This window comes from Microvirga yunnanensis (assembly GCF_025460875.1).
The window spans coordinates 56641-111541 of record NZ_JAMXFI010000006.1; the positions used below are offsets into that span (position 1 = coordinate 56641).

60 protein-coding genes and 2 pseudogenes (2 of these 62 running past the window's edge) are annotated in these 54901 nt (G+C 63.8%); 21 read left to right on the forward strand and 41 right to left on the reverse strand.

Annotation, left to right across the window (positions count from 1 at the left end; translation table 11 throughout):
- Window positions 1-312, forward strand: partial view of a hypothetical protein gene (locus tag NF876_RS04805; RefSeq protein WP_262267710.1) — the final stretch only. 438 nt of this gene lie to the left of the window's left edge; 312 of the gene's 750 nt are visible here — the last part of the coding sequence; its start codon lies beyond the left edge, outside the window; the stop codon is at window positions 310-312.
- Window positions 313-396: 84 nt separating this feature from the next.
- Here the strand turns inward: NF876_RS04805 and NF876_RS04810 are convergent, their stop codons facing one another.
- From NF876_RS04810 to NF876_RS04870, 13 genes are all read right to left on the reverse strand, one after another.
- Entirely contained in the window at window positions 397-1116 is a 720-nt protein-coding gene (locus NF876_RS04810; RefSeq protein WP_262267711.1) for a lysophospholipid acyltransferase family protein, read from the reverse strand.
- A gap of 11 nt (window positions 1117-1127) precedes the next feature.
- Entirely contained in the window at window positions 1128-1367 is a 240-nt protein-coding gene (locus NF876_RS04815) for a hypothetical protein (RefSeq protein ID WP_262267712.1), read from the reverse strand.
- A 16-nt stretch (window positions 1368-1383) separates the two neighbouring features.
- A complete protein-coding gene (locus NF876_RS04820; RefSeq protein ID WP_262267713.1) occupies window positions 1384-1647 on the reverse strand; it encodes a hypothetical protein in 264 nt (87 codons plus the stop codon).
- A gap of 32 nt (window positions 1648-1679) precedes the next feature.
- Entirely contained in the window at window positions 1680-1958 is a 279-nt protein-coding gene (infA, locus tag NF876_RS04825; protein WP_262267714.1) for a translation initiation factor IF-1, read from the reverse strand.
- Between the two features lie 340 nt (window positions 1959-2298).
- Window positions 2299-2481: a hypothetical protein gene (locus NF876_RS04830; protein ID WP_262267715.1), complete on the reverse strand. Its 183-nt coding sequence runs from the start codon at window positions 2479-2481 to the stop codon at window positions 2299-2301.
- 247 nt (window positions 2482-2728) lie between these two features.
- Window positions 2729-3031, reverse strand: coding sequence for a 30S ribosomal protein S21 (rpsU, locus tag NF876_RS04835; RefSeq protein WP_262267800.1), 303 nt, complete (start codon window positions 3029-3031; stop codon window positions 2729-2731).
- A gap of 79 nt (window positions 3032-3110) precedes the next feature.
- Window positions 3111-3305, reverse strand: coding sequence for a hypothetical protein (locus NF876_RS04840; protein ID WP_262267716.1), 195 nt, complete (start codon window positions 3303-3305; stop codon window positions 3111-3113).
- A 70-nt stretch (window positions 3306-3375) separates the two neighbouring features.
- Entirely contained in the window at window positions 3376-3744 is a 369-nt protein-coding gene (locus NF876_RS04845) for a DUF6481 family protein (protein ID WP_315974424.1), read from the reverse strand.
- A 45-nt stretch (window positions 3745-3789) separates the two neighbouring features.
- Entirely contained in the window at window positions 3790-3990 is a 201-nt protein-coding gene (locus NF876_RS04850) for a hypothetical protein (protein WP_262267718.1), read from the reverse strand.
- A gap of 107 nt (window positions 3991-4097) precedes the next feature.
- Entirely contained in the window at window positions 4098-4307 is a 210-nt protein-coding gene (locus NF876_RS04855; protein ID WP_210805829.1) for a cold-shock protein, read from the reverse strand.
- Window positions 4308-4651: 344 nt separating this feature from the next.
- Entirely contained in the window at window positions 4652-4879 is a 228-nt protein-coding gene (locus NF876_RS04860) for a hypothetical protein (RefSeq protein WP_247654193.1), read from the reverse strand.
- Window positions 4880-4991: 112 nt separating this feature from the next.
- On the reverse strand, window positions 4992-5201 hold the full coding sequence (locus tag NF876_RS04865) for a cold-shock protein (RefSeq protein ID WP_262267719.1): 210 nt from the start codon (window positions 5199-5201) through the stop codon (window positions 4992-4994).
- Between the two features lie 400 nt (window positions 5202-5601).
- Window positions 5602-5850: a ParB N-terminal domain-containing protein gene (locus NF876_RS04870; RefSeq protein WP_262267720.1), complete on the reverse strand. Its 249-nt coding sequence runs from the start codon at window positions 5848-5850 to the stop codon at window positions 5602-5604.
- 430 nt (window positions 5851-6280) lie between these two features.
- On the opposite strand from NF876_RS04870, the gene NF876_RS04875 reads away from it, so the two are divergent.
- On the forward strand, window positions 6281-6577 hold the full coding sequence (locus NF876_RS04875; protein ID WP_262267721.1) for a hypothetical protein: 297 nt from the start codon (window positions 6281-6283) through the stop codon (window positions 6575-6577).
- An 81-nt stretch (window positions 6578-6658) separates the two neighbouring features.
- On the opposite strand, the gene NF876_RS04880 is transcribed toward NF876_RS04875, so the two are convergent.
- Both NF876_RS04880 and otsA read right to left on the reverse strand, forming a co-directional pair.
- A complete protein-coding gene (locus NF876_RS04880; RefSeq protein WP_262267722.1) occupies window positions 6659-6931 on the reverse strand; it encodes an SWIB/MDM2 domain-containing protein in 273 nt (90 codons plus the stop codon).
- A 79-nt stretch (window positions 6932-7010) separates the two neighbouring features.
- A complete protein-coding gene (otsA, locus tag NF876_RS04885; RefSeq protein WP_262267723.1) occupies window positions 7011-8420 on the reverse strand; it encodes an alpha,alpha-trehalose-phosphate synthase (UDP-forming) in 1410 nt (469 codons plus the stop codon).
- Between the two features lie 1381 nt (window positions 8421-9801).
- Between otsA and NF876_RS04890 the strand changes: the two genes are divergently transcribed.
- The 7 genes from NF876_RS04890 (at window position 9802) to NF876_RS04920 (ending at window position 16015) form a co-directional block, all read left to right on the forward strand.
- Complete coding sequence (locus NF876_RS04890) at window positions 9802-10857, forward strand: HAD family hydrolase (protein WP_262267724.1); 1056 nt, start codon at window positions 9802-9804, stop codon at window positions 10855-10857.
- A 72-nt stretch (window positions 10858-10929) separates the two neighbouring features.
- On the forward strand, window positions 10930-12453 hold the full coding sequence (locus tag NF876_RS04895) for an arylsulfatase (protein WP_262267725.1): 1524 nt from the start codon (window positions 10930-10932) through the stop codon (window positions 12451-12453).
- A 10-nt stretch (window positions 12454-12463) separates the two neighbouring features.
- A complete protein-coding gene (locus tag NF876_RS04900) occupies window positions 12464-13495 on the forward strand; it encodes a SphA family protein (protein ID WP_262267726.1) in 1032 nt (343 codons plus the stop codon).
- Window positions 13496-13687: 192 nt separating this feature from the next.
- The gene (locus tag NF876_RS04905) at window positions 13688-13999 is read left to right on the forward strand and encodes a type 2 periplasmic-binding domain-containing protein (protein WP_262267727.1); all 312 of its coding nucleotides are present in this window, start codon (window positions 13688-13690) and stop codon (window positions 13997-13999) included.
- A 232-nt stretch (window positions 14000-14231) separates the two neighbouring features.
- Window positions 14232-15092: an NAD-dependent epimerase/dehydratase family protein gene (locus NF876_RS04910; protein WP_262267728.1), complete on the forward strand. Its 861-nt coding sequence runs from the start codon at window positions 14232-14234 to the stop codon at window positions 15090-15092.
- 259 nt (window positions 15093-15351) lie between these two features.
- On the forward strand, window positions 15352-15597 hold the full coding sequence (locus tag NF876_RS04915) for a helix-turn-helix domain-containing protein (protein ID WP_262267729.1): 246 nt from the start codon (window positions 15352-15354) through the stop codon (window positions 15595-15597).
- Between the two features lie 55 nt (window positions 15598-15652).
- Window positions 15653-16015 carry a hypothetical protein gene (locus tag NF876_RS04920; RefSeq protein WP_262267730.1) on the forward strand — a complete coding sequence of 121 codons (363 nt, stop codon included), beginning with the start codon at window positions 15653-15655 and terminating at the stop codon, window positions 16013-16015.
- A gap of 108 nt (window positions 16016-16123) precedes the next feature.
- Here NF876_RS04920 and NF876_RS04925 read toward each other — a convergent pair whose 3' ends face one another.
- A complete protein-coding gene (locus tag NF876_RS04925; RefSeq protein WP_262267731.1) occupies window positions 16124-17128 on the reverse strand; it encodes an AraC family transcriptional regulator in 1005 nt (334 codons plus the stop codon).
- A gap of 431 nt (window positions 17129-17559) precedes the next feature.
- Here NF876_RS04925 and NF876_RS04930 point away from each other — a divergent pair.
- Window positions 17560-17943 (forward strand): annotated as a pseudogene (locus tag NF876_RS04930) (response regulator); the annotation flags it as partial.
- Window positions 17944-18009: 66 nt separating this feature from the next.
- On the opposite strand, the gene NF876_RS04935 reads toward NF876_RS04930, so the two are convergent.
- From NF876_RS04935 to NF876_RS04945, 3 genes and pseudogenes are all read right to left on the reverse strand, one after another.
- Window positions 18010-18228 (reverse strand): hypothetical protein, encoded by a 219-nt coding sequence (locus tag NF876_RS04935; RefSeq protein ID WP_262267732.1) that lies wholly within the window; start codon window positions 18226-18228, stop codon window positions 18010-18012.
- A gap of 9 nt (window positions 18229-18237) precedes the next feature.
- On the reverse strand, window positions 18238-18444 hold the full coding sequence (locus NF876_RS04940) for a hypothetical protein (protein ID WP_262267733.1): 207 nt from the start codon (window positions 18442-18444) through the stop codon (window positions 18238-18240).
- 409 nt (window positions 18445-18853) lie between these two features.
- Window positions 18854-19195, reverse strand: a pseudogene (locus NF876_RS04945) (GNAT family N-acetyltransferase); the annotation flags it as partial.
- Window positions 19196-19438: 243 nt separating this feature from the next.
- Between NF876_RS04945 and NF876_RS04950 the strand changes: the two are divergent.
- On the forward strand, window positions 19439-19843 hold the full coding sequence (locus tag NF876_RS04950; protein ID WP_262267734.1) for a nuclear transport factor 2 family protein: 405 nt from the start codon (window positions 19439-19441) through the stop codon (window positions 19841-19843).
- 194 nt (window positions 19844-20037) lie between these two features.
- On the opposite strand, the gene NF876_RS04955 is transcribed toward NF876_RS04950, so the two are convergent.
- Window positions 20038-20700 carry a DUF4286 family protein gene (locus NF876_RS04955; RefSeq protein WP_262267735.1) on the reverse strand — a complete coding sequence of 221 codons (663 nt, stop codon included), beginning with the start codon at window positions 20698-20700 and terminating at the stop codon, window positions 20038-20040.
- An 85-nt stretch (window positions 20701-20785) separates the two neighbouring features.
- On the opposite strand from NF876_RS04955, the gene NF876_RS04960 reads away from it, so the two are divergent.
- Window positions 20786-22564, forward strand: a complete 1779-nt coding sequence (locus NF876_RS04960) for an adenylate/guanylate cyclase domain-containing protein (RefSeq protein ID WP_262267736.1) — start codon at window positions 20786-20788, stop codon at window positions 22562-22564.
- Window positions 22565-22846: 282 nt separating this feature from the next.
- Here NF876_RS04960 and NF876_RS04965 read toward each other — a convergent pair whose 3' ends face one another.
- The 6 genes from NF876_RS04965 to NF876_RS04990 all read right to left on the reverse strand — a co-directional run bounded on the left by NF876_RS04965 (window position 22847) and on the right by NF876_RS04990 (window position 29056).
- Window positions 22847-23608 (reverse strand): DeoR/GlpR family DNA-binding transcription regulator, encoded by a 762-nt coding sequence (locus NF876_RS04965; RefSeq protein ID WP_262267737.1) that lies wholly within the window; start codon window positions 23606-23608, stop codon window positions 22847-22849.
- A 119-nt stretch (window positions 23609-23727) separates the two neighbouring features.
- Window positions 23728-24732: a 4-hydroxythreonine-4-phosphate dehydrogenase PdxA gene (gene pdxA, locus NF876_RS04970; protein ID WP_262267738.1), complete on the reverse strand. Its 1005-nt coding sequence runs from the start codon at window positions 24730-24732 to the stop codon at window positions 23728-23730.
- Complete coding sequence (locus tag NF876_RS04975; protein ID WP_262267739.1) at window positions 24729-25991, reverse strand: four-carbon acid sugar kinase family protein; 1263 nt, start codon at window positions 25989-25991, stop codon at window positions 24729-24731. The genes pdxA and NF876_RS04975 overlap by 4 nt, the downstream gene beginning before the upstream one ends.
- A gap of 1 nt (window position 25992) precedes the next feature.
- On the reverse strand, window positions 25993-27021 hold the full coding sequence (locus NF876_RS04980) for a 2-keto-3-deoxygluconate permease (protein WP_315975000.1): 1029 nt from the start codon (window positions 27019-27021) through the stop codon (window positions 25993-25995).
- 436 nt (window positions 27022-27457) lie between these two features.
- Window positions 27458-27898 (reverse strand): SMU1112c/YaeR family gloxylase I-like metalloprotein, encoded by a 441-nt coding sequence (gene gloA2 / locus NF876_RS04985; protein ID WP_315975001.1) that lies wholly within the window; start codon window positions 27896-27898, stop codon window positions 27458-27460.
- Between the two features lie 30 nt (window positions 27899-27928).
- The gene (locus NF876_RS04990) at window positions 27929-29056 is read right to left on the reverse strand and encodes a LacI family DNA-binding transcriptional regulator (RefSeq protein ID WP_262267740.1); all 1128 of its coding nucleotides are present in this window, start codon (window positions 29054-29056) and stop codon (window positions 27929-27931) included.
- A 367-nt stretch (window positions 29057-29423) separates the two neighbouring features.
- Between NF876_RS04990 and NF876_RS04995 the strand changes: the two genes are divergently transcribed.
- From NF876_RS04995 to NF876_RS05020, 6 genes are all read left to right on the forward strand, one after another.
- Window positions 29424-30431 carry a Gfo/Idh/MocA family protein gene (locus NF876_RS04995; RefSeq protein WP_262267741.1) on the forward strand — a complete coding sequence of 336 codons (1008 nt, stop codon included), beginning with the start codon at window positions 29424-29426 and terminating at the stop codon, window positions 30429-30431.
- Between the two features lie 85 nt (window positions 30432-30516).
- Window positions 30517-31641 (forward strand): NAD(P)/FAD-dependent oxidoreductase, encoded by a 1125-nt coding sequence (locus NF876_RS05000; RefSeq protein ID WP_262267742.1) that lies wholly within the window; start codon window positions 30517-30519, stop codon window positions 31639-31641.
- A gap of 88 nt (window positions 31642-31729) precedes the next feature.
- Window positions 31730-32500, forward strand: coding sequence for an amino acid ABC transporter ATP-binding protein (locus tag NF876_RS05005; protein WP_262267743.1), 771 nt, complete (start codon window positions 31730-31732; stop codon window positions 32498-32500).
- 217 nt (window positions 32501-32717) lie between these two features.
- Entirely contained in the window at window positions 32718-33572 is an 855-nt protein-coding gene (locus NF876_RS05010; RefSeq protein WP_262267744.1) for a transporter substrate-binding domain-containing protein, read from the forward strand.
- A gap of 92 nt (window positions 33573-33664) precedes the next feature.
- Window positions 33665-34324 (forward strand): amino acid ABC transporter permease, encoded by a 660-nt coding sequence (locus NF876_RS05015; protein ID WP_262267745.1) that lies wholly within the window; start codon window positions 33665-33667, stop codon window positions 34322-34324.
- Window positions 34325-34327: 3 nt separating this feature from the next.
- Window positions 34328-35068 carry an amino acid ABC transporter permease gene (locus NF876_RS05020; RefSeq protein ID WP_262267746.1) on the forward strand — a complete coding sequence of 247 codons (741 nt, stop codon included), beginning with the start codon at window positions 34328-34330 and terminating at the stop codon, window positions 35066-35068.
- 505 nt (window positions 35069-35573) lie between these two features.
- On the opposite strand, the gene NF876_RS05025 is transcribed toward NF876_RS05020, so the two are convergent.
- From NF876_RS05025 to NF876_RS05060, 8 genes are read right to left on the reverse strand one after another with little or no spacing between them, the layout of a single operon-like run.
- A complete protein-coding gene (locus NF876_RS05025) occupies window positions 35574-36287 on the reverse strand; it encodes a bestrophin family protein (protein ID WP_315975004.1) in 714 nt (237 codons plus the stop codon).
- 30 nt (window positions 36288-36317) lie between these two features.
- Window positions 36318-37736 carry a M20 family metallopeptidase gene (locus tag NF876_RS05030; protein WP_262267747.1) on the reverse strand — a complete coding sequence of 473 codons (1419 nt, stop codon included), beginning with the start codon at window positions 37734-37736 and terminating at the stop codon, window positions 36318-36320.
- Between the two features lie 47 nt (window positions 37737-37783).
- On the reverse strand, window positions 37784-38656 hold the full coding sequence (locus tag NF876_RS05035) for an alpha/beta hydrolase family protein (protein ID WP_262267748.1): 873 nt from the start codon (window positions 38654-38656) through the stop codon (window positions 37784-37786).
- Window positions 38653-39657: an ABC transporter ATP-binding protein gene (locus tag NF876_RS05040; RefSeq protein ID WP_262267749.1), complete on the reverse strand. Its 1005-nt coding sequence runs from the start codon at window positions 39655-39657 to the stop codon at window positions 38653-38655. The genes NF876_RS05035 and NF876_RS05040 overlap by 4 nt, the downstream gene beginning before the upstream one ends.
- Window positions 39654-40637: an ABC transporter ATP-binding protein gene (locus NF876_RS05045; protein ID WP_262267750.1), complete on the reverse strand. Its 984-nt coding sequence runs from the start codon at window positions 40635-40637 to the stop codon at window positions 39654-39656. The genes NF876_RS05040 and NF876_RS05045 overlap by 4 nt, the downstream gene beginning before the upstream one ends.
- Window positions 40634-41542 (reverse strand): ABC transporter permease, encoded by a 909-nt coding sequence (locus NF876_RS05050; protein ID WP_262267751.1) that lies wholly within the window; start codon window positions 41540-41542, stop codon window positions 40634-40636. Before NF876_RS05050 ends, NF876_RS05045 begins: the two co-directional genes overlap by 4 nt.
- The gene (locus NF876_RS05055; protein WP_262267752.1) at window positions 41539-42516 is read right to left on the reverse strand and encodes an ABC transporter permease; all 978 of its coding nucleotides are present in this window, start codon (window positions 42514-42516) and stop codon (window positions 41539-41541) included. Before NF876_RS05055 ends, NF876_RS05050 begins: the two co-directional genes overlap by 4 nt.
- A gap of 42 nt (window positions 42517-42558) precedes the next feature.
- Entirely contained in the window at window positions 42559-44169 is a 1611-nt protein-coding gene (locus tag NF876_RS05060; RefSeq protein WP_262267753.1) for an ABC transporter substrate-binding protein, read from the reverse strand.
- 103 nt (window positions 44170-44272) lie between these two features.
- Here NF876_RS05060 and NF876_RS05065 point away from each other — a divergent pair, with 103 nt between their 5' ends.
- Window positions 44273-45145, forward strand: coding sequence for a MurR/RpiR family transcriptional regulator (locus NF876_RS05065; RefSeq protein WP_262267754.1), 873 nt, complete (start codon window positions 44273-44275; stop codon window positions 45143-45145).
- A gap of 109 nt (window positions 45146-45254) precedes the next feature.
- Here NF876_RS05065 and NF876_RS05070 read toward each other — a convergent pair whose 3' ends face one another.
- Window positions 45255-45791: a cupin domain-containing protein gene (locus tag NF876_RS05070; RefSeq protein WP_262267755.1), complete on the reverse strand. Its 537-nt coding sequence runs from the start codon at window positions 45789-45791 to the stop codon at window positions 45255-45257.
- Between the two features lie 75 nt (window positions 45792-45866).
- Window positions 45867-46211 carry a hypothetical protein gene (locus tag NF876_RS05075; protein WP_262267756.1) on the reverse strand — a complete coding sequence of 115 codons (345 nt, stop codon included), beginning with the start codon at window positions 46209-46211 and terminating at the stop codon, window positions 45867-45869.
- Between the two features lie 282 nt (window positions 46212-46493).
- On the opposite strand from NF876_RS05075, the gene NF876_RS05080 reads away from it, so the two are divergent.
- Window positions 46494-48914 carry a penicillin acylase family protein gene (locus tag NF876_RS05080; RefSeq protein WP_262267757.1) on the forward strand — a complete coding sequence of 807 codons (2421 nt, stop codon included), beginning with the start codon at window positions 46494-46496 and terminating at the stop codon, window positions 48912-48914.
- 167 nt (window positions 48915-49081) lie between these two features.
- On the opposite strand, the gene NF876_RS05085 is transcribed toward NF876_RS05080, so the two are convergent.
- The 5 genes from NF876_RS05085 to NF876_RS05105 form a co-directional block, all read right to left on the reverse strand.
- Window positions 49082-49660 (reverse strand): L,D-transpeptidase, encoded by a 579-nt coding sequence (locus tag NF876_RS05085; protein ID WP_262267758.1) that lies wholly within the window; start codon window positions 49658-49660, stop codon window positions 49082-49084.
- 255 nt (window positions 49661-49915) lie between these two features.
- A complete protein-coding gene (locus NF876_RS05090) occupies window positions 49916-51178 on the reverse strand; it encodes a patatin-like phospholipase family protein (protein ID WP_262267759.1) in 1263 nt (420 codons plus the stop codon).
- A 10-nt stretch (window positions 51179-51188) separates the two neighbouring features.
- Window positions 51189-52013: a 3-hydroxybutyrate dehydrogenase gene (locus tag NF876_RS05095; RefSeq protein WP_262267760.1), complete on the reverse strand. Its 825-nt coding sequence runs from the start codon at window positions 52011-52013 to the stop codon at window positions 51189-51191.
- A gap of 139 nt (window positions 52014-52152) precedes the next feature.
- Window positions 52153-53415, reverse strand: coding sequence for an MFS transporter (locus tag NF876_RS05100; protein ID WP_262267761.1), 1263 nt, complete (start codon window positions 53413-53415; stop codon window positions 52153-52155).
- Between the two features lie 76 nt (window positions 53416-53491).
- Entirely contained in the window at window positions 53492-53989 is a 498-nt protein-coding gene (locus NF876_RS05105; RefSeq protein WP_262267762.1) for a cupin domain-containing protein, read from the reverse strand.
- 228 nt (window positions 53990-54217) lie between these two features.
- Here NF876_RS05105 and NF876_RS05110 point away from each other — a divergent pair, with 228 nt between their 5' ends.
- Window positions 54218-54901, forward strand: partial view of a LysR family transcriptional regulator gene (locus NF876_RS05110; RefSeq protein WP_262267763.1) — the 5' portion only. It continues 273 nt past the right edge of the window; only the first 684 of its 957 coding nucleotides appear in the window; the start codon lies at window positions 54218-54220; its stop codon lies beyond the right edge, outside the window.

The window sequence follows — 54901 nt, forward strand, 5'->3', positions numbered from 1 at the left end:
GCAGAGCTTCGCTATATAGTTCGCAACCCTGCATACGCGGCCATGCGCTCTGACCTCGACAGAGGTCTCCACGAGTTGTCCCAACATGCTCGGAACCAGACCTTGGACGCGAAGCTGAACGAGCTTGGCATCATGGATCACATCGATGAGCCCTGGGGGCAGGTGACCGCCGGCGAGACCTTCACGGTTCGTGGCAAGCTGACCTCCAGCATTGGAGGCGGGGCCGACGTGCCGATGCTGTTCCGGGGCGAGAAGTTCACATTGCCCTATGCCAGCCTCGAGCCCGTCGTCGAGCTGGTGACTGAACGATAAGGCCAGCGCCAGCTCAGTCAGCCGGATTGTCCCGGCGGGTGACATCCTGAATCCGGCGAGACGGTGGATCGCCGGATTTCGGAATCAAGCTGCCTGGGGCCAGGAGGACCGTCTCTCGGCCTCAAGAACTTGCTCTGCCTGGCGCGTGAATTCGCGGGCGGCAAGACCAGGCGGAATCGGATCGAGATAAGTGACCGAGATTGTCCCCGCTCTTTTGTACGAGCGGCCGGGTCCCCAGAAATGGCCGGAGTTCAGTGCGACGGGAAGGACCGGTCGCCCAAGCTTTGCATAGAGGAACTCCACCCCACGCTTGAACGTGATGGGCTCGGAAGCTGGCCTTCGGGTCCCCTCCGGGAAGATCAGCACCGAACGGCCCTGGGCCAGCGCCTCCTGGCTTTCCTCCACCATCTTCCGGATTGCTTTCGAGCCGCTCTCCCGGTCAATCAGGATCATTGGTGATTTGCGCAGGAACCAGGAGAAGACAGGGATCGTCAGCAGTTCCTGCTTGGCGACAATGGCCACATCCGGGAACAGGACAAGGAACGCCAGCGTTTCCCACGTCGATTGGTGATTGGCGATGATCAGGCAGGGTTCGTCAGGGATGTTGTGTTGACCCCGCTCGGTATAGGTCAATCCAACGAGCCACCTCAAGTTGACGAGAATACCGCGGGCCCACAACCGCGACGCCAGCCGAACACCAAGCTCCGGGGAACCGCACAGCCAAAGGATCGCCAAGACGGGCACGAACAGCCCTGTCCAGACGACGAGCAGAAGATCGAACAGAGTTGAGCGGATACGCGGCACGGTCGGTGACCTTAGAATGAATCAGCGGTCCGCGGCTGCGGATGCCTGCGCGACAGATCCCCAGCAGCGGGGCGAATCTGGGACTCGCCTGCAGCGCGCTCGGTCCCACTCGCCATATTCTTGATTCTATAGCTGAATTCGCCATTGCTCTCGGGCATCAGACGAACGACTTCATAGATGCCGCTGGTGCGGTCGGCAAAGTGCGTCCCAGCAGCATGAACCAACTGGCCAACAGAATACTTGTGGCTCATGAAAGCCTCCTGCACATCAATTGAGAGACATCGACCGGGGAGCCGTATGGGTTCGGATCGGCAGAACATGCTCCACCTCGGCGTCGCACTGCTGATCGATGATTTCAGCCAGAACCATCGTGTCGTCATCACTCATAGAAGTGGCCGGGTAGATCAGGTACTCGCTGTTGCTCTCGACGACGACAGCGTCGCGGTCAAACCACAGCACGCAATTGATTTGACGCATGAGCCAGTCGGGTACGCGGTCGCCAGCCTCAAAAGTCCAAGTCTTTTCAAGCATCGTGATTGTTCCTCGGAGCTCCGTGGCACACCTTACCGGCGGCGGAACTGCGGACGGCGCGGAGCTCCCGGACGGGGAGCGCCAGCTCCAGCATCCTTGTGGCGAAAGATCAGCCGGCCCTTGTCGAGATCGTAAGGCGACATCTCGACAGTCACACGGTCGCCGGCGAGCGTCTTGATACGGTTCTTCTTCATCTTGCCGGCTGTATAGGCGACGATCTCGTGTCCGCTCTCAAGCTTCACCCGAAAGCGGGCATCCGGCAAAATCTCCACGACTTCACCCTCGAAGGTGATCAGTTCCTCTTTTGCCATTCGATAATCCTTTTCTGTAAACCAAAGGCCGTCCCCGAAGGTCGGCGTTACGAGGCGGCTGACAGGAATGTCATGCCGCCGTTCGCTGGCGCAAGCACACGTGACCGGAGGGTGCGAGAGCGCGAACTCACATTCGGTTGGTTGATGTTTGGGAAGAGTGCCTGAACGTGCGCCCGGCGGGGTACCAGGGCAGAACGGACTGTATGTCCGGCCAAAATCGATAGGGTCTATCTAGTGCCGACTTACGGCGAATACAAGGCACACCGCCGTAAAGGAGCTTGTCGCCCTCGCGATGGTTTCGATCTTGCCAAAGACCAAGTTGTTGTCCATCTTGAGCCAATCAACCGACATGTTCGGCCTGCTCTCCCTTGCTTGTGATCGAGCGCCGAGCCTGCTTTCCGTTCCAATCGATTGCTACACTCAAGTCTGCCCAAGCGGACTGACAGGTCGGTTCTTCGCATTCGACAATCTCAAACACGAAAGGCTGCTCGGAACATGATCCGATCAGCGACAGGAATTCCATGTTGACTTCAACACGACCCCAGCTTCCCAAGCACAAGCCGCAACCATCGAAAGACACCCTGCGGATCAAGGAAGCCGCCAAACCACAACCGTCTGCCCTCTCACGCGAGGAGATCCGCCACATCATCGAGATGATCGGCTGACTTCTCCAGGTTCGTCTCTGATGAATGGGATCCCAAGTGGCACAGGAGACTCCGTGCGCCACTTGCAGAGCCTGAGCTCGAGACGAGCCTCTACCTCAAAACAGGCTAAACCTTCGACTCTGCCGTCGGAGGAGGGGATCCGGCGCCGGGAGCAGTCATAGGTCGACGCGGTCCAGAAAAACGGGGTTTGGGTTTGGGAGCAGCGATCAGCCCCTCCCGGATCGCCTGCTTGCGCGCCAGTTTGCGACTCCGCCGCACAGCTTCCGCCTTCTCGCGCGTTTTGCGCTCAGAGGGCTTCTCGTAAGATTTCCGCGCTTTCATTTCGCGGAATATTCCTTCGCGCTGCATCTTCTTCTTGAGCACCCTGAGTGCCTGATCGACATTGTTGTCGCGTACCAAGACCTGCAATGGATATCCTTTCTGCTCGTTGCGTTCGAGCCGTCCCAGCATGTGGCTGCTCGACGATAGGCGATAAGTTCAGGAGACACTACGTGCTGCGAATTTCGCTCTCGCGAACGGCTCTTTCGATCGAACCTGCTTTGATCCGGTACGAAACCTCGCCCGTCTGATCGGCCGGCATCAGCCGCACGACTTCGTAAACAGCCGCGGAGGTCGTCTGGGCGTCAGAAGACCCGGGCTGATTCAGCCGGGCCAGTGGCCGGACTTTGAACTTGTGTGACATCGGTCAATCTCCTCATTCCTGAGCGAACTGGATCGGACGCAACCATCAGGATGTGACTTGAAAGGGGTCGCTACTTCCGAGCTTTGCGGGCCGCGTAGCGGGCATCGCGGGCGGCCTTGCGCTCGGCCTCCAACATGACCTCGTTCGCGGCCTTCTCGGCGGCTGCGCGTTTCTCCTGCTCGGCTTGCTCGGCAGCAAGCGCCTCCCGCTCCGCGGCAAGGCGGGCCTCGTCGGCCGCGCGCCGAGCGTTCTCGGCGTGGCGCTGGGCTTCCCGCTCGGCGAGACGAACATCCCGCGCGGCACTCACGGCGGCACGGGCGGCACGGCGTTCTGCAACCGCTGGGTCATCAGAGCCGGGCCGCTGACGAAACTTGGCGGCCATGGCCTGCTTTGCGTCTCTGGCGGTGCTCAGCCGTTCGCTAAAATCTTTCTGCTTCATTCCACTCATCGATCTCAATTCGTCCCGTCAGCTAACCGGCGCCACCTATCGGACACGTCTGATGCTGGTGATGGTGCCTTCCGGCAGGGAGCCTTGCTCCTGCTGGGCTTGGGCAATCACGCCGATAGCCCAGGTATCGTTCGCCTTGGCTGGATCATCGATCCACAGATAGGCCGTGCGACCATCGTCATAGTTCACCATGAACATGACCGACTTGGCAGGAGGGGGTCTTCGAAACGTGTACATCGTTTCCTCACGCGTTGGACCATCGAATGATGGAGGGCTGCAAAGAAAAAGCCGCCCCACCCGGGAGCGGCTTCGGAGAGGCGCTTATGATGTGCGCCCGATCATCCTCAGGCGTTCTGGATGTTGTTGACGGCGATCTTGCCGCTGCGGCGATCCTCGGCGGTGTCGAAGAAGACCTTCTGGCCCTCGACGAGGTTGCGCATGCCGGCACGCTCGAGCGCGGTGGCGTGGACGAACACGTCCTTGCTGCCGTCGTCGGGCTGGATGAAGCCGAAGCCCTTCATGTCGTTGTAGAATTTCACAGTGCCCATGATCATGGGGATAACCTTTCGCGGTTGATGCAGATGCACGTGAGCGAAGGCACACGGAAGTGCGGCCTCAGCTCGGTTCGTCGATGGTTTGGAGAGAGTCTGAACGTGCGCCTGGCAGGGCCAACAGCGAAACGGCCCGATTGTCCGGCCAAAGTCGATAATAGAGATATAGGGGCTAATCAGATTTTGACAAGAGGCCGCTTGGAAACTGTGACAGAATGGGAAGCCTGGCAAGATTTGCTTCCACAACTCACTAAAGAACAATCCTGATGGGAGTTCGAAATATGACGACCTCACCAGAAACGACTATGATCACGGCTATAAAGTTCTATGCGGGAGCTAGGTTCACGCTAGGTGGGTGAACGCGTCATCTTCTTAATCGGGACACGGGGCCGGCCGGCCTTCTCGGCAATGGCGTTGTCCTGCTCCTCGATAGCCCTACGGGCGGGCTCGTCGCCGTCGAGCCCACCCAGAAGAGAGCGCGGAACACGGCGGTTCGAGCTTCGGGAGCCGTCCTCATACAGAACGTCGAAGAGGGCATAACCGCTCTCAACGGGCTTTGACTTCTTGCGTGACAATGTTCGTGTTCCTTTCCTTGGCTCGGCGCACCAGGCGATGTTGCGTGCAAAAAGCAGAGGCCGCCTCATTTGAGGCGGCCTCTGTTCCAAAATCTGGGACCAGAGAGCTTGATCAGGCCGTCTTCAGGTTTGAGGCTGACTCCTTGCCGGTGCGGCGATCCGACTCGACCTCATAGGAGACCTTCTGACCTTCAGCTAAGCCACGCAGGCCAGCACGCTCCAAGGCCGATGCATGAACGAAGACGTCCTTGCCACCCGCATCAGGCTGGATGAAGCCATAGCCCTTTGTTTCATTGTACCATTTCACGGTGCCGGTTGCCATGACGAGTTCCTTTCCCTGTTCATGATCAGGTGAGGCCAAGATGCATCAGCGCCTTGGCTTGATGAGTATCGATGCTTGGGGAGGTCGTCCGTGCAGGTGCACGGTCAAGCGCAGCAGCTCCGTCGTCGGCCAATCTCGATGCCGGAAACGATAGGCCGGCATGACACCCGTTACAAGGCTCTACTTCAAGGGATGAGAGGCGGGAGGATAGGATCAGATGAGCATGCAGCCCATTGCCTGTGAGCGACCCCTCCGCTCCTGTCGCCCCCCAAGCTCTTCAGGGCCGAGCGCCGGGCCAGTCGCAAAGGGCCGCGGCTTCGGTTCGAGCGTTCCGCCCCGACCTTGTCGGCTCCGTCCAGAGCCCCGTGACAGAGCTTTTCCGATCCCGCTCCAGCGCCGATCAATGCTTCCGCGCCTGCACCAAGTAAGCCGGAATGGTGGTCTCTCCGAGAGCCTTGCAGGCTTCCAGTCGATGCAGGCCCTCGACCAGAACAAACCGTTGGCCGTCTGGCCGCACGAGAATTGGCACTTCCTGCCCTTTTTCCATCATGCTCTCTGCCAGGGCTAGAACCTTCTGCGGATCCAGGGTTTGCCGCCGCTGTACCGGCACATAGATGTCGTCGATTGCCAAGGTCTGTCTCTTCATCATCGCGGTCGCTCCAGCCCCTGTCATGGTCTCTCGAAGCTTATCCGCACAGGGGGAGCTTGCCTAGGAACACGCCCGATCACGATGCATTCGCTGTAGCAGACAGCTTGGCAAGCGGCCTCTCGGGACGATCACCGAAGCCTCTCCGTCGCTGTTCGTCGTTAATGCTACCCGCGCCTCCAGGCTGTCTGGAATGGGAGCTGCCAACTCCCCCTCTCCCGATGACGCAATGACAGCGATCGCGCCGCATGAAGGGTGAGTGTCAGCCGTACAGCGGTGATGCATAGTGCGATACAACGGCTTGGGCCGGGAGGAAGTGCTACCGTGCTGGCAGCGCTTCAGAGGCGTTTTTTGAGGAGCCGAGGGGATGGCGCATCGTTGTCTAGCAAGCGCTCCTGCTGTCGGGCTCAGTGCTGGGTTGTCTGTGTCGCCCATGGTCGCGGCCGAGATGATCGGGGCCAACGGCGCTGAGAGATGCGGAGGGCTGCGGAAGCTCTATGCCATTGAGTTCTTGGACCCGGAAGATGCCGACGTCCAGGCCAATACGAAGAGGATGGTCGACGGGCGCGACGGCATTGACAGCACTCCGCCCGCGTTCTTGCTCGATGGCAAGCTGTGCTCGGACGGGCGCTGTGCGTTTCGAGCCGCCAAGGAGCAACTCTACAAGCTTGCCAGCAAGAACTCGGGCCCGCAGCTGGGCCGGCTTTGCATCTTTGTCACCCAACCATGAGGTGATCATAAGGTGCTTGGGTGAGAATCACAGTGCGATCTCAATCACCGCATCTTTCCACGCCTCCTACGACCATGAGTATTACTTCAGGTGCTGGGCCAGGTGCTTGTTCATCTCGAACATGCTCACCTTGTTCTTGCCCCCGAACACTGCCTGAAGCTTCTCGTCGGCCATAATCTCCCGCTTGTTCTGCGGGTTCTGAAGCTTGTGCTTCTTGATGTACTCCCAGACCTTGCTCACCACCTCCGGACGTGGCAGGGGGGCTGCGCCCACGATGGCAGCCAGCTCCTGCGAGGGCTGGAGCGGCTTCATCAGAGTTGCATTCGGCTTCCGAGTGTCTTTGGGCTCCGACATCGTGGAACTCCTTTGTTACGCCCGCTTGGCACCGACAAGGGCGATATGGGCCTGCACGTCGATCTCTTCGGCCTTTGTCCTAGACCGGCGCCGGGCTCCGCGCCTTTCCGCTTCTCCTCTGGCCCGCGAGCTCCTTCAGGAAGGCATCGGTCCACCAGGAGATGTCATAGCGCCGGAGCACATCCATCATCCGCCGCCAGCGGGCGATCCGCTCCACCCGGTCCATGTGAAGGGCCTGGCTCATGGCCTCGGCCACCTCGACCTTGTCGTTGGGGTTGACGATGAGTGCGCCGCCAAGCTGCTCGGCCGCGCCGGCGAACTTGGACAGCACCAGCACGCCGGGATCCTCCGGATCCTGCGCGGCCACGTACTCCTTGGCCACCAGATTCATGCCGTCGCGCATCGGCGTGACGAGGCCCACCCGTGCGATCCGGTAGAGCCCTGCCAATACATTGCGTGGGTATGCGCTCGTCACGTAGTGGATCGGCACCCAGCCGGGTTCGCCATGCGCCCCGTTGATCCGGCCGAGCGTCTCGCTCACGGTCCGGCTGAGCGAGGCATATTCGGGAACCTCGCTGCGGCTCGTGGGAGCGATCTGGAGATAAGTCACGCGGCCACGCTGACCGGGGTTGCTGATGAGAAAACGCTCGAAGGCCTCCATTCGCTCTGGGATGCCCTTGGAGTAGTCCAGGCGATCAACTCCGATGATGAGGCTGCGTGAGCCGAGGCTGGCAACGGTCTGCTGGAGCAGGCGATGGGTGGCGGGGCGGCGGGCTGCCTGCTCGAAGCCGCTCACGTCAATGGCAATGGGAAACCCCTTCACGCGTGTCTGGCGACCATCGAGGACGATCACGTCAGCTGTGCGTTGGGTGGCTTCGAACTCCTGGAGGATGCCACGCCGGAGGTTGTCCGCATCCCGCTCGGTCTGCACGCCGACGAGATCGTAGTCCGTGATCGCACGTAGCAAGTCCTGGCTTCCGGGCAACGTTCCGATCACCTCCGGAGCCGGCCAAGGGATATGGTGGAAATAGCCGATCCGGTTGGCCACGCCCAGCGCCCGCAGCTCAGAGGCCAGCGGGATCAGGTGGTAGTCGTGCACCCAGACGAGATCGTCGGGCCGGATCAGCCGCGCCAAAGCTCCCGCGAAAGTTCGATTGACCCGCAGATACCCGGCGTAGTCTGCCCGGGAGAACTCCGACAAGCCAATGCGGTAATGCATCACGGGCCAGAGCGCCCGATTGGCAAACCCACTGTAATATTCCTGGCGGTCGGTGGCGGTCAGGTCCATCAGGGCATAACGTACATTGCCCTTGTCGGTCATCTTGGGCTCGGCGGAGGGATTGGCCGCAACTTTACCGCTCCAGCCGAACCATAAACCGTCCCGGGCCTGAAAGGCCTCGCGCAGGGCAACCGCCAAACCGCCGGCGGACCCCTTGCCAGTGGGATCGGGGATTGCGACCCGATTGGACACGACGACGAGGCGAGGCACAAAGCTCTCCTGATTGTTCCGCGACAGGCACCGGGAAGGTGCTCGATCCCAAATAGGGCAATCCTGCGTGATGACAGTCTCGGCAGCCAGATCGTCTTCCGCAGCGCCGGAGCAGCCGGGCCTGTCGGGGCAAGCAGAGGCCCGTCGCCGCGCCGGTTCGTGCCACAGCGTTCGCACACCGCCGGTTCGAGATCGGAGACCATGAGGAATCGTGGGGCAGCGGTGTCTCACGGCTTACTGAACGGCCTCTGACCGGGCGTACCCACCATTCTGAAGGGCCCTTCCCACTCGCCGCCCCACAGAACCTCATGCTCTCCAGCAGGAGGGGGAGAGCAGGTCAGGAACGGAAAGCGGAGCTTCATACAGCCGCGCTGAAGGGCAGTCCGTGACCCGCAACGGACCTTCCTGCGGCCCAGTTGCGCGGCTCCCAATAGCGGACCTCCCAGGGACCATTGTTTGGCCGGATGTCATAGCGCTGGAGCGGCATGATATCGGGCCCAGCGTTCCCCAGAATGCGCTGGAGGGACACCGCAAGGTTCTGCACGCCCTTGCGGCCGGATTGTGCGGTCTGTCGGGAAAGGCGTCGAACAGGTCCAAACCAACAAGATCGTCCAAGTTCCTCCCGACCGCAGCAAGGTGCGCCGCATTGGCGCCGACGATGTGGAGGTCTGGCGTCGGGACCAGCATGTTCAAGGGTGAACGCTCGAAGAGCAGCCGAGCGGCATCCTGGGCCTGTTGCACCAGTGCCGGGACCGAGCGGAAGTCGGGTTGGTCGATGGCCCTGGTCATCGCCCGCGGTCGTCGATCCGATTGCCTGACCTTTCCTCACGGCTAGCGCATCGTGCGGACCTAGAGGGTCACGTCCGATGCTCTAACGGCGGAACCTGACCGGAGTTGCGGGTGGCACGTCATCTTTCGCGTGCGCACGAAAGTGGCTTGGCCGTATGATTATTCCTGAACATCGCCACAGAGCCGCTCCTCCGCAGGAGGCCGTGTGTGGTCCAAAACGTCTCAAATCGCCACATCCCGGAAGTCCATTGAACTTCGGTACTCACAAGACAGGCCGATGTTCAAAAGGCTATGCTCAACAGTTCAGTTTGACCCGGAGCCGACCATCGGGGCGCCGCGCCTCTTTTCCGGTAATCCTGAGGCGCTTTATGGGAAACCCTATGGCAACTCGCGGGAAACACCTGATGGTCCGTGGACCAGCAAGGTGAGAAAGTAGCCCCGATCTGCCGAGCTGGGACCGTTGGCGGGTCCGCCGGGGCGCCCGCCCATGTGGCGCCTTCGATGAGGCGAATGGTGTCCCGACCGTGGCTTCCATGAGGGGTAAGTTGCGCATGCTCGCCTTGGCGCCTAGGGCCCTGCTGAGGAGCTGAAGATGCATCCGAACACGCCTTCCGGCATCACCCGTCGCGTCATGCTCTCGTCGCTGGCGCTGGTTCCGGCCCTGTCGGGGCTCTCCCGCCCGATCCCGGCGGCCGCGCAGGCGACCGGGGGCGACCCGCTGCCGTCGTGGAACGACGGCACGGCCAAGCAGGCGATCCTCGACTTTGTGCGCGCCACCACCGATCCATCGAGCCCAAGCCATGTCACTCCCGAGGATCGCATCGCCGCCTTCGACCAGGACGGCACGCTGTGGGTGGAGCATCCGGTGTACACCCAGGTGGTCTACTGCCTGGACCGTGTTCCGGCGGTCGTGGCGAAGAGGCCCGAACTCCGGACGGTCGAGCCGTTCAAGACCGTGCTCTCGGGCAATCGCGAGGCCATGGCGAAGCTCCCGATGAAGGACCTCGAGAAGATCCTCGCCGCGACCCTGACCGGCATGTCGGTCGACGACTTCCAGGCCGAGGCAAGCAAATGGCTCGCAACGGCCCGGGACCCGCGCTGGAAACGCCCCTATACCGAGCTCGTCTACCAGCCCATGCTCGAAGTGCTGCGCTACCTGCGCGACAGCGGCTACCGGACCTACATCGTCACCGGCGGCGGCCAGGATTTCGTGCGCGTCTATGCGCAACAGGTCTATGGCATCCCGCCCGAGCAGGTGGTCGGCACCGCGGGCGGAACGAAGTTCGGCTACGCCAAGGATGGCAAGCCGTTCCTGACCAAGGAGCCGAAGCTGCTCCTGAACAACAACGACGCCGGCAAGCCGGAAGGGATTCACCTGATGATCGGCCGGAGGCCCAAAGCCGCCTTCGGCAACTCGGTCGGCGACCGGGAGATGCTGGAATGGGTCGGCGCCGGAGATGGGCCAGGGCTGAAGATGCTGGTGCTGCACGACGACGCCACGCGGGAATACGCCTACGGGCCGGCCCAGGGCCTGCCCGACAGCAGGGTCGGTACCTTCACCGCCGCACTCCAAGAGGAGGCGAAGAAAAATGGTTGGCCGGTGATCAGCATGAAGAACGACTGGAAGCGCATCTTCCCGTTCGAGTAGCCGCGACTGGATCGCGGCATCGGGCTGCGGTCAGGCGGGAGGGGATACCTGATCGTCTCAAGGGAGGATACCATGTCCCGATCCATACGCCATGCGCTGGCCGCACTGGCATTCAGCTCCTGCCTGGCGGGCCTGACCGTGTCAGGCACCTCAGTCCTGGCCCAGCCCGCGAAGCCGAATGTCGTGTTCATCCTCGCCGACAACGTCGGCTACGGCGATCTCGGCTGCTATGGCGGCGGCGAGCTGCGCGGAGCACCGACGCCGCGTCTTGACCAGATGGCCCGCGAGGGCCTGCGCCTCACCCAGTTCCTGGTCGAGCCGGCCTGCACCCCATCGCGGGCGGCGCTGATGACGGGCCAGTACTCGATCCGCAACGGCCTGTCGCTCATCGCCATCCCGGGCTCCCCCTACACCCTGTCCGCGCGCGCCTTCACCATGGGCGAGCTGTTCAAGGACGCGGGCTACGCCACGGCGATCTACGGCAAGTGGCATCTCGGCAGCGAACCGCAGAGCCTGCCGACCGCGCACGGCTTCGACGAGTTCTACGGCATCCCGCCGGACATCTCCTGGGATGCGGCCACCTATGTCGACACCATCGAACTGACCCACTCCATGGCGGCGCCGCACGCCGCGCTCCTGGCCGGCGGGCCGCAAGTCGTCGAGGCGACAGCCGGCGGGCCGTTGCGGAATGTCAAGCCATTCACCCAGGAGATGCGCGCCAGCATCGACAACGAGCTAGTGGACAAGTCGATTGCGTTCATGCGGCAGCAGAAGGCGGCCGGCAAGCCGTTCTTCCTCTACCTGCCGTTCTCGATGGGGCATGCGCCGAACCTGCCCTCAGTGCAATTCAAGGGCCGGTCGCGGATCGGCAACTACGGCGACAAGGTCATGGAAGGCGATTACCACGTCGGCCAGATCCTCGACACGCTCAAAGAGCTCGGCGTCGACGACAGCACCCTCGTGGTGTTCGCCTCCGACAACGGGCCCTACGGCGAGGCCGCGCGGGAATTCGGCAACCAGGGCACGCCGGACATGGGCAGCTCCGGCCCGTTCCGCGGCGAGCTCGGCGAAGCGACCGAGGGAGCGATCCGCACCGCCGCCATCATCCGCTGGCCCGGCCAGGTCAAGGCCGACACCACGTCCTACGCGATGTTCTCGATCATGGACTTCCTGCCGACCTTCGCGCACATTGTCGGCGGCAAGCTGCCGGAGGACCGGGCGATCGACGGCGTGAACCAGACCGACGTCCTGCTCGGCACCAGCGCGACGGGGCACCGCGAGAGCCTGCTGAGCTTCATCGGCGGCGATCTCGTCGCCGCGCGCTGGAAGCAGTGGCGCATGTACTTCACCGACATCCATCCGACCGGCACGGGGCCGCAGCGGCAGCCCGGGATCTTCTCGGCCAGCGCGCCGATGGCCGGCTATCCCAAGGCGTACAACATCGAGATGGATCCGCACGAGGACCTGGTGGTCGCGGGCCTGTTCGGCTGGGTCAGCGAACCCGCGCTCAAGGTGGTCGAGGAGTACCTGGCGTCGGTCAGGAAGTACCCGAACCCGCCTGCGCCGGACATCACGCGCTTCGGGCGCGGCGGCTGAGAGGGCTTGCATGCACGAGCCTTCCGACGGAAACATTCATGCTTCCAATGCCCGGAGGGGCGACGTCGTGACGAGATGGTACGGCAGGATCCTTGGCGCGGGGCTTGCGCTCGCCGCCTCTCAGGCTGGCTCCGCGTTCGCGGACGAAGGAGGCAAGAGTTTCTGGTTGCCGGGCCAGTACGGCAGCTTCGCGGCGGTCGCGCCCACGCCCGGCTGGTCGCTGCCGCTGGTGTTCTACGGCTACCAGGGCTCGGTCGGGGCCGGGCGCGTGCTGCCGCGCGGACGATTGCTATCGTCGGGGCTGGATTCGTCGTTCGACGCGCTCTTCGTCACGCCGACCTATACCCCGGACACCATGATCCTCGGCGCGCGCCCCAGCGTCTCGCTGTCCTTCGCGCCAGGCTACGACGCGACGTCGGGAACGGTCGCGGTCGGGCCTCGGTCCGTCTCGCGCTCAGACTCGGTGTTCGGCGGCAGCGATCTCATCCCCACGGCGCAACTGTTCTGGAATGCGGGCCACCACAATGTCATGGCCTATGTCACGGGCAACATCCCGGTCGGCACCTACAGCCCGAACTCGCTTGCCAGCATCGGCATCGGCCACGCGGCGATCGACGTCGGTGGGGCCTACACCTACCTCAACACGAAGACCGGCACGGAGTTCTCGGCGACCCTCGGGCTCACCCGGAACTTCGAGAACCCGTCGACCGACTACACGAACGGGCTCGACCTGCACCTCGACCTGGCCGCGAGCCAGTTCCTCAACCAGCAATTGTTCGTCGGCGTCGTCGGCTATTACTACCAGCAGCTGACGGCCGACCAGGGGCAGCCCGCTTTCCTCGGCCCCAACAAGTCGCGCACGCGCGGGATCGGGCCGCAGATCGGTTACAACTTCAAGGTCGGCGACCAGCAGATCTACACCAACCTGCGGGCCTATTTCGAATTCGATTCCTACCGCCGCCTCCAGGGCACAGCCGTCTACGCAACGATTAACATCCCGCTGTCGGGGCTGCTTCAAGGACATCCGCGGCGGCCGCAATGAAGGCCGGCCCGCGCCCTTCTCAGGGTTTCCCCCAAGTGCCGCGGCCGACCTTGCGCGCTATGGAGGCATGCCGGGAGGAAAGCGGTGTCATGGTGCGCATCCTGGTCGCGGACGACCATGACGTGGTCCGCTCAGGCGTCCGTACCATCCTGTAGAAGCATGAGGGCTGGGAAGGCGTCGGCGAGGCCCGGGATGGCAAGGAATCCATCGACCGGGTGCTTGTCGCCCCTCAATCTAAATCCAAAGAAGGACGAGGCCGTTTCGCCCGACGTTCCCGGAAGCCTCAAGCTTGATGACACGGAGTTTTCCATCCGCATGGCCGGGGCGGGTTTAGGCCTCTTCTGTTGCCTGCGCGACCGGGTGGGGCGGGAACTGAGCGCGGGAGAGCTCGAGACCGTCCTCGACCGGTGGATTATGCCCAACCCCGGCTTCCACGCGTATGATGCGTCTCACCGTCAGGTCCATTCGACCCTGCGTGCCGTTCTCGATCACCTCGAGTCGTGACGGCCACACTGATATCGATGAGGGCTGTTCATCAATGCGGTGAGCGAATCTGATACCGAAATGTCAGCAGGGTCGACTAGGATCGAACGTGATCAGCCAACGGATGGAGACGGAAGCCGCTTCTGCGGGCCAATCCAAACAGCGACGCTGAGGCTGTCAGCATGGATGGGCACAGCCGTTGAGCTGACCGTCGGCCGATCATGTGGTGTCCAGCGGATGAGGAGAATGAGGGATGAAGCGGGTTCTTGTGACAGGAGGGAGCGGGAAGGCGGGCCGGGCTTGCGTCCGTGATCTTCTTGAGCATGGCTATGAGGTCATCAACGTGGATGCGATGGGTCCGAGTGAGGCGCTCTGCCCCTTCGTGCAGGCCGACTTGACCGACTTCGGCCAAGCCCTGGAGGCTCTATCGGAAGTCGACTCACGACATAAGGGTGTGGATGCTGTTGTGCATCTGGCGGCCATTCCGGCACCGGGACGACATACAAACGCCGTCACCTTCAGGAACAACATTCTCAGCACGTACAATGTCTTCGAAGCGGCGCGGAAGCTTGTCATCCGCAACCTTGTCTGGGCCTCAAGCGAAACGGTCCTCGGCCTACCGTTCGATGAACCTCCTCCGTACGCCCCTCTCGATGAGGAATATTCTGCGCGCCCGGAGACAGCCTACTCGCTATCGAAGTTCCTCGGCGAGGAAATGGCGCAGCAATTCTGCCGCTGGGATCCCGAGATGAAGATCATCGGCCTGCGCTTGTCCAACGTGATGGAGCCGGCCGATTACGCGCGCTTTGCCTCGTTTGAAGCCGACCCGCAATCGCGGAGGTGGAACTTGTGGGGCTACATCGACGCGCGGGATGCGGCACAGGCGGTCCGGAAGGCTCTTGAGGCATCGCTCAAAGGCGCCGAGGTGTTCATCATTGCCAATGCTGACACCGTGATGTCGCGACCGAACGCGGAACTGATGGCGGAGTTCTATCCGGATGTTGCTTTGACGAGGGAGGTCGAGCCGAACGAAACGCTCCTCTCGATTGGAAAGGCGCAACGGCTTCTGGGATACAAGCCGCGTTACGGCTGGCGCACGGCCCCGTCAAGCTAGGACCTAGAGCCTCGGACGTGAAAAGTGGACACCACTTTTGGGATCCATCCGAGGCTCCTTCTCTTGACCGGCGCATCGGATGAGGCGGACCCAGCGGGCCGCGCCAGCGACCCGAAGGGCCACGCTAGTGACCCGAAGGGCCGCGTCAGCGAATACCGGATCCACTTTTCACTGGCGTGGCCCTCTGGGTCCGTCCGATGCGCTAGCCTCAGGGCGGGACCTTGCTGCCTGACAGGCAGGAGGTTTTGAGGCGAATGCGATGAGCAACCTCAAGCCTGACCCGGATGGACCAGACAAGCTGAAGATCCGCGGGATGGGCTGCCGGGCCGTCGCGAACCAGACGCGCTTCGAGATCGCCCGGCAACGGCTGGAGGATACCGAGGGCCCGCTCGGCGGGACTGCTGCGGCGCTCAGCTCCTCGGAGGCGAGCGCCTTCACCCGGGCCTTCCGGCGCGGGTCGGGCCGGACGCCAACCGCGTGGCGCACGGAGAGCCGCCACGGGTGACGCGGGATCGTTCCGACCGACTGGGCGTTGGACTGCCAGGGAGCGGGAGATCTCCATGCATCGACTTTCAGCGGCCATCGGATTGATGGTCATCCTCGCATCGGGTGGGAGCGCTGCCTGGGCGCAGCAGCAGTTCGACGGGCGGTGGAACATCGAGGCGGTCCCCAGCAAGGGGGGATGCGCGCGGGTCTACCGCTATACCGCCGTCATCGAGAATGGCGCCGTTCGCAGCGGCGCCCCAAGGCGAGCCACCATCAGGGGGCGATTGGATCCGAGCGGACGCATCCAGGGGACCGCTGAAAGCAACAGGGCCAAGATCGAGGTGACCGGCAGCTTGTCCGGGCGCTCCGGTTCAGGCCATTGGAGCCTACAGGGACGACGGGAATGCTCCGGGCACTGGCGGGCCGAGAAGCAGTGAGCAGGTTGGGGTGATCGGCGGGACAGCCCCTGTGGTCGGGTGGCGGACCAGGAGCGCCTCGGAAGTCGCGCTGGACGGGGATGCAGGGCGCCTGCTGTCTCCGGTTGGTCAATTTGGCCCTGACGCCGAGTCGCGGTAATGGCCCGTGCGCATCTCCATCGGGGTGACGCCGGTCCACCGCCTGAAGGAGTTCGTGAAGGCGCCGGCTTCCTGATAGCCGAGCAGCCAGGCAATGCGCGAGATCGGCAGGCTTGGATCCCTGAGATACTGCTGTGCCATCTGCCGACGCACCCTTTCAAGAATGTCGGTGAAGGTCAGGCTCTCTCCCGCCAAATGCCGTGCCAGCGTCCGCCGGCTCATGCCCAAGCTCCGCGCAACCACGTCGACCCGTGCCCGGCCATGCGGCAGCAGCGGCGCAATGGCGTTCTCGACGCGGGCCTGGAGTCGTCCAACAGGATGCACCCGCCGGGCCAGGGCCTCCTCGCAGTGGCGGGCCAGGATCCTGTTCAGATAGGGATCCGCATGCCCCAGCCGCAACCGGAGCGCGTCGGGTGCGAACACGATCTCGTCCGTCCCGTCCTTGAACGCAATCGGGCACCGGAGATAGTCTTCGATGGCTCTCGAGGCAGCGCAACGGGGATGGATCACGGCAATTCGAGACAGTCTGGGATCAGAGCCGGTCAGATGCCGGCAGATCCGCGCGAGCGCCGTGATCCAGAACTCCATCTGGTGACGGTCCGCATGCCGCGGAACGCCAGCATACTGGAAGCGGATCGCGGCCTCGTTTCCCGGCACGCGGCTCAGCGCAATGCTTTCGTTGGCGATCGTGCTGTAGCGCTCGACCCGGGCCAGAGCGTCGCCAAGCAGGTCGGACGAGGCGAGCACGTAGTAGAGCAGCCCGACCTGCCGGAGGTCGAATTCTCGGGCGAGGTGGAATCCGAGCAGGTCATCCCGGAGCGCATCTGCGGCCAGATTGAGCAGCGTGACCTGCGCGTCGGCCGCTACCTCGGCCTCGACATCGTCGACCTGCGCGGACGCGATCCCCGCCTGCCTGAGAAGGAGAGCCGGATCGATGCCGGCCACGGTCAGGCGGGCCACCGCAAGCCGGGCCATGACCCCACCTGCGCTGGGTGGCATCTCCCCCTGGGTTCTCATGGATGATGGCATGGTCCCCCCATGGAATCCGGTGTCCTGATCGTACACCGACGGCCCGATCCAACAAGCCTTTGTCCCACGGGAGCAATCCATGCGGTCGAGAGCGAGGTCGGGCGGGGTACCACCTTCACCCTCTACCTGCCGCGCATCGATGAGGCGATGACGCTTAGAGCATCGGACGGACCCAGAGGGCCGCGTCAGCGACCCGAAGGGCCACGCCAGTGAAAAGTGGATCCGGTTTTCGCTGGCGCGGCCCGCTGGGTCCGTTCTGACCGATGCTCTCATTCAAGAAGAATGCATCGGATGGATCCCAAAAGGGCAAGTCCACTTTTCACGTCCGATGCTTTAGCGCCGCGCCGGACATGAAAGGCGGCTTGGACGTCGCGGACGGCCTAGGTCGGCGCGTGCTTGTTGTCGAGGACTACATGGAGGTGGGCGCGTTCTCGACCCAGCTTCTCCAGGATCTCGGATACGAGACCACCTGGGCGACCAACGCCGCCGAGGCCCTCAGGCTCCTCTCCGGGGTGACCGGCTTCGACGTGGTGTTCTCCGACGTTGTGATGCCCGGCATGAGCGGAAGCGAACTTGGGCAGGAGATCCGACGCCTCCACCCGAACCTGCCGGTCGTTCTCACCTCCGGCTACAGCCACGTGCTGGCCGAGGAGGGCCGCCACGGCTTCGAGCTCCTGCACAAGCCTTATGCGGCCGAGTACCTGTCGCGCGTGCTGCACCGCGTGACCCGGCAGCACGACCGGAACCGGATGCCCAATTGAGCGAGAGCCATCGCCCAAGGTCGTCATGCGCCTCATGCGAATAGACCTTCGGACGTTCACGGACTCTCAGTCATTGTGCCGGGTGAACAGGAACTGGCTCTCACCCGGCCCACAGATCGTGAGACGACATCGATACCATGCGGCCAATTGGGCGATTGCGGCGCGTCTCTGCTCAAGGGTGGAGGAATGGCAGGTGAAAGCCTGCTCCACCTCGGCTGCCGGAAGCAGCAGCGTGTCGCCGGGGACCAGCCGCGCCAGCCTGTCTTGCAGGTCCGTTGCTTTCATGTGCGCCCGCTATTCCGAAAGTGACTGCACCTTGCTCGAGGCCTTGTCCGTATCGAGTTCGGGATGATGGCGGATCAACGCCTCGCGGGTCTCCGCGAGACTGTCCCAGGTTCTCGCCGTCTCCAGAAGCCGATGACGCTGCTCCCCTTCGGGCAACTGCCGGGCCAGCAGCCGGCATTCCTCCGCGTGTTGGTGATACTCTGCTGCTGCCTTCATAGGCCTCCGGAGCGCCTTATGGTACTGGGCCAGGTCGAGAGCATGTCGATGGTGGAAGCAGCCCGCTGTCTTCCTATCGGCAGTGTAGAACGGTCAGGGAAACGGCATCCCGCCCACTCGCTGGCGCTCTTGGTGGGCAGCCTTGCAAGCGGGCGGGTTCGGCATCGGGATTGCCCCCACGGGCCGACGGGACCCGGTTTAGCGGAATTCGCCTTCGTCCGCCTTGTTCGCACGGGCCAATGGCTTCTTGGATTGGGCCAAACTTACTTTGCCGGCGCTACGCTTCGCAAATCGCCTCGTCGAGGTGTGTGGGCCCATCGAGATGTTCAGGACGGCCGCACGGCTTTCGGGGCATTCGGATCGAGTTCGAGACGCCCCAGGCATAAGGGCCTCCCACATTGTGCCCTCATCAGACGGGGGAGGCTCCGCCGGGTTGCCGCTGCATGATGAAGTGGATTTCCGTCTCGTCGATGGCGGCGAACCCATGGCGGCGGTAGAGCGACCCTACCGGGTTCCACTTCAGATATCGAAGCCGGAGCGGCAACCCACGAGCGTCCGCGACGGCAGCACAGTGGGTCAGGATCCTGGTTCCCAAACCCTGCCTCCGATGGGTGAGGAGCAGGTAGAACTCATCGAGGCGCACATAATCAGCAAGAGCTGTGAGGGCGATGGTCCCGGCGGCCTGCCCTTTGTGCACAATCCGGGAGAGTGGCGTGTCCCTGAACCGCTGCTCATGGAAGTCTCGTTGGAATTCCTCATCCCATCCCTATCGCACCACGATGTGTGGGCCTAGGGCCGCCCGTTTGACCTCGAAAGCGAAGTCCCTTGCCTCGGCGGTCTGAGGCAGGAGGTCAAATCTGACGTCGGGCGGCATGTCAGGGATATCCATCGTCAATCTTCCCAATAGCCTGGATGTGGCGCGCCTTCATGAACGTGCCTTCAGCCATTATACTCGCCGCTTCTTCACGCAGGAATGCCATGGCAGGAGAGTCCGATGAGCAACCCCGCCGAGATGCGAGACCATGTGCTCCAGGCCTTGGAGCGGTTTGAGCGCCTGGTGGCCGAACGGGATCCGGCGCTTCTCGCCGAGTTCGCCGAGGAGGCGGACGTCCGTCTGGTCGGCTCCGAAGTCGGCGAGGTGGCAACCGGACCGGCTGAGGTTGAAGCGCTGGTTCGCAGGTTCTTTGGTCTGCCGGTTCAGATCAGGTGGGAGTGGCGGAGCCGCGACGTATCCTCCGCTGGGGATGTCGCGTGGCTCTTCGCTCAAGGCGAAGCGGTCCTGAGCGGCGAAGGGACCGAACAGCGCGTGCCCTACCGAATGACAGGTGTGCTGGAACGTCGAGGAGATACGTGGCGCTGGCGCCACTTTCACGGATCAGAGCCTTTGCCGGATCGATAACGGAAAGCCCTGTGTGTGACCTTGGTCGGCTACTGCGCCCAGACGATAGCGATTGCTGGCTCGCCGAAACGCCCGCTGTCGGCACGTCTGAGACGTAAGCTCGAAGGCAACAATCCTCATCGAAGCGGACAGTCCCATATTGCGGGGATCTCGGTTCCTGATCCGGAAGAGATCTTCGACTGTCCCCCATGCGTCTATGGAGCCAACCTGACGTAGTCGATGGTGTAGAGATTGGCAGCGAGGTCCGGACCAGCTCCGTTCTGCCGCAGAAGAGCCGTTTGGTCCTGGGCCACCGCCGCTCGGTTATAACCTTCGATCAAGAGCACCCAATCAGCGACCGAGTCATGCCCCCCACGCAGGGCCGCCTCTCGGGTTGGCGTGCTGGCCTTGTCTCTGTCCGAGATCAGGAGATGAGCAGCACACAGACCCGGTTGCATCGCAAGCAAGCGCACCTCACCTGTTAGGGCGTCCCGCAGGCTCGCTTCGCGTCCGGCGTCCGGGGAGAACCGAAGGGTTTGGAGCCAGCATCCAGCACCGAAGCCACTCGATGCCTCGACCCGACACAGGCTCCGGTTCATGTTCCGCAGAGCGGGCATGATCCGCTGGGTCCACTCCGAAGGATGATCCAAGCGCTCCAGGTACGCCTTCGATTCGAAAACCTCAGGGTCCACAACCGCGTACAGGATCAGGAATGCCGGCCCGGGCCCCGCGGCGGAGTATCGACGGGCTTCCACGAAGCCGGGGATCGCAAGCCGCTCCGGCATGTGCTCATGGGAGTGCCAGTCGAGGTACTCGGCTTGGCGGCTCTCATCGATATCATGCCAGGCGACCAGAGCCCCTGATCCAGCCAAGCCCATCGGAACCTCCCTGAATGCTGAGACGCTCGACGCGCCTGCTCGGCGCGGGTACCATCCTACGCGCGATGACAGCTTGGAGGAACACATGCCTCCGCAGGAGCCACGCCTCGCACGGCGGTTGGCCGCGATCCTCGCGGCGGACGTGGCAGGTTATGCCCGCCTGACGGGTGCCGACGAGAGCGGCACGCTCCGGAGGCTCGCCGCGCATCGCGGGACGATGGATCGGATGATCGGCGAGCATGGTGGCCGCATCGCCAACACCGCAGGAGACAGCGTCCTGGCCGAGTTCCCCAGCGTAGTCGATGCGGTGCAATGCGCCGTGGCCGTTCAGGACCGGTTGACCGCGGCAGACGGCGACACGCCCGAGCATCGTCGCCTGCGCTTCCGCATCGGCGTGCATCTCGGTGACGTTGTCGTCAGCAACGGTGACCTCCTCGGCGACGCGGTGAACGTCAGCGCCCGGCTCCAGGCGCTGGCCGAACCGGGCGGGGTTTGCATCTCGGGCACGGCGTACGACTATGTGCGCAAGGCGCTGGCGCTGACCTATGCTGATCTCGGGCCGCAGGCGGTCAAGAACATCGACGAGCCAATTCGGGCCTATCTCGTCGGGCCCGCACCCTCAGAGGCGGCACACCCGCTTCCATCGTCGCAGTCGTTCCGGCTCCTGCCGCTGCCGGACAAGCCTTCCGTGGCGGTGCTGCCATTCGCGAACCTCGGCGGCGATCCCGAGCAGGAGTACCTGGCGGACGGCATCACCGACGAGATCATCACGGCGTTGGCCAAGGTGCGCTGGTTCTTCGTCATCGCCGGAAGCTCCAGCTTCACCTTCAAGAGCCGTGCCATCGACGTGAAGCAGTTCGGGCGCGAACTTGGGGTGCGCTATGTTCTGGAGGGCAGCGTGCGGAGAGCGGGTCAACGCTTGCGGATCACCGGTCAGCTTCTCGAAGCCGAGACCGGCAGCCACCTCTGGGCCGATCGCTACGAGGGCTCCATGGAAGATGTGTTCGAGTTCCAGGACCGGATCACCGAGAGCGTGGTCGGGGCCATCGAGCCGCGTCTGCGGGTCGCCGAAATGGAACGGGCCCGGAGAAAGCGCCCCGATAGCCTCACCGCCTACGACCGCTTCCTCCGAGCCCTGTCGCAGTTCTACCTTGCCAGCCGCGACGGCACGGCGGCGACGCTGCGCCTGATCGAGGAGACGATCAGGCTCGATCCCGACTACGGGCCACCCTACGCCCTCGGTGCCCAGTGCCACGTCTACTACATCACGCAGGGCTGGACGGATGACCGGGAGCGGGATCGGGACGAAGGCGAGCGCTTGGCCCACGCGGCTCTTGAGCGCGATCGCGACGATCCCACGGTGCTCTGGATGGCGGGCCACGCGCTCGGGTTCCTGACCCATGATTACGAAACGGCCCTGGCGCTGCTCGACCGGTCGCTGACCCTCAATCCGAACTCGGCCTCAGCCTACTGCTTCAGTGCCTGGAGCCGCTGCTGCGCGGGCTTTCCGGAAATCGCGGTCCCGCAGGTCCAGGCGGCTCTGCGGCTCAGTCCCGTCGACCGCAACATCTTCATGTTCCAATCGGCCCTGGCGGTCGCCTATTGCATGAGTGGCCAGCATGAGAAAGCCGTGGGGTGGGGACAGCGAGCCATCCAGGAGCAGCCGCGCTGGACCGGCAGCTATCGTCCACTCGCATCAAGTCTTGCCCACCTGGGCCGGATCGAGGAGGCAACCGCTGCGATGAAGCGACTCCTTGAGATCGATCCGGCATTCAGTCTCGACTTTATCCGACGAGTTTACATGCCCTCGACCGGACGGGACATCTTCATGGCAGGGCTGAAGCTCGCTGGCTCTCCCGGATAGTGTACTGTCGACCTCGTGTGCAGCTTGCCGGGAATGGTTGAAGCCGTTCCAATGCCCCGCTGGGTCCGCCTCATCCGATGCGCCAATCAAGAGAGGGAGACTCGGATGAGCCCGGGCCCTGGCGTCTGTTTTGCTCGCCTGAGGATCGCTGCCGAGATGCCCTTGAGCCAGAATGCACTGTGCTGCCTTACGGTTGTTGCAGGGTTCGAGGTGCCGGGGCGATGGGACCTGAGCTGGGCGGGAAGGGGCAAACACTCCCTCATATGAGCAGGTCAACGTCAGTTATTGGGAGGCCTTGATGACGCGAGCCCCGGCGGCGGCAAACAGGTCGCATTGCTCGAGGCTTGCGCTCCAATCGGTAATCAGCGTCCAGCGTGCGGGCAGGGGAGCCCACATCGCTTGGTTCGTGCGGGACAGCTTCGTCGCGTCTGCGAGTACGAAGACCTCTCGTGCCTGATCCATCATGAGTGTTTTCAGGGCGATCTGATCGAGGCTCGCCTCGCACAGGCCGCGTCCTGCCACGACGCCATCTGCCCCCAGGAAGACCTTGTCGGCCGTCATTCTCCGCATGGCCTCCATGGCAAGCGGGCCCACCGTGCTCATGCTGGTTGGGCGAACCGCGCCACCGAGAACCGTCAGTTCGATTTCGGCAGCTTCGGCCAGCGGCGAGACAAGCGCCAGATTGTTGGTGATGACGCGATGGCGCCGGTTCCGCAGGAGGTGCCCAAAGGCTGCGACCGTTGAGCCCCCGTCCAGGATCAGGATGTCATCTTGCGCAAGAAGGCTGCATGCCGCCCGCGCGATGGCCGCCTTCTGGGTCCTGTTGGACGCCTGCCGCTGGCTCAGGCTCGTCTCGCCTGCCGGGTGCACCAGAATGGCGCCTCCATACGTGCGCTTGATCCCCTCAGAGGACGAGAGCTGCTGGAGGTCGCGGCGGATGGTCGAGGCGGAGACTTCGAAACGGGTGGCCAGGTCCTCGACGTCGATCTCCTCCCCGGCGGTCAACGCTTCGAGCAGAAGTGCCCGGCGGTCCTTGCTTCGCATCGTGAGGGTGTCCTCTCCGTCATGTCCTGTCGGCGTCCGAGACGGCACGCTCCCATGGTGAGAGCACGCCGTCCTGCACGAGGGTGGTCTCTACATCATCCGGACAGCGGACAGAAGTCTCAGGCCGCCGCCGTGCGCTGGGGCGCGAGGTCGGCCGCCTGCCGCAGGGCCTCCACGAGGCTGCCCTCGTCGGCGATCCCCTTGCCGGCGATGTCGAACGCGGTGCCGTGATCCACCGAGGTCCGGATCACGGGCAGGCCGACGGTGATGTTCACGCCGGATTCGAGGCCCAGGACCTTGATGGGGCCGTGGCCTTGGTCGTGGTACATCGCGACCACCATGTCATAGTCGCCCCGGGCCGCCAGGAAGAACAGGGTATCGGCCGGGAGCGGCCCCTCCACGCGCCATCCCCTGGCACGGCAGGCGGCCACCGCGGGCGCGATCTTCTGCTCCTCTTCACCATAGCCGAACAGCCCATTCTCACCCGCATGGGGATTGATGCCGCAGACGCCGATCCGCGGCGAGGGAATGCCGGCCTTGACCAGGGTGGTCTGCGCGCGCTCGATGACACGTTCGACCAGCCCGGGCTCGATGCGGGCAATGGCGTCGATCAGACCGATATGCGTCGTCACGTGGATGACGCGCAGCTTCGGTGACACCAGCATCATCGAGACTTCCGGCGTTCCGGTGAGCTCCGCCAGCAGTTCCGTGTGGCCGGGATACTTATGCCCGGCGGCGTGCAGCGCCTCCTTGCTGAGCGGTGCCGTGCAGATCGCGTCGGCCTGTCCGGCTTCGACCAGCCTGACCGCGCGCTCGATGAAGCGGAACGCACCTTCGCCCGAGACGGGAGAGACGCGACCGAAGGGGTGATTCCGAGGGATCAGCTTGAGGTCGATGCACTCGACCTCGTCCGGAGCATAGCGTGCGTGCTCAGGCTGCTCGAGGCTGTTGACCGTGAGCGAGGAGCCGACGATCGAGCCGGCAACCCGAAGCCGTTCGGCATCTCCCACCACCAGCGGACGGCACATTTCCCGCACGTCGTGTCGCGCGAGTGCCTTCATGATGATTTCCGGGCCGATCCCTGAGGCATCGCCCATGGTGATTGCGATCGTCGGAAGGCTCATGCCAGTTTTCCTTCTTGCCTGATCGTGCGCAGGCGCTGCACGACGTGCTTGAGTGTGTTGTCGCTCCCGAACGCACCTGCCTTGGTGACGATGGGAATGGAAAGATCTCCCAGCGTCAGGCCGAGAGACACGCCCGGCTCGACCTCATCCACCAGACGGATTCCGTTCACGCCGAAGCGGGCCAGGAGCGCCGCAGCCGTCTCCCCGCCGGTGGCGGCCAGACCGCTCGCGTACGCGGCGGCAGGCTTCAGCAGATCCGCCAGCCGTTCGGCAAGGCATGGTCCCAGCGCCAGGTCGGGAGTGCCGCCGACGATGATCTCGACAAGGACGTCCTCGCCGGCCTGGAGGGCCGTGATGACCTGTCCGGCGAGGGCCGCGCGGTCGGCGCCGGCCGTCTCCGAGAGCAGGAGTTCCGGCTCGATGGGAACGGACCGCAGGCCAGGCAACGCCGAGAGGACTCTCGCGGCCGAGCGGGACGCCCGCGCGAGGGATCCAACGACCACCAGGGCGCCCCTGCCGGTCACCGGAGCCGGTATGGGGCCCACGGCTTCGCCTTTCGTCGCCTTCGCCAGCGCATGGGCGAGGCCGGCGCTGCCGATCCAGAACACGTTGCTCCGGACAGGCAGGCCCGCCGCGGCGATACAGGCGAGATCGTCCTCGGTCTCCGCGTCGCAGACCGCGACCCGGTCGCCCTTCGAGGCGATCCCGTCCAAGGCGGCCCTGAGGGCCTCCACGCCCGCGCGGATCGTGGCGAGCTGCACCTTCTCGGCCACGACGCCGGCCGTTGCCAGAACCTCGACGAGATCGGCGTTGGGATAGCTGTGCTCACGCTGCCAGACCTCGGTCTGCTCCAGAGGCTCACCGCTCACGTGAACCCTGCCATCCCGCGTCGTGCGGCCGGTCGCCGGGAAGGCAGGAGACATGACGCCGAGCACGGATCCGTGTCGAGGCCGCAGGGCCTCGAAGATCGCGACGGTCTCTGCGGCAGGCTGCCCACGAAGGGTGGAGTCGATCTTCTTGAAGAGGGCCGTGCCCTCCACGTGCAGCTTTCCGAGCACGGCGCGGTGCTTTGTCAGGGCATCCCGTCCCGAGAGGCCCCGGCTGCCGGCGTCATAGGAGAACACGGGAGGGAGCCCTCCCGTGTCCTCGGCGCAGTCTCCCCAGCCGACGGCCGCGGCAACCCCCTCCTTGGCGAAGGCGATGGCGCAATCGGCCGCGCCCGTGAGGTCATCGGCGACGATCAGCCATTTCGTCCCCATGTCAGTGACCTCCAGATGTCCCGGCAGGCACGGCGCCGACCTCGACAGCGGCGGCGTCTTCCGCAGTGTCCTCCTCGGGACGTCCGAAGGTGCGAGCCGTCCAGGCGGTCGCCAGGGGGACGAGGATCGCGGTCACGACCACCGTAGCGGCGACTAGGACGGTCGCCGGGCCGGCTGCGTCGGCATAGGCCGGGTTGGCGGCGGCGACGATAGCCGGAACGGCTGCCGCATTGCCGGCCGTCGATGCCGCGGCAACGCCCGCGACGCCGGTGCCGCCGGTGAGGCGATCCGCGAAGAAGAGCGGGATGCCCGTGACGACGACAACAGCCACGCCGAGCGCGAGACCAAGGAGACCCGCCTGCCAGATCTTGGTCAGGTCGAGGCCCGCGCCGAGGGCGAAGGCGAAGAACGGGATCATGACCGGGATGGCGCGGCTCAGGAAGGCGCGCATCTCACGGTCGAGGTTGCCCAGGAGCATGCCCACGGCGAGAGGCAGGATGCTGCCGACCATCGTCTGCCAGGGGAAGGCCGAGAGGCCGGCGACGCCGAGCGTGACCATGGTCAGGAACGGTCCGGATTCCAAGGTCATGATGGTGTAGGCGCCAACGTCGCGCGGGCGTCCGTACTGCCCCATCAGGGCCATGTAGAGGCCCCCGTTCGTGTCGTTCATCGCGGCAACGATGGCCAGGGTGGAAAGTCCGGCGAAGACGCCGGAGGTGACCGGAGCCTCACCGAGAATGCGGCCGAAGACGATGCCGAGCACCATCGCCATGCCGACCTTGACCATGAACAATGTGCCGCCCTTCTTCACGATGTAGGGGGTTGCCTTGAAGTCGATGCTGGCCCCCATGCAGACGTAGAAGACGGCCAGGATGGTCAAAGCGCCCGTGAACAGGGCGCCCGTGAAGGAGCCGAAGAGCTTCGGGGTTCCAGGAAAGAACGTCGTGATCAGCGCACCGAGCAGGAGCGGCACGACCATCATGCCTCCCGGGACCTTCTCGATGGCTCTCTTGATCGGAATCTGGGGCATATTCCCACCCTATATTGCGCGAAATTCGCATTGTTGGCTATGGCGAGCCGTCGTAGTCGCGCGTTTTGTGCAATTTTCCTCGATAAAGTCAACCTATGCGCATTTCGCGCAAGCTGGGTAGGATTGCCGCATCGGCCCTCCGGGTCACCGGCGCGGCCCTCTGGGTCACGTCCGAGGCTCTAAGGGGCAGCTGAAGAGACGAACACCGGACATTCTCGAAGGGCAGATGATCGGCAGAGAATGACCCGATCCAGAAGTTGGGGCCGTCACGTATTTCCGCCGACACGGCGGTGACGATGTCCGATCCCGACCTTAAGCGGCCGGGATGCTGCTGAACCGGGAGCATCGAACCGGGAAGCGGGCCCATTTTTGGGAGTGATGCTCCCGCAGGTGACGCCGTGCAGCCGAGTCTGGCTGTCTTGTCCAGGGTACGGCGTCAGGATGTTCTTGAACCCTCGGCGCTATCTTCATAAAGTTCCAGGGGCGTTCCGTCAGGGTCGGCGAAGAAGGTGAAACGCTGCCGCGTGTGCTCGTCGATGCGGATCGGCTCGACGATGATCCCAAATTCTTCCAGACGAGCAATGATCGGCTCCAGGGATTGCACACGGAAGGCGAGGTGCCGCAGGCCGCGAGCCTCCGGTCGGGACGGGCGGGGCGGCGGGTCTGGAAACGAGAAAAGCTCGATCTGGGCCGAGCCGATCTGAAGATCGCACTTCCAGGATTGCCGCTCTGCGCGCCAGATCTCGCGAATGACCGGGAGTCTCAGGATCTGGGCATAGAAGTGCTTCGAGCGCTCGTAATCCGAGCAGATGATCGCGACATGGTGTATGGCGTTCAGCATGAATACCTCGGGTGCGTGGCTGTCGATCAGCGACATGGATCACGGTCTCGTGCTTGTCGCACGAGCCTATCCCACGACAGCTTTCGCGGCCGGCCGGGACTTTACCTTCTTCTCGTCACCCTGAGGAGCGGGTGGTGCGCCGACCGACTGCCGCTCGATCAGCTCCGTGGCAAGCACCAGTCGCTTCGGCGTCCCGACGGCTCCGGTGATGCGCTCGATCAGGATCTGCGCGCTCTCGACGCCAAGATTGTAGACCGGCTGTGAGATGACTGTGATCGGCGGACTCGTGACGCTGGTCCAGTCCGCATCGTGGAAGGCGATGAGAGAAAGATCGGCGGGGATTGACATGCCCAGGTTGCGGATGACCTTGAACACCTCGAGCCCGACCACGTTGTCCGATGCCAGGATGGCAGTCGGACGATGTGGCATCGAGAGAAGATCGGCGATGATTCGCCCCGAAGCGCCCTGGCGCGATGCTCCCAGGCGGATATACTGCTCGGGATGTTTGATCCCCGCCGCGGCGGACGCTGCTAGAAAACCGTTGATGCGATCCATCACGGTTGTCAGGCTGATCTGCTGAGGTCCCCTGTAGATCGGATCATCGGAAGCCGTCGCCGTGATGTAGGCGATCCGCCTGTGTCCGGCCTCGATCAGCATGCGCGTGGCCACTGCGGCTGCGGCCTGGTCGTCCGTGATGACGCTGTCGACCTTCAGCTTGGGAATGGCGCGGTCCAGCAGAACCAGCGGCCTGCCAGATCTCTGCACAGCTTCCAGATGCTGGATATCGAACATGGATGCAGGAGTGATGATCAGGCCGTCAACCCGCTTGCCGAGAAGCACCTGGACGGCGGCCTGCTCCCTGCCGACCACTTCCCCGGAATTGGCCAGGATGACGTCGAACCCTGCGGCGCTCGCCACTTCGCTGATGCCACGGACGGCCTGCCCGAAATAGGGGTTCTCGATGTCGCCGACGACAACACCGATTGTTCGCGAGCGGCCCGTCGTCATGCTGCGGGCGAGTTCATTCGGCCGATAGCCCAGAATACGCGCCGCATGAAGAACTTTTTCCTTCACCTCCGGGCTAGCCGTTCCATAGCTGCCCAGCACCCTGGCGGCCGTAGCCTTGGAGACGCCCGCCTCACGGGCGACGTCCTGGAGAGTGACCAACCGCTTCTGGACCGTTCTGTTGTTCATGGCCGACGACCTAAGAGGCAATCTGTTGAATCGTCAAGCAGAGCGCCTGTTGACAAATGAGACCGGTCTCAAATAGCATTGAAACCGGTCTCATACTATCAGTTTGTCTCGTTCATCGGAAATGGAAACCAAGATGAGTGTGGATCGAGGTCGCAGCGTGAGGACAGGACAGAGCGGCCGTGACGCTGGTGCCGGAGCCGGAGCCGGAGCGGCATGGCGGCTTCAGCATGGCCGTGCGTTGTCCCCTCGCACCGGCGTGGCTTGCCGCGCCAATGGGGCTTCCGACCCTCTCCAAACGCCCATTCGCTCAGCGCGACGCAGCAGCCGTGCTGTTTGGCTCGTTCTCCTCTGCAAAGGTGTATGACCCGTGTCGAAAAAAGTCAGGTGGGGTGTGCTGAGCACCGCCCAAATCGCCAGGAAACACGTCATTCCGGCCATGAAGGCAGGAGCCTTCACGGAGGTTGTGGCGATTGCGTCCCGAGATGAAGACCGGGCCCGCGAAGCCGCCGTGGATCTCGGAATTCCAAAGGCCTATGGGTCGTATGAGGCGCTGCTCGCCGATCCGGACATCGACGCGATCTACAATCCGCTTCCGAACCATCTGCATGCGCCTCTGACCATCAAGGCGCTCGAGGCCGGCAAGCATGTCCTGTGCGAAAAACCGATTGCTCTCAATGCCGAGGAGGCGCGGCAGATCGAGGCTGCTCAGAAGAAGAGCGGCTTGCTCGTGGGCGAAGCCTTCATGGTGCGCTTCCATCCGCAATGGCAGCGTGTGCGCGAGATCGTTCGCAGCGGACGCCTGGGAGAGGTGCGTGCCATCCAGACAATCTTCTCCTATTTCCTGACGGATCCCAGCAACATCCGCAATCAGGCCGATATCGGCGGCGGAGGGCTCTACGATATCGGCTGCTATGCCATCAACACGGCCCGTTTCGTGTTTGACGCCGAGCCGGAGCGCGTGATCGGCCTGTTCGACAGGGATCCCCAGATGGGAACGGACCGCTTGAGCAGCGGCTTGGCGGAATTCCCCGGCGGCCGGCAGATGACCTTCACCTCCGCGACCCAGCTCGTGCCATGCCAGCGTGTGCAGATCCTCGGTACCCAAGGGCGTATCGAAATCCAGATTCCGTTCAATGCGCCTGCCGGCATGGAAGCCGTTATCGTGGCCGACGACGGGCGGGATCTCTCCGGCGGCGGCAGGGACGTCATCACGATACCCGCCAGTGATCAGTACACTTTGCAGGGCGATGCCTTCTCACAGGCGGTGCTCGGCGAGAAGCCCCTCGAATGGGGAACCGCCGACGCCGTGTCGAACATGCGTGTGATCGACGCTCTCTTCCGCTCGGCGCAGACCGGGAAATGGGAGCGCCCCTGATTGCCTTCCAACAGATCGGCCTGCCGGTCTCCCGGGCTGACAGATTGAACCAGTCAACGAGCACAACCACAGAAGGAACTATCTGGTGAATTCTCCATCCTCATCTTTGCGGGTTGCTGTCATCGGCGGCGGGATTCTCGGGGCGTCCTCAGCTGTACAGCTTGCGCGCTTGGGCGCTCGCGTGACGTTGGTAACCGAAGGTGGATTGTCGAGCGAAGCCTCGGGCCGCTCGCTCGCCTGGCTGAACTCGGCTCGTTTCCGCTCTGCCGAATATCATAAGCTGCGCATGATCGGCATCGATCGCTACCGCACCCTGGCGGCCCGGTACCCCGCCGCGCCCTGGCTGCGCTTCGACGGAGGTCTGACGTGGGATGCCGATGACAGCTCGAACAGGATCGCCGAGGCGTTCGCGCACGAACAGAGCATCGGCTACGACGCGCGGCTTCTTGCTCCTGAACAGGTCGCCGCCATGACGCCGGGCGTCGATGCGCGTGCGATCACGCGTCAGGGCGCGATCTTCAATCCCGGAGAGGGCTGGGTGGACCTGCCGTCCCTGATCCGTGTGCTGCTCGACGAGTTTGCCACGCTGGGCGGCGAGATCCTCACGCATGCGGGTCGGGCCAGCGTCGATGTCAAGGGCGGGCGAGCAACAGGAGTATCGACGTCGAGCGGCAGACAGATTGTGGCCGATGCCGTCCTGGTGGCTGCCGGCGCTGCCGTCCCCAAGATGGTTGCAGATGTCGGCGTTGCCATTCCGGACGCAACCCCGATCTCGCTTCTGGTCCGCTCGAAGCCGCTCAAAACTGGTCTGCGGGCTGTTCTCAACACGCCGCGCGTGGCTGTGCGCCCCACGCCGGACGGCGCCATCGTGTTCGACTCTGCCTGGTCGGAGGATGAGGTCGTCCGCCATGCGGATGGGACCTACGAGGTGCGGGAGTCGACGGTCCAGAAGCTCGCGGAGGAGGCCTCTGCGGTGCTCGCCGACAATCCGAAGATCGAAATCGACTCTTATGCCGCCGGGCCGAAGCCTGTGCCGAAGGATGGCGAACCGGTTCTCGGCGCCCTCGAGGCGGTTCCGGGTTATTACGTAGCCTTTACTCACAGCGGTGCCACGATGGGTTTGATCACGGGTGAATTGCTGGCCCGGGAAATCGTCACGGGGGAGGCGAGCCCTCTGCTCGCCACGTTCCGGCCCGACCGGTTCGCGTAGCGGCCAGCACCTGGCGGTTCTCCGCGCGAGGCGGAGAGCCAACCTTTGAACAAAGCTGAACCTAGGACAGCAGTCTCGGGAGACGGACATGGGACAGACCAGCAATCATGCGACCGGCGGCAGCCAAGATGTATGCGTCGAGTTCAGCAACGTCGACAAATGGTTCGGCACAGTGCAGGTGCTGCATGACATCAATCTGACAGTGGGGAAAGGCGAGAAGGTCGTCGTCTGCGGTCCGTCCGGATCGGGGAAATCCACGATGATCCGCTGCATCAACCATCTTGAGAAGCACCAGAAAGGCCGGATCGTCGTCAACGGGATCGAGCTCACGGAGAGCAAGCGCAGCATCGAGCGTGTCCGTCAGGATATCGGCATGGTGTTTCAGAGCTTCAATCTTTATCCGCACCTGACCGTTCTGGAGAACTGCACCCTCGCGCCCCGGTGGGTTAAGGGGGTGCCGCGGAAGGACGCAGACGCCCTGGCGCTGCGCTATCTCGAGCGCGTACGCATTCCGGACAAAGCAAACTTCTATCCGAGCCAGCTGTCTGGTGGGCAGCAGCAGCGAGCTGCCATTGCACGCTCGCTCTGCATGAACCCGAAGATCATGCTGTTCGACGAACCGACCTCGGCACTCGACCCCGAGCTCGTGCGCGAAGTTCTGGACACGATGGCGCAACTTGCCAGCGACGGAATGACCATGGTGTGCGTCACGCACGAAATGGGCTTCGCCCGGCAGGTCGCCGACCGGGTGATCTTCATGGATGCGGGCCGGGTCGTGGAGACGGCACCTCCTGACGAGTTCTTCCGCAACCCTCGGGAACGTCGCACCCGGGCCTTCCTGAGCCAGATCCTGCACTAGCGCGCCGGGCGAAAAAGTGGACCCGGTGTTTCACGTCGAGCGGCGCGCCGCTCAAGAGGTTGAGCATCGGAATCGATCCCAAAAGCGGGTCTACTTTTCACGTCCGATGCTCTGGGAGAACAACGGGCTTCCCGCGGACGGCCGCGTTCCGCAGCAACAAATCGACGAACGATCAACGTTCGCACCTCCAGACCCAGAAATCCAAAGGGAAATATCCATGAACCGACAGATCAGCATGCTTCGCTACGCTATCGCATCATTGGGCTTCATCGCCGCCATCGCGTCTCAGGCGACGGCAGCCTCGGCGCAGGATCTTCCAGCCTTGCCGAAGGCGATCAAGGATGCGGGCGTCATCCGCATCGGAGTCAAGTGCGACTCCCCGCCGTTCGGCTCCTCGGGCCCCGACGGCAAGCCGGTCGGCGTGGAGGTCGAGATGGCGAAGAAGATCGGCACCTATGCCTTCGGCTCCCCGGACAAGGCGGAGCTGAGCTGCGTCGCCACCGACGCGCGCATTCCATCCCTGACCGGCGGCAAGATCGACCTCATCCTCGCGACCCTCGGCAAGACCCCGCCGCGCGAGCAGGTGATCGATTATTCCGACATCTATTACTGGGGCGGCAGCAACGTCATCGTGCCGAAGGACAGCCCGGTCCAGAAGCTCGCGGATCTCGAGGGAAAGTCGATCCTGATCGTGAAGGGCGGCAATCAGCTCAAATGGTTGCGCGACCGCATTCCCGGCATTCAATTCGTGCAGCTCAACACCAATGCAGATAACATCCAGGCCCTCCAGCAGGGTCGGGCCGACGGATATGTGGGCGATGCAGTCACGATTGCGACCCTGATCAGCAACTATCCCGCTTTCCGTATTCTCAAGGAGGAAGTCGATCTCGGGTTCAACGGTGTCGGCATTCGCAAGAACGAGCCTGAGCTCAAGGCCTTTGTGAATGCCGCCCTGAAGAAAATGAAAGAGGAGAAATTCTTTTCGCAGGTGGTGCCCAGCCACGTCTCCGACCCGATCGTCGCCAAGGAGATGATCAAGTCCTTCGAGACCGATCCGCCGGCCACGAACTGAGCGGCTGACAGAGGCCGGGTGGAGGCCAAATCCTCCACCCCGCAACCACCTCGGATGCTCGGTCGACCATCTTCAGCAAAGGTCGGAATGTGATGGATTTCAATTATATTCTCGATGCGCTGCCGGACCTGTTGAGGGGGCTGAAAGTGACCCTCACGGTCAGCGGTCTCGCCATCCTGCTTTCATGCATCGTCGGTGCCGTCGGCGCTGCGCTGCGCACGAGCGGCTTCAAGCCGGCTGAATATCTCGTCACCGGCTATGTCGAGTTCATCCGCGGTACGCCGTATCTCGTGCAGATCTTCTTCATTTTCTATGGCCTGCCGAGCCTTGGTCTGCGCCTGTCGGTCTTCTGGTCAGGCGTCGCGGCACTGACCTTATGGGCAAGCGCCTTTCAGATCGAGAACTTCCGCGGAGGGCTTGCCGCCGTCAGCCATGGTGTTCGCGATGCGTCCGCATCCCTCGGCCTGAAACGCTGGCATCATGCTCTTCTGGTTGTTTTCCCGCTGGCCGCCCGGGCAGCGCTGCCGTCCTCGATGAACACAATCGTAGCCACGGTCAAGAACTCCGCCTATCTCCAGGCTATCGGCCTCGTGGAACTGACCTTCGTGGCCGTCGATCGCATTGCCTATGATTTCCGGGCCATCGAGATGTTCTTCTCCATCTGCGTGATCTACCTGCTCTGCGTCTTTGCTCTGTCCGGCCTGGGGCACGCACTGGAGCATCGCCTCAATCGGCCTTTTGCAGGGAGATAGTGAATGCTACTTCTCGAGTTCCGGTCTTTCCTGTTCGACGGCCTCCTGAACACGCTGCTCCTGTCGCTGGTGATGATCCTGGGCGGAACCCTGTTCGCGATCCTCTTTGCGGCCGGCCTGTCGTTGCCGTCCCGCTGGCTTAGCCGCCCCGTTTTCCTCATCGTGGAATGTCTGCGGGACATCCCCCTCATGGTGACGGTGCTGCTCGTCTACTTCATCCTGCCCAATATCGGGATCTCGCTGAATCCGTTCTGGTCGAGCGCGCTCAGCGTATCGGTCTGGGGTGGCGCGAACGGCGCGCATATCATTCGTGCGGGCCTCGCCGCCGTCCCCAGAGGACAATGGGAGACGGTTCAGGCTTTTGGGCTCAGCGGCTGGAAGGGGCTTCTTCTGGTGGTCGTCCCTCAAGCCATGCCCGTTATCCTACCGCCTTACATCAGCCTCGTGACCGGATTGGTGCAGGCGAGCTCGCTTGGCGCGGTCCTCGGTGTCAACGAGCTCCTGCGCTCGGCACAAGTCCTCATCGAACAGACGACGATCGCGCGCGGCGGGAGCCCTGCTTACCTCGTTTACGGCGCCATTCTGGTTGTCTATTTCGTGCTGTGCTGGGCGATCGCTTTTGTTGGACGTCGTCTCGAAGCGCATTTTGCGAAGCCGTACCGCCGCGACAGGCCAAGCATCGATCGCGGAAAGGACCCCTCCCAGGTTCTGGTCCCAACAGTTCCGTTGGACGTCAGGACCTGAGCAAGGTCTGTCGGACGCACGCGCATTCCAAAGCAGATTGCATTCTGACGGGATCAGGATGCTGGCCCAGTCTCGTCGGTGAAGCTTCCTTCTTCGCGAAGAACCGGGCCCCGCTTCCTCGCACGACGCTCTCCGGGCCTCAGGAGGGCAACGTCGGATGAACGGGATCGTGGCGTTCTGTGCGTCGAATTTCCTTTGCTGGCGCTTCCCGGAAGTACGATGATGTTCAGCAACGGCCCAATGGCCGGGCCAGCACATGACTCGGCGGGAAGGCTCTCGTCGATCCACAGCGGGCCCTGCCTTTCGACCGGATCCGTAGCGTTCCAACGGTACATGGATGGATGAGACGTCCCGCCTGATAGGCCCGGCGGGACGTCCGCTCTGATCGCGGGGAAGTGATGGTTCAGTTGAGGGTGATGGAAGTCGAACCACAATCCGCACGATGCGCTCTTCAAAGAGTGGAACATCGGCCCCAAAAGTGGCTCCACTTTTCACGCCCGATGCTCTAGGTCAGGATTTGATCAACTGGCTCCAGGAGGGGAGGCAGGTCCGTTCGTCCGAGCGCCTCCAGCAGTTCGCGCTCAATCACGCGGATCATGGCATCCAAGGGCAGATCGTTCATCTCTTGCCCGAATGGATCCTCAAGCTCATCGCCAAGGGCATCCAGACCAAAAAACGTATAGCAGATGGTGATCACAAGCAGAGGCGTCCACCAGCCGAGCGCTTCTGCCAGCGCGAATGGCAGCAGGACGCAGAAGAGATAAGCGGTCCGATGCAGCAGGAGAGTGTAGGCGAAGGGCAGCGGCGTTGCTTTGATCCGCTCGCAGCCCGCCTGGACGGCACTCAGGGCACTCAGACGTTGCTCGAGCACGGAGTACCGGATGTCGCTGATCGTGCCGGTTGAGGTCAGTTGGGCGCATTGTCGCCCGATCTCGCGCAGGACCGCATCGGTCGGGTTCGCGCCGGCGCCCGTGATGTCCTGTCCGATCCAAGGCTTCATTCGGCCGACCTCATCCTGGTCGCGCAGCCGGGCCGCCAATCCATGCGCAAAGCCACACAGGCCGAGCAGAAGCGGCTCGCGCCGAGCCACATCGAGATCCATTGTCTGACGAGCGAACGAGCGCGTTTCGATGATGAGTTGGCCCCAGAGCTTACGAGCCTCCCACCAGCGGTCATAGCAGGCGTTGTTCCGAAAGCTCATGAAGATGGAGAGGGCAATATTCGCCGCTCATGCGGCATCCGCGCCCAATCAGACCCGCGACATGTCCAAGGGGGGCTCGACCCCCTCACGAAGCGGGCTCACATATGGCGTTTCCCGTGTCCTCTGGGCGAGATCGGTCTTGGCGGCGTCTATCAAAGAGGGATCGGTGATCGCGGCCATCCCGGTGGCTGCCATGGCCTTGGCGACATGCACCATCGCCTTGTGTGCCGTCGGCATCTTGCCCTGGGCGACGACCTGCCATGTGTGAAACGGTGTGCCGATGGCGACCGTCGGCGCGTGCGCCTGGACGGTCGGCACCACCCAGCTCACGTCGCCGATATCGGTCGAACCGATCATCGGCTTGCGCGGCGAGTCGAGAGGCGTCAGGAAATCGGCCAGAGGGGCATCGGTCTTCGGCTGGCCGATGGCTCGGTAGACCGACGCAATCTCCTGGTCCGACAGCGTTGCGCGGATCTTGCGGGCAAAGTCACGGTCGGCCTCGTCGAAGGGCGGAGGCCCAAGCTCCTCCATGGCATCGTGCAGGGCATGTTCGAGCGGCGTGTTCCCGAGCGTGTTCGAGACGGCGCTGACGATGCGCATCTCGACGCTGGTTTCCGTCATGAGGGCGGCACCCTGGGCGATCCTGTGCACGCGCTCGACGAGGTCGAGCATACCCTGAAGGTCCATGGCACGGATCGAATAGCGCACGCGGGCATAGGCCTGCACCACGTTCGGCGCGATGCCACCCGTGTCGAGCAGGGCGTAATGCACGCGGGCGTCGGACGGCATGTGCTCGCGCATGTAGTTCACGCCGACATTCATCAACTCGACCGCATCGAGCGCGCTTCGCCCCAGATGGGGCGAGGCAGCCGCGTGAGCGGCTCGGCCCGTGAAGGCGAAGTCGGCGCGCGTGTTGGCGAGCGACAGCGCGGGCGCGACCTCCCAGAAACTGTAGGGATGCCATGATATCGCGATATCGGCGTCGTCGAAGGCGCCGGCGCGAACCATGAAGGCCTTGGCCGCGCCACCTTCCTCGGCCGGGCAGCCGTAATACCGGACGCGGCCCGGAATGCCCTTCTCCGCAAGCCAGTTCTTCAAGGCGATCGCGGCCAGCATGGCGCCCGAGCCAAGAAGGTTGTGACCGCATCCATGTCCATGGCCGCCGGGCTCGATGGGGCGATGCTCCGCAACGCCCGATTCCTGGCTGAGCCCCGGAAGCGCATCGTACTCACCGAGGAATGCGATGACCGGGCCGCCTTCGCCGGCTTCGCCGATGATTGCGGTCGGGATGCCCGCGACGCCCTCGGTGACACGAAAGCCCTGGTGGCGCAGTTCCGCGGCATGTTCGGCGGCCGAGCACACCTCGGTGTAGCAGACCTCCGGCATCCCCCAGATGCGGTCGCTCAAGGCAACGAGGCGGCTCTTCGCGGCATCCACGTGCTGCCAGATCTCATTTCGGACGTTCATGTCTTGCTCCAGAATCGGTCGTGGACGGTCGGCGAGGCGACGTTGCTCTACAAGGCGCCCACTTCAGCCGTGATCAGCTCTTCGGCGGGTGGAATACGCCCTTCGAACCAGTAAGCGGCGGCCGCGCGGGACATGGCGGCACCGTCGTGGCCCACGCCTTCGACGCGGATCAGCTTCCATCGGAAGGGAAGCCCGAGGCGCTCGGCTTCGCGGCGGGCGAAATCGTAGACGAACTGTGCGCGCTCGTAGCGATGCGCCCCCTGCCTCAGGGCCTCCGCCTGCGCCGGCAGGTTCGGGTCGTCGGTGCTGATGTCCTGATCGCCCGCGAAGATGTGCATCGGATAGGCGAACCAGCGCGCCATGCCGGTTTCATCGAGGCCGAGGCCGCCGAGCCCTTCAGGGAAGCTGCGCTCCAGGGTCGGCAAGGTGTACCAGCCCGGATTGCCCGCGATGACGGCCTCGAAGGAGCCGTGGTCCTGCGTTGCGAGCATCCGGTGCGCGAACTGTCCTCCGGCCGAATGGCCGAAGAGCCGCGCCTTCGCGCGACGGGTCACGCCGCCTTCCTGCAGGGCGGCCAGGACGCGGGCCGGAATGCCGTAGAGCCACTTCTCGACAGGACGCACGCTTCCGCCGTCCTGGATCACCAAGCCGTTGTTGTACGATTCCGGTCCTGGAAAATGCGCGTCGGAGAAGGTGGGTGCGGCAATTAGGATGCGATGCTTCTCCGCGGCGGGAATCCAGAAATCCCGATACTCGTCGCCGTTGCGAAGCATGCCGTGCTGGACGATGACGACCGGATCGTCGGGGCCGTGGCCGGCCGGACGATAGACGTTCACCTCGATCGGCCTGTCAGGGTGATGCGGATCGACGAAGGGAAGCGAGCTGCGGCCGATGTCAGGGCGGAGAGTCGTTGTCGTCATGTGTTGTCCGAGGTGTGGAGATGGCAGGCTGCGCTGCGTCCGGGGGCGATCTCTTTCAGGGCCGGGCGAACGTCACGGCATAGTGCCATCGCGTGCTCGCAGCGAGGGTGGAACGGGCATCCGCCGGGCGGCGCCAGAGGGGAGGGCAGCTCGCCTTTGAGCGGCTGGAAAGCGCGCTTGCGCCGCGCCGTGGAGGGGCTCGCCGCAATGAGCGCGGCGCTGTAGGGATGGGCCGGTTCCGCGAAGATGGCCGAGGCCGGCCCGATCTCGACGATGCGCCCGAGATACATGACCGCGACGCGGTCGCTGATATGCCGGACGACCCCGAGATCGTGGCTGACGAACAGATAGGTCAGGCCATGCTTCTCGCGAATGTCCATGAACAGGTTGATGACCTGGGCCTGAATCGAGACGTCCAGCGCGGAAACCGGCTCGTCGCAGACCAGGAACCCGGGCTTCACGGCGAGCGCGCGGGCGATGCCGATACGCTGGCGCTGTCCGCCGGAGAACTGATGCGGATACCGGTTGCGATAAGCGGCATCGAGGCCGACTTCGGTCAAAGCCTTGTCGACGGCGGCGTCGATATCCCTCTTCGGCAGCAGGCCGTGAACCCGCAAGGCCTCTCCGACAATGGTGCGCACCTGCATTCGCGGATTGAGCGATGCATAGGGGTCCTGAAACACCATCTGGACCTTGAGCAGATAATCCAGCCGGTCCTTGCCGCGCAGGTCCGCGACGCGCCGTCCTTCGTAAATGATGTCTCCGGCGGTGGGTTTCGTGATTCCGGTCGCGGCCCGCGCCAGCGTGGACTTTCCGCAGCCGGACTCGCCGACGAGGCCGAGCACCTCGCCCCGCTCGACGCTGAGATCAACCCCATCGACCGCTTTGAGCACGGGAGGCAGCGGGGCGCTTCCGGTTGCCGCCAGAATGCGCTGGGCGATGGTTGCCTTGCCGCGAAAATACTTTGTGACGCCGCGCAGCTCGAAGAAGGGTTGAGTCATGGAGCATGGCCTTCGGGCACGGGATTGTGGCAGCGATAGCTCCGCCCGCTGCTCATGACCTGCGGCGGGGGATCGATCTGCGTGCAGGCCGGCATGGCGCGCTCGCACCGCGGACGGAACGGGCATCCACTCGGGCGCGCGTCGATGCTGGGCGCGGCACCGTTGATCTGCCTCAGTCGCTCGCCGGGAGCGACCATCGCGGCCGAGGAGCCGAGCAGGCCGAGCGTGTAGGGATGGCGAGGACGATCAAGTACGTCGTCGACGGTTCCTGTCTCGACGATCCGCCCGGCATACATGACGGCGACCCGGTCGGCGAGCTCGGCGACGACGGCGAGATCGTGCGTGATCCACAGGACCGCCGTGCCGGTCTCCCGGCTGAGCTTCTGAACTTCGAACAGGATCTGGCTCTGAATCGTGACGTCCAGCGCCGTCGTCGGCTCATCGGCGATGATCAGGTCGGGCCTGTTCAGAAGGGCGGTGGCAATCGCCACGCGCTGGCGCATGCCGCCCGAAAACTCGTGCGGATACTGCTTCAAACGCGTCCCGGGAGAGGAAATGCCGACCCGGGACAAGGCTCGGGACGCCTCTTCGAGGGCCTCCTGCATGCCGCACGGGCGGTGCTCCTGGATCGCCTCGCACATCTGCTCGCCGATGGTGAGGACCGGGTTGAGGGTCATCAGCGGATCCTGGAAGATCATCGCGATGCGGTTGCCCCGCAGACCGCGCAGGCGTTCCTCGGTCGCCTGGCGCAAATCCTCTCCCTTGAACAGGATGTCGCCGGAAACGATCTCGCCGGGGGCGTCGATCAATTGGACCAGGGAGAACCCGGTCACCGACTTCCCGGAGCCGGACTCGCCCACGAGTCCGACGATCTCGCCGGGCTGCACCACGAGATCGACGCCGTCGACGGCCGGCCATGCCCCGGCAAGATCGTGAAAGACGGTTCTCAGTCCACGCACTTCGAGCAGCGGGGAGGTCATTGGCCCCTCACATTGAAGCTGCGGCGCAGGCGCTCGCCCACGAGGTTGAGCGACATGATCAAGAGCACGAGAGCGATGCCCGGGAAGGCCGCGATCCAGTATTCACCCGAGAGCAGGAACTCGAATCCGTTGGCGATCAGAAGGCCGAGGGATGGCTGCGTCACCGGAACGCCGACTCCCAGAAAGGACAGGGTGGCTTCCAGCGTGATCGCGCCCGCGATGCTGATCGTCGAGACGACGAGGACGGCGCTGATGGAGTTCGGCAGGAGATGAGTCAGCATGATGTGGCGGGTCGGCAGGCCGAAATTGACTGCGGCTTCGATATATTCCTTGCGCCGCTCGACGAGGGCCGCCGCGCGCATGAGGCGGGCATATTGCGCCCATTGCACCAGAATGATGGCGATGATCACCTTGTCGACGCCGCGCCCGATCGAGGCGAGGAGCACGAGGGCGATCAGGATCGACGGGAAGCCGAGCATGAAGTCGACGACTCGCATGATCGCCGCATCGATGGCTCCGCCGAATTGGGCCGCGACGAGCCCCGCGAGAATGCCGATGGCGAGCGCGCCGGCGGTCGATGTGAGGCCGACCAGAAGGCTGGTCCGCAGACCGTAGAGAATGGCGCTGAGCATGTCGCGGCCCTGCGCGTCGGTGCCGAGCCAGTAGGTGATGCCGCTCATCCCCTGCGCTCCAGGCTCGAGGCGGTTGTCCATCACGCTCAGCGACGCGAGGTCGTGCGGGTTCTGCGGTGCGATGAAGGGAGCCAGCAGCGCGAGCAGCAGGAGGATCCCCAGAAGGATGACCGCGCCTCGCGTCGTCGGGCGGCTCTTGATCCGGCGCAGGACCTTGTGGCGCAGCGCCGTATCGGCGCCGGCCGTCACGGCCGCCGTCTTTGAAGCAGTCATGCCATTTCTCCCGTCAGCTTCACGCGGGGATCGAGTGCCGCGTAGAGAATGTCGACGAGGAAGTTCACGGCGACGAAGAGGAACGTTGCGAGCATCACATAGGCGACGACCACGGGGCGGTCGAGCTGGTAGATGCTGTCGATGAGGAGTTTGCCCATGCCCGGCCAGGCGAACACGGTCTCGGTGATGGTCGAGAAGGCCACGAGGCTCCCGAATTCCATGCCGGCCACCGTCACGACGGGAATGAGGATGTTGCGCAGCACGTGCCGCCCGACGATGCGCTTGCGGCGCACGCCCTTGGCGCGGGCATATTTCACGTAATCCTGCGTCATCGCTTCCGTGGTGCCCGCCGCCACGAGGCGGATCATCAAGGCCATGTTCGGAATGGCGAGGTTCAGGGCGGGCAGGGCGAGATGCTTCAGGCCATCGAGGGTCAGCAGGCTCGTCGGGATGCCGAGAACGGAAACCGTCTCGCCGCGTCCCGCCGTCGGCAGCCAGCCGAGGAAGACGCTGAAGAGCAGGATGAGCATCATGCCCTTCCAGAAGCTCGGAAGGGAGAAGCCGAGGATCGTTCCGGCCATGATGGCGCGGCTCGGACGGCTCTCGGGATTGAGCCCGGCCAGGAGACCGAGCGGAATGCCGATGATTGCGGCAAGGCTCATGGCCAGGAGGACGAGCTCGAAGGTGGCCGGCAGCCGCGCCAGGATCAGGTCGACCGCCGGGACGCCATGGACGAAGGAGATGCCGAGATCGCCTTTCAGGGCCTTGCCCAGGAAGCCGAGATATTGCTGCCAGACCGGCAGATCGAGCCCGAGGCGCTGGATCATGGCCGTGCGCTCGGCGGCGCTGACTTGTGGCGGAACCAGGAGCTCGATCGGGTCTCCGATGCCATAGACGGCGAGGAAGACCACGATGGAAACCGCGAGCAGAACCAGGGCGCTCTGGATCAGACGTTGCAGGATGTAGGCCGTCATGGGAGGCGTTCCGATCTGCTCGCGGCTTCGTTCACGGCTTGCTCACTTGGCGGGCTTGACCTGCATGGCCATCGTGAACTGGTCCGCGCGGCCGACGTAGTTCAGGTTCGCCTTGTAGGCCCAGATGGTGCTCTCGAAATGCAGCGGGATGAATGCGCCGCCTTCGATGGCTTTCGTTCCGGCCTGCTTGAGAAGCTCGGACCGCTTGGCATCGTCCAGGGTGGTGATCGCCGTGCGGATCAGCTTGTCGAATTCCGGATCGGCATAGCCGCCGTAATTCGAGCCGCCGATGGTCTTCGATTCGTCCGGGGTCGCGGCCCACTGCTTCAGGAAGGACGAAGCCTCGCCGCTCGTGGAGCCCCAGCCGCCGAGCGCCACGCTGAATTCCTTCTTGGCGCGACGCGGGAAGTAGATGGCGCGGGCCATGGCGTCCACTTCGGAGCGGATGCCGACCTGCGTGAGGTACTGAGCAACGGCCTGCGTGATCTGGCTGTCGTTGATGTAGCGGTCGTTGGTCGTCGAGAGCGTGACCTGGAAGCCGTTCGGATAGCCGGCCTCCGCCAGGAGCTTCTTGGCCGCGGCCGGATCGTAGGCGAGCTTCGGCGGGTTCTCCAGCGCGCCGAACATGCCGTTGGGCAGGAACTGATAGGCCGGCTCGGCGGCCCCGTCCATGATGCGCTTGATGATGGCGTCGCGGTCGATGGCGAGCGACATCGCCTTGCGCACGCGCGCATCCTTCAGCGGGTTCTTGCCGTTCTCCGCCTTCACGAACGGGCTCGGCTCGCGCTCCACGTCGAGCTGGAAGTAGATGACGCGGGTCGAGGGCGTGATCACATGGCCGAAGCGCTTGTCGTCCTTGATGCGGGACACGTCGCGCGCAGCCGGGTTCTCGATCACGTCGTAGTCGCCGGCGAGGAGACCCGCCAGGCGCGGGCCGGCATTGGGAACCGGGACGAAGGTCACGCTGGCCCAAGGCTCCGCCGGGCCCCAGTACTTTTCGTTGCGTTCGAGCTCGACGCTCGTCCCCTTGGTGTAGCTCTTGAACTTGTAGGGGCCGGTGCCGATGGCGAGCTTGCCATCGTTGAAGTCGCCGACGACGGGCCATGCTCCGGTGACGCCGCAGTTCTTCGCGACATCGAAGGTCAGCTTGTCATGCGGAAGAATGGACGAGCTCAGGATGGCGAGGCCGGACAGGAAGTTCGGCAGCAGGGGATCCGGTGCCTTGGTGGTGATGACGATGGTGTGCGGATCGGGCGCCTCGACGGCCGTGAAGTTGCCCGTGATGTCGGCGAACGAGCCCGCGATCGCCGTCTCGTTCTTCAGGGTGCGGCAGAAGCTGAAGATCACGTCGTCGGCGGTGAAGGGCTGGCCGTTGGAGAACGTTACGCCTTGGCGGAGCTTGAAGGTCCAACGATTCTGTCCGTCGTTCTCCCAGGACGTCGCAAGGTTGGGCAGAACTTTCTGCTTCTCGTCCTGCTTGGTCAATCCGTCGAAGATATGAGCCGCCAGGGCATTGTTCGGCGTCAGATCATGATAGTGTGGGTCGATGGCGGTCGGCTCCGAGCTGAGCGCGATCTTGAGGGACTGCGCCCATGCGGGAGCACTGAGCAGGCAGGTGCTGGCGACGAAGGCAAATAACAGTTGACGGCGCATGGAATGTCTCTCCGGTTCCCTTGGTGGCTGCTTTTTTGACAGATTTATTTTCTCAGATTAAAGATCATGAAAATATCCTGACGTCAATCAGTCTGGAGTGCCCGTGTCTCACGTCCTGAAGCCGACGACGGATCTGGCTCACCGCATTGCGCTCGTGTACGCCGCGCTCAGCGACGCGCATCGGCGCGCGGCGGACTTCGTGCTGCAGAACCCTTTAGAGACGGCCACAATGACGATCGAGGGTTTCGCGGAGCGCAGCGGCGCCTCGACGGCGACGGTGACACGCTTCGTCCGCTCTCTGGGTTACGCGGGCTACGGCGAGTTCCGGGCGGCGCTCTCCGAGGCGCTGCGACTGGCGATGGCCCCCGTCGACAGTTTCGCCGATGCCCACAGCACGAAAGGCTCCGCCTTCGCGACCTTCGTGACATCTCTCAAGGATCAGGCTGCCAACCTGGACGAGACCCTCGCGGCCGTCGACGAGGAAACCTGCTCCCGGGCCATGGACGTCCTGTTGTGCGCCCGTCGTATCTTCATCGTCGGATCCGGGGCAAGCCACCATGTGGCGGCGCATCTGGATGAAGGATTGACACTCTATCTCGATGCGAACGTCATCTTCGCATCGTCCCGCGGAGGCGCTGAAAAAGCGGTCCGGCACCTGATGAATGTGGGGCCGGATGATCTCGTTCTGGCCATCTCTCTTCCGCGTTATTCACGGGGAACCGTCGATCTGGCGAAACTCGCCAAGAACCGTGGGGCGAGGATCATGGCCCTGACGGACGGGCCGAGTTCGCCGCTTGTCCCCATCGCCGACATCACCCTCTTCGCTCCGGCGAGGAACCGGCTGCTGCCGAATTCGCCGACCGCCGCCTTCGCGCTTGCCGATGCCATCGTTGCCGCGGTGGCCCGGGAGCGGCCCGACGCCGTCGAGGCCTTGAAGGAACTCAGTGAAAGTCTTCTCTGGACGTTCTATCAGTGACAATCTGGCGTGGAGCCGCTCGGATGCATCGTTTCGCCGCGACAAAGGACTGCTCCTGGCACGAGGCAGACGAAGACTGAACATCCGTGATGATAGGGTCAGCTGACCGTCATAGGGCCACGCTCAACGGCTCGGTTTGACCCGAATCGCTGTGGAATCGCTGTGTTGGCAGTGTATTGTCGGGATCTGATACGCGAGTCCGACCCTGCCGTTCGCCGTCCGGCGCTGATGCGACAGCCGGGTTATCTCGGAGCCGTCGAACGGTGGAAGCCCAAATCCCCTCGACAGCAAAAGCCTCGCTTTCGCCTGGCCACGGCGGCATCGTTGTCCCAACCGCGGTCAGGGGCTCGGGTGAAACCGAGCGAAACTGAAAGCAGGTTTCTGGCGGGATCGTGATGGCAAGGCCCGGCTCCAGGTCCACGATCTCTTCGTGCTGATGCGAGCGGCGCCACATTTGCCCGCGGCCCGACACAAAGTACCAAACCTCCTCCACGGTATGATGCGCCATTGCCATTGAGACCGCATGCGGCGGCAGCGTAAAATGCGCCAGGCTGCCTCGGCTGGTGCTGCACAGGACCCGCACCTCGGAACCGTCAGGCGCAATAGCGTCAGGGAAGGTGCCGAGCTGTTTGGTGGCAAAGGACATCGAGTGTGCTCCTGCAGCCGAGTGGCGACGGTTACCATACCCGATGGGGCCCTGCGTTGCATGCTTCAGCGCCGGTCAAGGAATAGGATTACGGGGGCCTTCGGCAACCACCATCAGGATGGCGGAGAGCACGCTCGCTAGGGCCAGGGTGCCCAGCGCGAGCGTGCGCAAAGGGATGTGGCGGCTGGTCCAGGATAAACGGACCGCTTCGCGATGCTGCTGCCGCGCGGTCAGCTGATCGGCTGCCCTCGCGTTGAGGAGAGTGTCCACATCATCAAGCAAGTCGATCAGGTCCTGGGAGAGGGCTGTTTTCCGCCAGTGCTGCCGCTGATCCTTGCTTGTTTTCAGCTTGATGGACTGCGCTCGAAGAAGGGCCTCCGCATGGATCTCCCGGCGGATCACAAGAACGCCCAGGAGCATCAGAACAGGTATCAGAGCCAGCAATCCGAAAGCGATCCAATCGGCGAGTGTGAAGCTTGACTGAGGGACATCCATGGCGGTTCCTCCGCAGAGCTGTCCGTAAAAAGCGCTTCCTGAGCACACTGACGCTCGTTCGGACCAATCCTTTGCTGCTTCTATGGTTTGGGACCCGCTGACCACCATCTCATCTGGAGTCTTTTAGACAAAGCATGAGAACCAAAACGGTTCAGGCGCGTGTCTCAGTTAGGCCTCCCGGGTCGTCAGGTTGTGGCAGGAGATCGGATGCGGTTGCTCGGAAACCTTTCTCAGGCGCGCTTTTGGATCCGCGGGTCACTCGCCTTGGCGGGCGCTCTTATGATTTCGGTCCTGACATTGGCCGCATCCGTGTATTGGCAGTTGCGCGCCAGCCTGCCCGCCCTGGAGGGCAGAGTTGCGGTGAGCGAGCTTTCAGCTCCCGTCACGGTGACACGGGATGCTCGAGGGGTGCCGACCCTGAGTGGTCGCTCCCGGGTCGATCTTGCCTGGGTGCTCGGCTTCCTGCATGCGCAGGAGCGCTTCTTCCAGATGGATGGTCAGCGCCGCCTCGCGGCCGGCGAACTCTCCGAACTGGTCGGAACCGTTGCCTTGAACCTGGACCGTCAGCACCGCGTGCATCGCTTCCGGGCCCGGGCCGCCACAGTTCTGGCCGCCATGACGCCGGACGAGCGCGCGACGATCGATGCGTATGTCGGTGGGGTCAATCGAGGCTTGCGAGAGTTGGGCGCTGCTCCCTTCGAGTACATGATTCTGCGTTCCACGCCCGTGCCTTGGACAGCCGAGGACACCATCCTGGCCGTCTATGCGATCTATTTGGACCTGCAGAAAGACGACGGGGCAGCCGAGAGACAGCGCGCTGATGCGGAGGCGACCCTCGGAGGCCCACTGGCAGCCTTCCTGTTTCCTGAGGGCACAACGTGGGATGCACCCCTCGATGGATCGACCCTGCCGGTGCCGGAGATGCCAGACGGCGGTGCCAGGACCAAGGCCGGTCTTCCGTTGCTGCTCAAGGGGGGCGGGGAGGAGGCCGTCAGCCGCGGGAGCAACGCTTGGGCCGTGGGGGGCAGTCTAAGTGCCCGCGGGACGGCTCTCGTGGCCAACGATATGCATCTCGCCCTGAGGGTTCCAAACACCTGGTACAGAGCACGCCTCGTGCTGAGTGACGAGAGCGGCGGCACCACGCTCGACATCACAGGCGTTACGCTGCCCGGAACTCCGAGCGTCGTCGCCGGCAGCAATGGCAAGATCGCCTGGGGCTTCACCAACAGCTATATCGATACGGGCGATGTCGTCATCCTCGAACCGGTCGCGGCAAACCCTGATCTCTATCGCACGCCCACGGGTCCTCGGCGCCTCGACCATGTGGAGGAGCGCCTCTGCCCGAAGGGCACGGCATGCGAGATCCTGTCTATCGATCAGAGCATCTGGGGGCCTGTGATCGCTACCGACCGACAGGGCCGCAAGCTGGCTTATCGCTGGATCGCGCACGATCCGGCAGCAGTGAACCTGCGCGGCATGTTGGACCTTGAACGAGCCGTGACAGCGGGCGCGGCGCTGGACATCGCCCATCGGTTGGGCATTCCGCATCAGAACCTTGTCGTCGGCGATGCTCAAGGCAACATCGGCTGGACCGTGACCTCGGCGATACCGGATCGCTTTGGGTTCGATGGACGATTACCGACCTCTTGGGCAGACGGCACCAAGGGCTGGAACGGATACCTGGCGCCGGAGGACGTGCCGGTGGTTTATAATCCCGAGAACCGGCGCATCTGGACGGCAAACAGTCGAGTGGTCGGCGGGGAAGCCTTGGCGAAAATCGGTTCTGGCGCCTACGCCCATGGATCGCGTGCGCGCCAGATCAGGGACAAGCTATTCGCCAAGGACCTCTTCGACGAACAGGATATGGTGGCGATCCAACTGGATGATCGTGGAGTGTTGCTGGAACGGTGGCAGGCCCTGATGCTTGAACGACTTCGAGCCAGTAAGGGAAACTCTCGCTACGCGGCTCTTATCCCAACAGTGGAGAACTGGGGCGGTCGGGCCGTCCCGGACTCCGTTGGCTATCGGCTTGTCCGCACCTTTCGGATGGAAGCTATCAATGCTGTCTATGCTGCCTATACGGCGCCGATGCGAACAGGCGAGCCCACGCCGGCGAGCGGGCATTCCACTCAGCCTTTCGTCCCAAAGCAGGCCGACGAGCCGGTGTGGCGGCTGTTGACGGCGCGCCCGGCGCATCTTGTCCCTCCTGGGTACCGGGACTGGGATGCCGTTGCGGACGCCGCGATCGAGAAAGTTCTGTCCGCCGTTGCCGGACAGGCACATGGCCGGCTTGAAGCCTTCACCTGGGGCGCTGCCAACCGGGTCGAGATCAGGCATCCCCTTGCGGGAGCCATCCCTGGGCTGGCGATCCTCCTGAACCCGCCAAGCGTCGCTCAGTCGGGGGATCTCTACCAGCCCCGGGTCGCGAGCCCGAGAACGGGAGCATCGGAGCGGTTCGTGGTCGCGCCGGGGCATGAAGGAACAGGAATCTTTCACATGCCGACCGGTCAGACCGGTCATCCTCTGGCGCCGTACTACAATGTCGGCCATGAGGATTGGTTGAGGGGTCGCGCGACCCCATTCCTGCCGGGGGAACCGAAGTGGCACATTGCCTTCGAGCCACAATGAGCGCGCCTTTGATCGAAAGCGCGAGGTCGGGAGTTGGCACGCCGCCCTTACGAGATGCAAAAGCTCTTCGGTTCCTTGAGCAGGACGACTCCATTTCCTAAAGCATCGGACGTGAAAAGTGGACTTGCACTCTTGGGATCCATCCGATGCGCTCGCTTTGGCGCTCGTCAGCGCAACACCACGACCCTGGTGCCGACCCGGGTTCGGCTGTACAGGTCGATGACATCGGCATTGGTCATCCGAATGCACCCGGACGAGACCGCATACCCGATGGTCTGCGGCTCATTGGAGCCGTGGATCCGGTACATGGAGGAGCCGAGGTACAGCGCCCGGGCACCTAACGGGTTGTCCAGGCCGCCGGGCATGTAGCGCGGCAGATCAGGACGTCGCCGCAGCATCGCGGCCGGAGGGCTCCAGGCGGGCCATTCCCGTTTCATGCTGACCGTCTTGGTCCCCGTCCAAGTGAAGCCCGGACGTCCGACACCGATGCCGTACTGGATGGCCTGCCCGTTGCCGAGCACAAAATAGAGCCGGCGCTGACTGGTTGAGATGACGATCGTGCCGGGCCGCTGGGTGCCGGGCCAGGTGACCAGCCGCCGCGCGGTCGGGGAGACCGGCCCACCAAACACGCGCTCGAAGAAGCTGGCTTGCTCTCCGTTGAGGGAGGCGACAGGCTGGGCCCCGGCGGAGCCGGCGAACGCCACACTGCACGCAAAAGCCATGACAGTGAACACGGAGCGGATCATGCGGACCTCCCCCACGTGGAATGGCATAGCTTCAACGCCTGAAGTCCGAGCTTCGGTTCCCTGCGAAATGGGAGTGCCTCAGAGGGGATACGCGGTGCCTTAGAGCATCGGATGGGTCCCAAGAGTGCAAGTCCACTTTTCACGTCCGATGCTTTAGCCCGGCGCTGCAATCAATCCCTTGGCGATTTGATCAGTCGGGTGGCGTGAGTTCCGATTCAGCCGCGAGCTGGAGATCCCGTGATCTCTGGCCTGTCCTTATCCTGCCGTCATCATCACGCCTGGCCTGGCTTCGTGCAGGATGAACCCCTCGACCGGATCGAAGTCACCCGACCACGGTTCCAGTTCCAGAACCCGGCTCGTGTCGGCATAGCCCGCCTCCCAACGGCGGCGGATGCCCCGCGGGCTGAAGTCGATGTCTTTGGTGTGGTCCTCCCCGTCGAAAGGCGGCGCCAGCAACCGGACAACGTGCATGCGGGTCAGGCAGCCATAATCGGCCAGCTCCCGCACCGCCTCGGTCATCCGCTCCTTTTCCGGCAGCCGGCGCACGAGCTCGGCAATCACGTGGCGCAACCGATGGATCTGCTTCTGCCGTGCGATGTGGCTGACCGCGCGGCTGGAATACTGGATGTCCTTCTGCCGGCCCATGACCTGCCAGATGGTATCCGGTTCGGGTCCCTGCGGATTCCAGATGTGGACCGCGAAGATGACCGAGTTTTTCCGTGGGTTGTCGTCGAATACCGCCTCGACCGGCGTGTTCGACAGGATGCCGCCATCCCAGTAGAGATCGCCGTCGATCCGCACGGCCGGAAAGGCCGGGGGCAGGGCGCCGGAGGCCATGACATGGCGGATATCGAGGTCCATATCGCGGTTGTCGAAGTAACGCATCTCGCTGGTGCGCACATTGGCGGCTCCCACCGTCAGGCGGGTCTTTCGACCGTTGATCTGGTCGAAGTCGACGAGCTCGGACAGGGTCCGCGCCAGAGGCGAGGTATCGTAATAGCCGGCGGATTCCGATCCGAGGGGCAGCTGGAGGCCGAGGAAAGCGGGCAGGTTCGGCCGGAAGAAGGCCGGGATGCCCTGAGTAATGGTCGCTAGGTTCATGGCCAGCGGTCCCACCAGGGGCCACGCGCCCAGGAGCTCCACCCACGGCTCGTGCCGCATGCGGCTCCAGAACTCCCGGAGCCGCTCCAGGCGGTGCTCCGGCGCGTTGCCGGCGATCAGGCTGGCGTTGATGGCGCCGATGGACGTGCCGATGACCCAGTCGGGTTCGATCCCGGCCTCGTGCAGGGCCTGATAGGCGCCAACCTGATAGGCTCCGAGCGCACCGCCGCCCTGGAGAACGAGAACGACCTGTCCAAGCTCCTCCGGGATGCGGCGGCGGCGTGCCGGTATGGTGTCCGGGAGCCGTTGTTCCGTGATTGCCTCCGGGGGCGTTCCCGTTCGCTCGAGTTCGCTGATCACCGCTTCGTCGGAGCCCTTGTCCGTCCTGAACCGATCACGTGTGACTTGCTTGAGCATGGCGTCCTCCTCAATGGGCGGTCCAGCCGCCGTCGACCGGCAGGGCGGCGCCCGTGATGGACGCGGCGCCATCGCCGGCCAGGAACGTGGCGAAGGCGCCGATCTCGTCGACGGTGGCGAACCGCTTGTTGGGCTGCTGCGCCAGCAGCACGTCCCGAATGACCTGCTCGCGGGGGATCCCGTGCGACCTGGCCTGATCATCGATCTGTGCCTCGACCAGCGGGGTTGAAACGTAGCCTGGGCAGATGGCGTTGCAGGTGATGTTCTGCTCCGCCGTTTCGAGAGCGACCACCTTGGTCAAGCCGACGATCCCGTGTTTCGCCGCCACGTAGGCAGCCTTGAACGGGGAGGCGACCAGCGCATGCGCCGAGGCGATGTTGATGATGCGCCCCCATCCCTGCCGCCGCATGGCCGGCAGGGCGAGGCGGATGGTGTGGAAGGCAGAGGAGAGATTGATCGCCAGCACTGCGTCCCACGTCTCGACCGGGAACCGGTCGATGGGGCTGACATGCTGGATCCCGGCATTGTTGACGAGGATGTCCAGGCGGCCGAACGTCTCCAGAGCACGATCGACCATGCCGGCGATCTCGTCCAGTTTGGTCATGTCGGCCGCCGAGTAGATCGCCTTGCCGCCCGTCTCGCGCCGAAGGGATTCGAGGGTGTCGTTGATCTCCTCCGGCTTGCCGAAGCCGTTGATGACGACGGACGCTCCGGCGGATGCGAAGGCGCGGGCGATTCCGAGGCCGATGCCGCTGGTCGAGCCGGTGACGATGGCGACCTTGCCGTCCAGAGCTTTTGCGGTGCCGGTCGCTGGCTGGGTGAAGGCGACGTTCATGGTGATCCTCCTGGGAGTGGTGCGCTGTTCGAGCGGAGCGTCATCCGACCCGTTCGACGATGGCAGCGGGAGGCTCCGATCGGAAATGCCGGCTCGCTGCCGTATCGATAGAGGTCCGCTATCGAGCCCCCGGGTACGCCTAGGGGACCGCGGCCGGGGCTGGCGTCGGGACGTCCCGCCCTGTTTCGGGCAAAGGCTTCTCGGCCATGGGCCGCAACCGGACGGCCAGAAGCGCGGCGATCAGGAGCGAGATCCCGACGCCCGTGACGCACGCTCCCCAGCCGAAGCGATCGAAGACCTGCCCCAGGACCGCGCTGCCCACCAGCCCGCCCGAGAAATACGCGGCGAGATAGAGCCCGCTCGCCGAACCCCGGTCCGTCGTGGCCGCATGGCTGACGAAGCCTGTCGCGGTCGCCTGGGCGAAGAAGGTGCCGACCCCGATGAGCATCAGGCCGATCAGGACGGCCGGCAGGCTCGGCACGACCAGGAGGGGCAGGCCGAGGCCTGCCACGGCGAGCGCCCCCCAGAAGGTCGGCCGGGTCCCAAACCGCTGCACCGCACGGCCGGCCAACAGGGTCGTGACGATGGACGGCGCGAAGACGAGGTACACGAGCCCGAGGCTCATCTGGCCGAGCGCGATCGGCTCGCGCACCAGCACGAAATTCACGAACGTGAAGGTGCCTATGAAGGCAAACAGGATGCAGAATCCGATGGCGAAGCTGGGGCGCAGGAGCGGGTTGCGCAGGTGCTCGGCCCAGATCGAGAGAGGCGGTGCGCCAGGTTCGTCCCGAGCCGTCACCATCGCGGATTGGGTGAGCCAGACATAAACGATCACCGCGCCGAGAAGATTGAGGCCTGCCAGGGACAGGAAGGTCACCGGCAGGCCGAGATGTTCGGCGAGCCCCGCCGCCAGAAGCCGGCCGAACAGGTTGCTGGCGACGTTGCCCGTGATGTAGGCCGCAAAGGCCCCGCCGGCATCCGTGGCGCTGCAATGCTCGCCGAGATAGGCGAGGGTCAATGTGAAAGCGCAGGCCATGCACAGTCCCTGGGCGACCCGCAGGACCGTGAAGGTCGCCAGGTCAGGCGCAATGGCCAGCAGGGCCGTCGGGATCGCCAGCACCGTGAGGCTGATCAGGATGCCGCGCCGGCGATTGATGCGATGGCTGAAGTAGGCGACGCCCAAGCAGGCGACTGCCATGCCCATCGTGGTGGCATTCACGGCAAAGCCTATGGCGGCGGGTGTCTCGCCATAGCTCCGGGCCAGAGCCGGCAGGATGGCCTGTGTCCCAAAGAGGTCGACCACCGTCAGGAAGGCGATCAGGCCGATCAGGATCGTACGCTCGAGCGCGCCCGCATGATGGCCCCGAAGCGGCGGAGCTTGGTGGCGGCTGTATGCGGTCATGGTCGTCTCCTGTCGCAGCAGGGTCGCCGGATGCTCGTTCCGGCAGGCCCAGCACCGGGCAATGCAGCCGCCCCGGTCACATCATGTGAGGGTCTGCCTTGGGCACGTCGTGGAACACGTCGGAGGACAGCAGCACGACCGGTGCCTTGCTGGTGTTCTTCCACCAGTGCTGAACCCCGCTCTTCTCGACCGAGACCTCGCCGGCCTTATGCACGATCGGCACGGAGCAGTTGCTGGCATATTCCTCGATGGTGCCCGAGACCACGGAGATCAGGGCCGGACGGTCCTCGTGGCTGTGCCAAGGGACCACGCCGCCGGGCTGGATCACCAGCTTCCGGGTCCGGAGCTGATGGTCCGACAGGGAGACCTTCTCCTTCGACAGGTCGATCGAGGCGAGCACGGTATCCGTGACGCCTTTGGGCTGGGTTTCGCCCTGCGTGCGGACGCCGGGGCTGACCTTGTCCGCCGGGCACTCCCCAGCCTGGGCCGGGAGGGAAAGGACGGCACCCGCCGCTAGGGTAGCCGCGCAAAGCCCGGTCCGGATCATATGAGCGCCTTGAATTCGGTTCAGCATGTCGATGTCTCCTCTGTTCCGCCGCGCCCGGATGGAGGCACCTTCGGGAGCCAGCGCGATGCGGTGATCGGATGGTCGGGCAGGTGGGGGCGGAAGTGAAATGCCGAGCAGACCTCGACTCGATAGCCAAAAGCTATCGCGGCTCCGGAGCCGCAGGTGCTATTTTACGCGTGCGGGCTTGTCGGCGTGGACACCGATCCCTGGAGAATCCCTTCGAAGGAGGATCCCATGGAAATGCACCAGATCCGGTACTTCCTGGCCGTATGCGAGGAACTCAACTTCACACGAGCGGCAGAACGCTGCAACGTGGCCCAGCCCTCCCTGACGCGAGCGATCAAGCTCCTCGAGGAAGAGCTGGGCGGCCAGCTCTTTCACCGGGAGCGCGCCAATACCCACCTGTCGGAGCTCGGCCGGATGGTGAAGCCGCATCTGGAGGAGGTGTACACGCGCTCGCTGGAGGCCAAACGGCAGGCCCTCGATTTCACGAAACTCAAGAAGACGACGTTGAGGCTCGGGGTGATGTGCACGATCCAGCCGGACGAGCTCATCGATCTGGTCAGTGGGCTTCAATCCAGGCACCCCGGAATCGAGCTCGAAGTGGTCGATGCCAGCGCGGCCCAGTTGGAGGACCGGCTTCTCAATGGGGATCTCGAGGTGGCCATCTACTGCATCCCGGGCCAGGAGCCGGATGAGCGCCTGCACTACATGCCCCTGTTCCGGGAGCAGTTCATGATCGTGGTGTCGCCCAACCACCCGTTGGCGCAGCGCAACACGATCCGCCCGAGCGACCTCACGGGCGACCGCTACCTGAATCGGGTGAATTGCGAGTTCTTCTGCTATGCCGGAGCGCTCTGGCGCGAGCACGGCTTCGAAGGATGCGCGACCGTCTACCGGAGCGAACGCGATGACTGG

Bases quoted from the DNA above. Each gene is read 5' to 3' on its own strand.
- NF876_RS04960 (WP_262267736.1), top strand. From the start codon at position 20,786: ATGCCTCCGCAGGAGCCACGCCTCGCACGGCGGTTGGCCGCGATCCTC.
- NF876_RS04935 (WP_262267732.1), bottom strand. From the start codon at position 18,228: ATGAAAGCAACGGACCTGCAAGACAGGCTGGCGCGGCTGGTCCCCGGC.
- NF876_RS05020 (WP_262267746.1), top strand. From the start codon at position 34,328: ATGCTACTTCTCGAGTTCCGGTCTTTCCTGTTCGACGGCCTCCTGAAC.
- NF876_RS05050 (WP_262267751.1), bottom strand. From the start codon at position 41,542: ATGACTGCTTCAAAGACGGCGGCCGTGACGGCCGGCGCCGATACGGCG.
- NF876_RS04830 (WP_262267715.1), bottom strand. From the start codon at position 2,481: ATGGAATTCCTGTCGCTGATCGGATCATGTTCCGAGCAGCCTTTCGTG.
- NF876_RS04920 (WP_262267730.1), top strand. From the start codon at position 15,653: ATGCATCGACTTTCAGCGGCCATCGGATTGATGGTCATCCTCGCATCG.
- NF876_RS05070 (WP_262267755.1), bottom strand. From the start codon at position 45,791: ATGTCCTTTGCCACCAAACAGCTCGGCACCTTCCCTGACGCTATTGCG.
- NF876_RS04965 (WP_262267737.1), bottom strand. From the start codon at position 23,608: ATGCGAAGCAAGGACCGCCGGGCACTTCTGCTCGAAGCGTTGACCGCC.
- NF876_RS04925 (WP_262267731.1), bottom strand. From the start codon at position 17,128: ATGGCCCGGCTTGCGGTGGCCCGCCTGACCGTGGCCGGCATCGATCCG.
- NF876_RS05080 (WP_262267757.1), top strand. From the start codon at position 46,494: ATGCGGTTGCTCGGAAACCTTTCTCAGGCGCGCTTTTGGATCCGCGGG.
- NF876_RS04900 (WP_262267726.1), top strand. From the start codon at position 12,464: ATGCACGAGCCTTCCGACGGAAACATTCATGCTTCCAATGCCCGGAGG.
- NF876_RS05055 (WP_262267752.1), bottom strand. From the start codon at position 42,516: ATGACGGCCTACATCCTGCAACGTCTGATCCAGAGCGCCCTGGTTCTG.
- NF876_RS04950 (WP_262267734.1), top strand. From the start codon at position 19,439: ATGAGCAACCCCGCCGAGATGCGAGACCATGTGCTCCAGGCCTTGGAG.
- NF876_RS04990 (WP_262267740.1), bottom strand. From the start codon at position 29,056: ATGAACAACAGAACGGTCCAGAAGCGGTTGGTCACTCTCCAGGACGTC.
- NF876_RS04840 (WP_262267716.1), bottom strand. From the start codon at position 3,305: ATGTCACACAAGTTCAAAGTCCGGCCACTGGCCCGGCTGAATCAGCCC.
- NF876_RS04865 (WP_262267719.1), bottom strand. From the start codon at position 5,201: ATGGCAACCGGCACCGTGAAATGGTACAATGAAACAAAGGGCTATGGC.
- infA (WP_262267714.1), bottom strand. From the start codon at position 1,958: ATGGCAAAAGAGGAACTGATCACCTTCGAGGGTGAAGTCGTGGAGATT.
- NF876_RS04850 (WP_262267718.1), bottom strand. From the start codon at position 3,990: ATGTACACGTTTCGAAGACCCCCTCCTGCCAAGTCGGTCATGTTCATG.
- NF876_RS05095 (WP_262267760.1), bottom strand. From the start codon at position 52,013: ATGAACGTCGCCTTCACCCAGCCAGCGACCGGCACCGCAAAAGCTCTG.
- NF876_RS04895 (WP_262267725.1), top strand. From the start codon at position 10,930: ATGTCCCGATCCATACGCCATGCGCTGGCCGCACTGGCATTCAGCTCC.
- NF876_RS04855 (WP_210805829.1), bottom strand. From the start codon at position 4,307: ATGATCATGGGCACTGTGAAATTCTACAACGACATGAAGGGCTTCGGC.
- NF876_RS04975 (WP_262267739.1), bottom strand. From the start codon at position 25,991: ATGGGGACGAAATGGCTGATCGTCGCCGATGACCTCACGGGCGCGGCC.
- NF876_RS05100 (WP_262267761.1), bottom strand. From the start codon at position 53,415: ATGACCGCATACAGCCGCCACCAAGCTCCGCCGCTTCGGGGCCATCAT.
- NF876_RS04915 (WP_262267729.1), top strand. From the start codon at position 15,352: ATGAGCAACCTCAAGCCTGACCCGGATGGACCAGACAAGCTGAAGATC.
- NF876_RS05030 (WP_262267747.1), bottom strand. From the start codon at position 37,736: ATGAACGTCCGAAATGAGATCTGGCAGCACGTGGATGCCGCGAAGAGC.
- NF876_RS04820 (WP_262267713.1), bottom strand. From the start codon at position 1,647: ATGCTTGAAAAGACTTGGACTTTTGAGGCTGGCGACCGCGTACCCGAC.
- gloA2 (WP_315975001.1), bottom strand. From the start codon at position 27,898: ATGTCGCTGATCGACAGCCACGCACCCGAGGTATTCATGCTGAACGCC.
- NF876_RS04845 (WP_315974424.1), bottom strand. From the start codon at position 3,744: ATGAAGCAGAAAGATTTTAGCGAACGGCTGAGCACCGCCAGAGACGCA.
- NF876_RS05005 (WP_262267743.1), top strand. From the start codon at position 31,730: ATGGGACAGACCAGCAATCATGCGACCGGCGGCAGCCAAGATGTATGC.
- NF876_RS05010 (WP_262267744.1), top strand. From the start codon at position 32,718: ATGAACCGACAGATCAGCATGCTTCGCTACGCTATCGCATCATTGGGC.
- NF876_RS05045 (WP_262267750.1), bottom strand. From the start codon at position 40,637: ATGACCTCCCCGCTGCTCGAAGTGCGTGGACTGAGAACCGTCTTTCAC.
- NF876_RS05015 (WP_262267745.1), top strand. From the start codon at position 33,665: ATGGATTTCAATTATATTCTCGATGCGCTGCCGGACCTGTTGAGGGGG.
- NF876_RS04875 (WP_262267721.1), top strand. From the start codon at position 6,281: ATGGTCGCGGCCGAGATGATCGGGGCCAACGGCGCTGAGAGATGCGGA.
- NF876_RS04910 (WP_262267728.1), top strand. From the start codon at position 14,232: ATGAAGCGGGTTCTTGTGACAGGAGGGAGCGGGAAGGCGGGCCGGGCT.
- NF876_RS05105 (WP_262267762.1), bottom strand. From the start codon at position 53,989: ATGCTGAACCGAATTCAAGGCGCTCATATGATCCGGACCGGGCTTTGC.
- NF876_RS05035 (WP_262267748.1), bottom strand. From the start codon at position 38,656: ATGACGACAACGACTCTCCGCCCTGACATCGGCCGCAGCTCGCTTCCC.
- NF876_RS05075 (WP_262267756.1), bottom strand. From the start codon at position 46,211: ATGCTCCTGGGCGTTCTTGTGATCCGCCGGGAGATCCATGCGGAGGCC.
- NF876_RS04890 (WP_262267724.1), top strand. From the start codon at position 9,802: ATGCATCCGAACACGCCTTCCGGCATCACCCGTCGCGTCATGCTCTCG.
- NF876_RS05090 (WP_262267759.1), bottom strand. From the start codon at position 51,178: ATGCTCAAGCAAGTCACACGTGATCGGTTCAGGACGGACAAGGGCTCC.
- NF876_RS04980 (WP_315975000.1), bottom strand. From the start codon at position 27,021: ATGCCCCAGATTCCGATCAAGAGAGCCATCGAGAAGGTCCCGGGAGGC.
- NF876_RS04955 (WP_262267735.1), bottom strand. From the start codon at position 20,700: ATGGGCTTGGCTGGATCAGGGGCTCTGGTCGCCTGGCATGATATCGAT.
- NF876_RS05040 (WP_262267749.1), bottom strand. From the start codon at position 39,657: ATGACTCAACCCTTCTTCGAGCTGCGCGGCGTCACAAAGTATTTTCGC.
- pdxA (WP_262267738.1), bottom strand. From the start codon at position 24,732: ATGAGCCTTCCGACGATCGCAATCACCATGGGCGATGCCTCAGGGATC.
- NF876_RS04905 (WP_262267727.1), top strand. From the start codon at position 13,688: ATGGCAAGGAATCCATCGACCGGGTGCTTGTCGCCCCTCAATCTAAAT.
- NF876_RS04815 (WP_262267712.1), bottom strand. From the start codon at position 1,367: ATGAGCCACAAGTATTCTGTTGGCCAGTTGGTTCATGCTGCTGGGACG.
- NF876_RS04940 (WP_262267733.1), bottom strand. From the start codon at position 18,444: ATGAAGGCAGCAGCAGAGTATCACCAACACGCGGAGGAATGCCGGCTG.
- NF876_RS05060 (WP_262267753.1), bottom strand. From the start codon at position 44,169: ATGCGCCGTCAACTGTTATTTGCCTTCGTCGCCAGCACCTGCCTGCTC.
- NF876_RS04880 (WP_262267722.1), bottom strand. From the start codon at position 6,931: ATGTCGGAGCCCAAAGACACTCGGAAGCCGAATGCAACTCTGATGAAG.
- NF876_RS04870 (WP_262267720.1), bottom strand. From the start codon at position 5,850: ATGATGAAGAGACAGACCTTGGCAATCGACGACATCTATGTGCCGGTA.
- NF876_RS05085 (WP_262267758.1), bottom strand. From the start codon at position 49,660: ATGATCCGCTCCGTGTTCACTGTCATGGCTTTTGCGTGCAGTGTGGCG.